Annotated in this window: 54 protein-coding genes (1 of these 54 running past the window's edge); 29 read left to right on the top strand and 25 right to left on the bottom strand. The window is 59.5% G+C overall.

Annotation, left to right across the window (positions count from 1 at the left end; all coding sequences use genetic code 11):
- Window positions 1–30 carry the 3' end of a LysE family translocator gene (locus M5B97_RS26780; RefSeq protein WP_134660652.1) on the top strand. 600 nt of this gene lie to the left of the window's left edge, so only the last 30 of its 630 coding nucleotides appear in the window; the start codon falls outside the window, past its left edge; it ends in the stop codon at window positions 28–30.
- A gap of 9 nt (window positions 31–39) precedes the next feature.
- Here the strand turns inward: M5B97_RS26780 and inhA are convergent, their stop codons facing one another.
- Window positions 40–720: an isonitrile hydratase gene (gene inhA / locus M5B97_RS26775; protein ID WP_123715248.1), complete on the bottom strand. Its 681-nt coding sequence runs from the start codon at window positions 718–720 to the stop codon at window positions 40–42.
- Between the two features lie 91 nt (window positions 721–811).
- Here inhA and M5B97_RS26770 point away from each other — a divergent pair, with 91 nt between their 5' ends.
- Window positions 812–1,780: a GlxA family transcriptional regulator gene (locus M5B97_RS26770; protein ID WP_248733168.1), complete on the top strand. Its 969-nt coding sequence runs from the start codon at window positions 812–814 to the stop codon at window positions 1,778–1,780.
- On the opposite strand, the gene M5B97_RS26765 is transcribed toward M5B97_RS26770, so the two are convergent.
- The 3 genes from M5B97_RS26765 to M5B97_RS26755 all read right to left on the bottom strand — a co-directional run bounded on the left by M5B97_RS26765 (window position 1,750) and on the right by M5B97_RS26755 (window position 5,357).
- Window positions 1,750–2,676, bottom strand: a complete 927-nt coding sequence (locus M5B97_RS26765; RefSeq protein WP_248733167.1) for an alpha/beta hydrolase — start codon at window positions 2,674–2,676, stop codon at window positions 1,750–1,752. The genes M5B97_RS26770 and M5B97_RS26765 overlap by 31 nt on opposite strands.
- Window positions 2,677–2,737: 61 nt before the next feature.
- Complete coding sequence (locus M5B97_RS26760) at window positions 2,738–4,564, bottom strand: glycoside hydrolase family 15 protein (RefSeq protein ID WP_248733166.1); 1,827 nt, start codon at window positions 4,562–4,564, stop codon at window positions 2,738–2,740.
- Window positions 4,557–5,357: a glucose 1-dehydrogenase gene (locus tag M5B97_RS26755; RefSeq protein ID WP_248733165.1), complete on the bottom strand. Its 801-nt coding sequence runs from the start codon at window positions 5,355–5,357 to the stop codon at window positions 4,557–4,559. Before M5B97_RS26755 ends, M5B97_RS26760 begins: the two co-directional genes overlap by 8 nt.
- Window positions 5,358–5,502: 145 nt before the next feature.
- Here M5B97_RS26755 and M5B97_RS26750 point away from each other — a divergent pair, with 145 nt between their 5' ends.
- From M5B97_RS26750 to M5B97_RS26730, 5 genes are all read left to right on the top strand, one after another.
- On the top strand, window positions 5,503–6,003 hold the full coding sequence (locus tag M5B97_RS26750) for a sigma-70 family RNA polymerase sigma factor (protein WP_123715252.1): 501 nt from the start codon (window positions 5,503–5,505) through the stop codon (window positions 6,001–6,003).
- 26 nt (window positions 6,004–6,029) lie between these two features.
- Window positions 6,030–6,980, top strand: coding sequence for a FecR family protein (locus M5B97_RS26745; RefSeq protein WP_248733164.1), 951 nt, complete (start codon window positions 6,030–6,032; stop codon window positions 6,978–6,980).
- 97 nt (window positions 6,981–7,077) lie between these two features.
- Entirely contained in the window at window positions 7,078–9,483 is a 2,406-nt protein-coding gene (locus M5B97_RS26740; protein WP_248733163.1) for a TonB-dependent receptor, read from the top strand.
- Window positions 9,484–10,071: 588 nt separating this feature from the next.
- Entirely contained in the window at window positions 10,072–10,530 is a 459-nt protein-coding gene (locus M5B97_RS26735) for a hypothetical protein (protein ID WP_248733162.1), read from the top strand.
- A gap of 613 nt (window positions 10,531–11,143) precedes the next feature.
- Window positions 11,144–12,040 (top strand): hypothetical protein, encoded by an 897-nt coding sequence (locus M5B97_RS26730; protein ID WP_248733161.1) that lies wholly within the window; start codon window positions 11,144–11,146, stop codon window positions 12,038–12,040.
- 53 nt (window positions 12,041–12,093) lie between these two features.
- Here M5B97_RS26730 and M5B97_RS26725 read toward each other — a convergent pair whose 3' ends face one another.
- The gene (locus tag M5B97_RS26725) at window positions 12,094–13,245 is read right to left on the bottom strand and encodes an MFS transporter (protein WP_248733160.1); all 1,152 of its coding nucleotides are present in this window, start codon (window positions 13,243–13,245) and stop codon (window positions 12,094–12,096) included.
- 351 nt (window positions 13,246–13,596) lie between these two features.
- On the opposite strand from M5B97_RS26725, the gene M5B97_RS26720 reads away from it, so the two are divergent.
- The 5 genes from M5B97_RS26720 (at window position 13,597) to M5B97_RS26700 (ending at window position 20,544) form a co-directional block, all read left to right on the top strand.
- Window positions 13,597–14,583 (top strand): diaminopimelate epimerase, encoded by a 987-nt coding sequence (locus M5B97_RS26720; protein WP_248733159.1) that lies wholly within the window; start codon window positions 13,597–13,599, stop codon window positions 14,581–14,583.
- 307 nt (window positions 14,584–14,890) lie between these two features.
- The gene (tssI, locus tag M5B97_RS26715; RefSeq protein WP_248733158.1) at window positions 14,891–16,777 is read left to right on the top strand and encodes a type VI secretion system tip protein TssI/VgrG; all 1,887 of its coding nucleotides are present in this window, start codon (window positions 14,891–14,893) and stop codon (window positions 16,775–16,777) included.
- Window positions 16,777–17,613: a DUF4123 domain-containing protein gene (locus tag M5B97_RS26710; RefSeq protein ID WP_248733157.1), complete on the top strand. Its 837-nt coding sequence runs from the start codon at window positions 16,777–16,779 to the stop codon at window positions 17,611–17,613. Before tssI ends, M5B97_RS26710 begins: the two co-directional genes overlap by 1 nt.
- Window positions 17,606–18,400: a hypothetical protein gene (locus tag M5B97_RS26705; RefSeq protein ID WP_248733156.1), complete on the top strand. Its 795-nt coding sequence runs from the start codon at window positions 17,606–17,608 to the stop codon at window positions 18,398–18,400. The genes M5B97_RS26710 and M5B97_RS26705 overlap by 8 nt, the downstream gene beginning before the upstream one ends.
- Entirely contained in the window at window positions 18,400–20,544 is a 2,145-nt protein-coding gene (locus tag M5B97_RS26700; RefSeq protein WP_248733155.1) for a lipase family protein, read from the top strand. Before M5B97_RS26705 ends, M5B97_RS26700 begins: the two co-directional genes overlap by 1 nt.
- On the opposite strand, the gene codA is transcribed toward M5B97_RS26700, so the two are convergent.
- The 8 genes from codA to M5B97_RS26660 form a co-directional block, all read right to left on the bottom strand.
- A complete protein-coding gene (codA, locus tag M5B97_RS26695; RefSeq protein ID WP_123715262.1) occupies window positions 20,541–21,788 on the bottom strand; it encodes a cytosine deaminase in 1,248 nt (415 codons plus the stop codon). The two genes, M5B97_RS26700 and codA, sit on opposite strands and share 4 nt — an antisense overlap.
- Window positions 21,789–21,815: 27 nt before the next feature.
- Window positions 21,816–23,033, bottom strand: coding sequence for a PucR family transcriptional regulator (locus tag M5B97_RS26690; protein WP_248733154.1), 1,218 nt, complete (start codon window positions 23,031–23,033; stop codon window positions 21,816–21,818).
- Entirely contained in the window at window positions 23,030–24,298 is a 1,269-nt protein-coding gene (gene codB, locus M5B97_RS26685) for a cytosine permease (protein ID WP_248733153.1), read from the bottom strand. Before codB ends, M5B97_RS26690 begins: the two co-directional genes overlap by 4 nt.
- Window positions 24,299–24,488: 190 nt before the next feature.
- Window positions 24,489–25,112, bottom strand: coding sequence for an NUDIX hydrolase (locus M5B97_RS26680; RefSeq protein ID WP_123715265.1), 624 nt, complete (start codon window positions 25,110–25,112; stop codon window positions 24,489–24,491).
- 289 nt (window positions 25,113–25,401) lie between these two features.
- Window positions 25,402–25,758 carry a 6-carboxytetrahydropterin synthase QueD gene (gene queD / locus M5B97_RS26675; RefSeq protein WP_003190259.1) on the bottom strand — a complete coding sequence of 119 codons (357 nt, stop codon included), beginning with the start codon at window positions 25,756–25,758 and terminating at the stop codon, window positions 25,402–25,404.
- Window positions 25,759–25,821: 63 nt separating this feature from the next.
- On the bottom strand, window positions 25,822–26,001 hold the full coding sequence (locus M5B97_RS26670) for an AlpA family phage regulatory protein (protein ID WP_349292537.1): 180 nt from the start codon (window positions 25,999–26,001) through the stop codon (window positions 25,822–25,824).
- A 106-nt stretch (window positions 26,002–26,107) separates the two neighbouring features.
- Window positions 26,108–26,617, bottom strand: coding sequence for a DUF4142 domain-containing protein (locus tag M5B97_RS26665; protein ID WP_123715266.1), 510 nt, complete (start codon window positions 26,615–26,617; stop codon window positions 26,108–26,110).
- Window positions 26,618–26,829: 212 nt separating this feature from the next.
- The gene (locus tag M5B97_RS26660; protein WP_248733152.1) at window positions 26,830–27,909 is read right to left on the bottom strand and encodes a patatin-like phospholipase family protein; all 1,080 of its coding nucleotides are present in this window, start codon (window positions 27,907–27,909) and stop codon (window positions 26,830–26,832) included.
- A gap of 149 nt (window positions 27,910–28,058) precedes the next feature.
- On the opposite strand from M5B97_RS26660, the gene M5B97_RS26655 reads away from it, so the two are divergent.
- Genes M5B97_RS26655 through M5B97_RS26645 form a run of 3 tightly spaced genes read left to right on the top strand, consistent with a single transcriptional unit; the run spans window position 28,059 to window position 30,366 of the window.
- Window positions 28,059–28,382, top strand: coding sequence for a PepSY domain-containing protein (locus M5B97_RS26655; protein ID WP_123715268.1), 324 nt, complete (start codon window positions 28,059–28,061; stop codon window positions 28,380–28,382).
- Complete coding sequence (locus M5B97_RS26650; RefSeq protein WP_123715269.1) at window positions 28,382–29,050, top strand: response regulator transcription factor; 669 nt, start codon at window positions 28,382–28,384, stop codon at window positions 29,048–29,050. Before M5B97_RS26655 ends, M5B97_RS26650 begins: the two co-directional genes overlap by 1 nt.
- Window positions 29,047–30,366 carry a sensor histidine kinase gene (locus M5B97_RS26645; protein WP_248733151.1) on the top strand — a complete coding sequence of 440 codons (1,320 nt, stop codon included), beginning with the start codon at window positions 29,047–29,049 and terminating at the stop codon, window positions 30,364–30,366. Before M5B97_RS26650 ends, M5B97_RS26645 begins: the two co-directional genes overlap by 4 nt.
- Window positions 30,367–30,390: 24 nt before the next feature.
- Here M5B97_RS26645 and M5B97_RS26640 read toward each other — a convergent pair whose 3' ends face one another.
- Window positions 30,391–32,538, bottom strand: a complete 2,148-nt coding sequence (locus M5B97_RS26640; RefSeq protein WP_248733150.1) for a methyl-accepting chemotaxis protein — start codon at window positions 32,536–32,538, stop codon at window positions 30,391–30,393.
- Between the two features lie 238 nt (window positions 32,539–32,776).
- On the opposite strand from M5B97_RS26640, the gene M5B97_RS26635 reads away from it, so the two are divergent.
- Both M5B97_RS26635 and M5B97_RS26630 read left to right on the top strand, forming a co-directional pair.
- The gene (locus M5B97_RS26635; RefSeq protein ID WP_167659701.1) at window positions 32,777–34,096 is read left to right on the top strand and encodes a Na+/H+ antiporter NhaC family protein; all 1,320 of its coding nucleotides are present in this window, start codon (window positions 32,777–32,779) and stop codon (window positions 34,094–34,096) included.
- A gap of 71 nt (window positions 34,097–34,167) precedes the next feature.
- Window positions 34,168–35,847, top strand: coding sequence for a methyl-accepting chemotaxis protein (locus tag M5B97_RS26630; protein ID WP_248733149.1), 1,680 nt, complete (start codon window positions 34,168–34,170; stop codon window positions 35,845–35,847).
- On the opposite strand, the gene yegQ is transcribed toward M5B97_RS26630, so the two are convergent.
- Window positions 35,844–37,163, bottom strand: a complete 1,320-nt coding sequence (yegQ, locus tag M5B97_RS26625; protein WP_248733148.1) for a tRNA 5-hydroxyuridine modification protein YegQ — start codon at window positions 37,161–37,163, stop codon at window positions 35,844–35,846. The genes M5B97_RS26630 and yegQ overlap by 4 nt on opposite strands.
- Before the next feature lie 171 nt (window positions 37,164–37,334).
- Here yegQ and M5B97_RS26620 point away from each other — a divergent pair, with 171 nt between their 5' ends.
- Together M5B97_RS26620 and M5B97_RS26615 are read left to right on the top strand one after the other, a co-directional pair.
- A complete protein-coding gene (locus M5B97_RS26620) occupies window positions 37,335–37,877 on the top strand; it encodes a thioredoxin family protein (protein WP_349292536.1) in 543 nt (180 codons plus the stop codon).
- An 80-nt stretch (window positions 37,878–37,957) separates the two neighbouring features.
- Window positions 37,958–39,025: an AI-2E family transporter gene (locus M5B97_RS26615; RefSeq protein WP_134660677.1), complete on the top strand. Its 1,068-nt coding sequence runs from the start codon at window positions 37,958–37,960 to the stop codon at window positions 39,023–39,025.
- Between the two features lie 3 nt (window positions 39,026–39,028).
- Here M5B97_RS26615 and M5B97_RS26610 read toward each other — a convergent pair whose 3' ends face one another.
- The 3 genes from M5B97_RS26610 to M5B97_RS26600 form a co-directional block, all read right to left on the bottom strand.
- Window positions 39,029–39,211, bottom strand: a complete 183-nt coding sequence (locus M5B97_RS26610; protein ID WP_248733147.1) for a hypothetical protein — start codon at window positions 39,209–39,211, stop codon at window positions 39,029–39,031.
- A gap of 91 nt (window positions 39,212–39,302) precedes the next feature.
- Window positions 39,303–39,497, bottom strand: a complete 195-nt coding sequence (locus M5B97_RS26605; RefSeq protein ID WP_248733146.1) for a hypothetical protein — start codon at window positions 39,495–39,497, stop codon at window positions 39,303–39,305.
- 231 nt (window positions 39,498–39,728) lie between these two features.
- Window positions 39,729–40,082: a hypothetical protein gene (locus M5B97_RS26600; protein ID WP_060752428.1), complete on the bottom strand. Its 354-nt coding sequence runs from the start codon at window positions 40,080–40,082 to the stop codon at window positions 39,729–39,731.
- A gap of 156 nt (window positions 40,083–40,238) precedes the next feature.
- Here M5B97_RS26600 and M5B97_RS26595 point away from each other — a divergent pair, with 156 nt between their 5' ends.
- Window positions 40,239–41,057: a shikimate 5-dehydrogenase gene (locus M5B97_RS26595; protein WP_123715279.1), complete on the top strand. Its 819-nt coding sequence runs from the start codon at window positions 40,239–40,241 to the stop codon at window positions 41,055–41,057.
- A 114-nt stretch (window positions 41,058–41,171) separates the two neighbouring features.
- Here the strand turns inward: M5B97_RS26595 and M5B97_RS26590 are convergent, their stop codons facing one another.
- Window positions 41,172–41,819: a DUF480 domain-containing protein gene (locus tag M5B97_RS26590; protein ID WP_248733145.1), complete on the bottom strand. Its 648-nt coding sequence runs from the start codon at window positions 41,817–41,819 to the stop codon at window positions 41,172–41,174.
- A gap of 117 nt (window positions 41,820–41,936) precedes the next feature.
- On the opposite strand from M5B97_RS26590, the gene M5B97_RS26585 reads away from it, so the two are divergent.
- Window positions 41,937–42,446: a DUF1993 domain-containing protein gene (locus M5B97_RS26585; protein WP_123715281.1), complete on the top strand. Its 510-nt coding sequence runs from the start codon at window positions 41,937–41,939 to the stop codon at window positions 42,444–42,446.
- Between the two features lie 62 nt (window positions 42,447–42,508).
- On the opposite strand, the gene sstT is transcribed toward M5B97_RS26585, so the two are convergent.
- Window positions 42,509–43,729, bottom strand: coding sequence for a serine/threonine transporter SstT (gene sstT / locus M5B97_RS26580; protein ID WP_248733144.1), 1,221 nt, complete (start codon window positions 43,727–43,729; stop codon window positions 42,509–42,511).
- A gap of 240 nt (window positions 43,730–43,969) precedes the next feature.
- Between sstT and M5B97_RS26575 the strand changes: the two genes are divergently transcribed.
- Window positions 43,970–45,127, top strand: coding sequence for an MFS transporter (locus tag M5B97_RS26575; RefSeq protein ID WP_248733143.1), 1,158 nt, complete (start codon window positions 43,970–43,972; stop codon window positions 45,125–45,127).
- Window positions 45,128–45,131: 4 nt separating this feature from the next.
- On the opposite strand, the gene nhaR is transcribed toward M5B97_RS26575, so the two are convergent.
- A complete protein-coding gene (gene nhaR, locus M5B97_RS26570; RefSeq protein WP_123715284.1) occupies window positions 45,132–46,034 on the bottom strand; it encodes a transcriptional activator NhaR in 903 nt (300 codons plus the stop codon).
- 134 nt (window positions 46,035–46,168) lie between these two features.
- Between nhaR and M5B97_RS26565 the strand changes: the two genes are divergently transcribed.
- The 4 genes from M5B97_RS26565 (at window position 46,169) to mnmH (ending at window position 49,423) form a co-directional block, all read left to right on the top strand.
- Window positions 46,169–46,420, top strand: coding sequence for a hypothetical protein (locus M5B97_RS26565; RefSeq protein WP_248733142.1), 252 nt, complete (start codon window positions 46,169–46,171; stop codon window positions 46,418–46,420).
- A 31-nt stretch (window positions 46,421–46,451) separates the two neighbouring features.
- Complete coding sequence (locus M5B97_RS26560) at window positions 46,452–47,201, top strand: TerC family protein (protein WP_134660681.1); 750 nt, start codon at window positions 46,452–46,454, stop codon at window positions 47,199–47,201.
- Between the two features lie 93 nt (window positions 47,202–47,294).
- On the top strand, window positions 47,295–48,329 hold the full coding sequence (gene selD, locus M5B97_RS26555; protein WP_134660682.1) for a selenide, water dikinase SelD: 1,035 nt from the start codon (window positions 47,295–47,297) through the stop codon (window positions 48,327–48,329).
- The gene (mnmH, locus tag M5B97_RS26550) at window positions 48,329–49,423 is read left to right on the top strand and encodes a tRNA 2-selenouridine(34) synthase MnmH (protein WP_248733141.1); all 1,095 of its coding nucleotides are present in this window, start codon (window positions 48,329–48,331) and stop codon (window positions 49,421–49,423) included. Before selD ends, mnmH begins: the two co-directional genes overlap by 1 nt.
- Window positions 49,424–49,452: 29 nt before the next feature.
- Here mnmH and M5B97_RS26545 read toward each other — a convergent pair whose 3' ends face one another.
- Together M5B97_RS26545 and M5B97_RS26540 are read right to left on the bottom strand one after the other, a co-directional pair.
- A complete protein-coding gene (locus M5B97_RS26545) occupies window positions 49,453–50,508 on the bottom strand; it encodes a permease (RefSeq protein ID WP_248733140.1) in 1,056 nt (351 codons plus the stop codon).
- 44 nt (window positions 50,509–50,552) lie between these two features.
- Window positions 50,553–51,254 (bottom strand): histidine phosphatase family protein, encoded by a 702-nt coding sequence (locus M5B97_RS26540; protein ID WP_134660685.1) that lies wholly within the window; start codon window positions 51,252–51,254, stop codon window positions 50,553–50,555.
- Between the two features lie 166 nt (window positions 51,255–51,420).
- On the opposite strand from M5B97_RS26540, the gene M5B97_RS26535 reads away from it, so the two are divergent.
- The 3 genes from M5B97_RS26535 to hemB all read left to right on the top strand — a co-directional run bounded on the left by M5B97_RS26535 (window position 51,421) and on the right by hemB (window position 54,076).
- Window positions 51,421–52,119 (top strand): glutathione S-transferase N-terminal domain-containing protein, encoded by a 699-nt coding sequence (locus M5B97_RS26535; RefSeq protein WP_248733139.1) that lies wholly within the window; start codon window positions 51,421–51,423, stop codon window positions 52,117–52,119.
- A gap of 18 nt (window positions 52,120–52,137) precedes the next feature.
- Complete coding sequence (locus M5B97_RS26530; protein ID WP_248733138.1) at window positions 52,138–52,980, top strand: PhzF family phenazine biosynthesis protein; 843 nt, start codon at window positions 52,138–52,140, stop codon at window positions 52,978–52,980.
- Window positions 52,981–53,101: 121 nt separating this feature from the next.
- Window positions 53,102–54,076: a porphobilinogen synthase gene (hemB, locus tag M5B97_RS26525; RefSeq protein WP_123715293.1), complete on the top strand. Its 975-nt coding sequence runs from the start codon at window positions 53,102–53,104 to the stop codon at window positions 54,074–54,076.
- Between the two features lie 1,263 nt (window positions 54,077–55,339).
- Here hemB and M5B97_RS26520 read toward each other — a convergent pair.
- Window positions 55,340–55,981: a hypothetical protein gene (locus tag M5B97_RS26520; RefSeq protein ID WP_248733137.1), complete on the bottom strand. Its 642-nt coding sequence runs from the start codon at window positions 55,979–55,981 to the stop codon at window positions 55,340–55,342.
- Between the two features lie 3 nt (window positions 55,982–55,984).
- The coding region (locus M5B97_RS26515) for an RHS repeat-associated core domain-containing protein (protein WP_248733136.1) at window positions 55,985–56,804 on the bottom strand (820 nt) is incomplete at its 5' end.

The raw sequence follows: 56,804 nt of genomic DNA, 5'->3' as shown, positions 1-56,804 counted from the left end.
CGGTTGGCGGTGATGTCACGCCCAGCCTGAGCAGTTGCATCAGCTCAAACGCGCGGCTGCCCGGGCCACAATTTCACCACGCACCCGACGCGACTCCACCGTGCGTTTCTGCGCTTCTTCCAGCACATGCTGGGGCGCGGTGTCGGGGCTGCCGGAGTCGAACGGCGGCGCCGGTGCGTATTCAATCTGCAACTGGACCAACTGTGCGGCGGCTTCGCTGTACAACTCGGCGGCCAGGGTCAGGGCAAAGTCGATCCCGGCAGTGATGCCACCTCCGGTCAGCAAATTGCCGTCACGCACCACACGTGCCTGCACCGGGATTGCGCCGAGCGGCGCGAGTAAATCGTGATAAGCCCAGTGGGTGGTGGCTTTGCGTCCGCGCAGCAGACCCGCCGCGCCGAGCACCAGCGAGCCGGTGCACACCGACGTCACGTAGCGCGCCGTTTGCGCCTGCTCCTTGAGAAAGTCCAGGGTCTGCGGGTCTTCCATCAACGCGCCCACGCCTGCACCGCCGGGCACGCAAATCACATCCAGGCGCGGGCAATCGGCATAGGTCATGGTCGGCGTGAACACCAGGCCGGTGCTGGAAGTGACCGGCGCCAGGTCTTTCCATACCAGGTGCAGCTTCACATCCGGCAGTGAGCCCAGCACGTCATAGGGACCGGTCAGGTCCAGTTGCTGGATGCCGGGGAACAACAGAAAGCCGATCTGCAAAGTCATGGATGAAGCTCCAGAAGAAGGGGTGGACGGCTTCACTCTAGAGGCCTAGGCTCTGGCGTATACGCCATTAAAGCCACAGATCACGCCAATCATGCCTCGAATCATCCACGTGCTCGCTTTCGATAATGCACAAGTGCTCGACGTCACCGGGCCGTTGCAAGTGTTTGCCTCTACCAACGACCTTGCCCGTCAGCGCGGCTTGCCGCTGCCCTACGCGGTGTCGGTGATCGCTGCCCAGGCGGCGCCGGTCAAGACCTCCGCCGGCCTGGCATTGCTGGCCGAACCGCTGCCGCCCGCCGACAGGCCCGGCGACACCTTGGTGATTGCCGGTGGCTGGGGCGTTTATGGTGCTGCTGAAGACCCGGTTCTGGTCGACTGGGTACGCGAAAAAGCCCGGCACACCCGACGCATGGCCTCGGTATGTACCGGCGCCTTTCTGCTGGCCGCCAGCGGCTTGCTCGACGGCTGCCGCGTGGCCACGCATTGGACCCGCTGCGAAGAACTGGCACGCAAGTTTCCTGCGCTGACCGTGGAGGCCAATCCGATTTTCATCCAGCAGGGCTCCGTATGGACCTCCGCCGGTGTGACGGCCGGTATCGACTTGTGCCTGGCCCTGGTGGAGGAAGACCTGGGCCGCGCCGTTGCCCTGGAGGTTGCGCGGCACCTCGTGGTTTTCCTCAAGCGCCCAGGCGGGCAATCGCAGTTCAGCGTGGCGCTGTCGTTGCAAAAGGGCGATAGCCGTTTTGCCGAGTTGCACGCCTGGATCGCAGAAAACCTGAACCTGGACCTCAACCTTTCAACCCTGGCCGCCAAGGCGTGTATGAGCGAACGCAGTTTTGTCCGCCATTACCGCGCTGAAACCGGGCAAACCCCGGCGCGGGCGGTCGAATTGATCCGGGTGGAGGCCGCTCGCCGGCAATTGGCCGACAGTACGACGCCCATCAAACGCATTGCCGTGCAATGCGGGTTCGGCTGTGAAGAAACCCTGCGTCGCAGTTTTCTACGGGCGCTGTCGGTGACGCCGCAGGCTTACCGCGAGCGTTTTTCGCCGGTGTCGTAAGCGAGCAATTCCAGCAAGGCAGCCAGGGTCGCTTGCGGTGCTTCCTGTGGAATATTGTGGCCCACGCCGGGCAAGACTTCACGCCGGTAAAAAGCGCTGAAGTGCTCCACATCGTCATCTTCCACCGGAGCAGGCCCTACACCATCATCGGCACCGCACAGTGAAATACTGGGCACCGAGATCGACGGTTGCAGCGCGAGCGCCTGCTCGATGGATTCCAGCGCCGGGTCACCAGGTGCATACATGAAACGGTGGCGGTAGGAATGAATCACCACCTCGACAAAATCCGGGTTATCAAACGACGGCGCGGTCTTGTCGTAGAGGCTCGGCCCTTGAGTCCACGTCGGCGACCACAGCCGCCACAGCAGTTCGCACAGTGCGTGGCGATTGGCGGTCAAACCGTCCACGCCACGCTGGGTGTGAAAATAGAACTGGTACCACAACCGATGTTCGGTCTGCGGCGCACGCGGTGTGAGCGAACGGGCGATGTTCTGGATGTTGTAACCATCCCCCGTCACCAAACCGCGCACGCGTTCGGGCCACAGCGCCGCGACAATACACGCCGCGCGGCCGCCCCAGTCGTAGCCTGCCAATGTCGCTCGCGGGATAGACAACGCATCCATGAAATCCAGCAGATCCTTGGCCAACGCCGCCTGCTGCCCGGAGCGCATCACCTGATCGTGGATAAACCGCGTCGGACCATAACCACGCAGGTACGGCACCAGCACCCGGTAGCCGCGCTCGGCTAATGGCGGTGCAATTTCATCATAGCCGCGAGGGTCGTAGGGGAAGCCATGCAGCAGGATTACCGGCTCGCCATCTTCGTCGCCGTGGGCTTCATAGGCCACATCGAGCATGGGTGTGCGCACAGAAAGCAGCGGGGCGGTCGTAGTCATAGTGGGCTCCGATGAATGGGCTCTGATGGGGGCCTAGGGCCCTCAGACTCTAGACGAAACGTCAGGGCTGCCAGACGGTTTTCTCTCCGCTGAGCTTACGATCCAAAAACGTCGCCGCACTGATCAGCGCCAAATGGCTCAACGCCTGTGGGGTGTTACCCAAATGCCGGGCCTGGCTGTCAAACTCTTCGGCATACAAACCCAGCGGGTTGGCGTAGCGCAGCAATTGCTCGAACTCCAGATGGGCCTTGTCCACCTGCCCGGCACGGGCCAGGCATTCGACATACCAGAACGAGCACGCGGCAAACGCACCTTCGGTGCCTTGCAGGCCGTCAATCTGGCTGTCGTCGTTACGATAGCGGTACACCATGCCGTCGCGTACCAGGCTTTTCTGGATCGCTTCCAGGGTCGACAACCAGCGCGGGTCGGTGGCGGCAACGAAGCGCACCAAGGGCATCAACAGCATTGAGCCGTCCAGCGCCGTGCTGCCGATGTGCTGCACAAAATGCCCGCGCTCCTCGTTCCAGAAGTTACTCCAGATGTCGGCATAGATCGCCTGGCGGGTCTGGTCCCAGCGGGCGAACGGGGCGGGCAGCGAGCGTTTGGAGGCCAGGCGGATCGCGCGGTCCAAGGCCACCCAGCACATCAGCCGTGAATGCAGAAAGTGATGTTGCTCACCGCGCATTTCCCAGATACCGACGTCCTTCTGATTCCAGATTTCACACACCTGGTCGGCCACTTCCACCGTGTGTTTCCAACCTTCGTGGGAAATGGCCTCACCGTATTTGTTGACCAGGTACACCGCATCCATCAATTCGCCGTAGATATCCAGCTGGATCTGATCGAACGCTTCGTTGCCGACCCGTACCGGCTTGGCGCCGCCATGGCCATCCAGGTGATCCAGCTCGACCTCGGGCAACTCCTGGCGGCCGTCGATGCCATAGAGGATATTGATTTTGGTCGGTTGGCTGCAGCAGTCACTGACCCGGCCCTTGAGCCAGCGCATGTAGGCGTTGGCTTCCTCGACAAAGCCCAGGCGCATGAAGGCGTAGACAGTGAACGAGGCATCCCGGATCCAGGTGTAGCGGTAATCCCAGTTACGTTCGCCGCCCGGTGTTTCCGGCAGGCCAAAGGTGGCGGCGGCAATGATTGCGCCGTGCTTGCGTGAGGTCAGAAGCTTCAACGCCAAGGCCGAGCGGTTGACCATTTCGCGCCAGCGCCCCCGGTAATTGGACTGGGCAATCCAGCCGCGCCAGAACTTCAAGGTGCGCTCCAGGTACAGGTCGGTACAGGCATTGGTGACGCGCGGATCGTCTGCAGCGCCCAGTACGAATTCGGCGCCTTGTTCCTGGTTCAGGGTAAACCGGGCGACCGCCGAATGGTCATCGAGTGTCAACGGATGGCTGCCGACCAGACGCAGGCCAGGCTGGCCGTCGGCGGCAAACAGCACGCTGCCATCGTCGGCGCTGGCGTGTGTTGGCGTCCTGGCATAGTCATGGCGCACGGCGCAGCGCAGGTGGATCGTGGCCTTGCCGCTGACCACTCGCACTCGGCGAATCAGCAGCGGCAAGTCGTCGACGTCTTCACTGACGGCCAGCATATCGGTGATCTCCACCACGGCTTCGTCGCTGAGCCAGCGGGTCTGCAATACGTTGGTATCGGGCAGGTAGATTTGTTCGCGGCGGGCGTCGGGCAAGTCCGGGGTGAGCTGAAAAGCACCCGCCTCGGGCGTACCCAGCAGCGAGCAAAAGATCGACGGGCTGTCGAACTCCGGCCAGCAGAAAAAATCGATGCTGCCCTTGTCGTTGACCAGTGCGGCGCTGCGCATATCGCCAATGATGCCGTGGGCGTCGATGGCACTTTGAGGTTCGTTCTTGAAATCAACCATTGCCGCGAAACTCCGGATAAAGGCTCATGCCGCCATCAATGAACAGGGTGCTGCCGACCACATAGTCCGAAGCATCACTGGCCAGCCAGACCACCGCGTTGGCCACGTCCTCCACGTCGCCGACCCTCCCGTAGGGAATCAGCTTGAGCAGTTCTTTCTCAGCCGCGCCTTCGGTGGCCGCACGATTGATCGCCGTACGAATCGCTCCCGGTGCAATGCCGTTGATGCGGATGCGTTGCTCACTGACTTCCTGGGCGAGGGTGCGCATCAGCATCTCCACGCCGCCCTTGGACGCCGCGTAATTCACGTGGCCGGCCCAGGGGATCACCTGATGCACCGAACTCATGTGGATGATTTTGCCGGCGGCTCGCGAAACGCCGTCGCGCACGCCCTGTTGATTGAAAATACGCACGGCCGCACGGGCACACAGGAACTGGCCGGTGAGGTTGACGCCGATCACGGTATTCCAGTCCTCGAGGGTCATGTCCACCAGGTTGGCGTCTTTTTGCAGGCCGGAGTTAGCGACAAGGATGTCGAGGTGGCCGAAGGCGTCGAGCGTTTGGGCGAACAGGCGTTCGACATCGGCCTCTTTGGATACGTCGCCGCCGATAGCAATCGCTCGGCCGCCGTCGGCGTTGATCTGCGCCGCCAACGCTTCAGCGGGCGCGGCCTGGGAGTTGTAATTGAGCACTACGGCCGCACCGGCTTCGGCCAGGGCTTTGGCCGCACCGGCACCGATCCCGGAGCTGGCGCCGGTGACCAGGGCCACCTGTTGCTGCAAGGAAATCTGCATTGCCCACCCACCGTTCTAAGAGAGTCCTTTCTGAGGACAGGGGCTGCGGCCTACAAGTTCAGCTTTAACCTGAACGATGGCAGGCAATTGCCCTGCTTAATAGGAAGCATTATTATTCACGCCCCGCCTTCCCAGTGCTCACGCGATGATTCCCCAGCCGCCCCGCAGAACAGGCTTTTTCGAGCACTACGAAGAGTTGATCGGCACCTGGACACGTCGCCTGAGAAATCGTCAGCAGGCCGAAGACCTGGCTCACGACACCTTTGTTCGGGTGCTTGAGTCGAGTTCCACAGAGGTTGAGCAGCCGCGTGCCTATCTGCATCAAACGGCGCGCAACATCGCAGTGGACGCCTATCGCCGCGAGGACCGTCGCGAGGCTTTGGCTCTGGATGCCGTTGATCAGCGCTCGTCCCACAATGGAGACCCGGAGCATTACGTGCACGCGATCCAGTTGGCGGACTCCGTCGAGCGGGCCTTGGCCGAGTTGCCGCTCAACTGCCGCAGGATTTTCATCTGGCAGAAAATCGAGGGCCTGACTCAGCAGGAAATCGCGGACCGCCTGGGGTTGTCTAAAAACATGGTGGAAAAGTATATGATCCGCACCCTGCGGCATCTGCGTGACCGCCTGGATGCGATGGCCCCATGACCCGTTTTGAAACAGGATCTTCCACGATGGATAGCCGTGCTCGCGACGAAGCCGCGCAATGGTTCGTACGCCTGCAAGACGCCGAGCTGAGCGACGAAGAGCGCCAATGTTTCGATGCGTGGCGTGCGCAGCGGCCCGAGCACCAATACGAATTCGATGTGCTGCAAGGGGTGTGGAACGCTACGGACTTGTTGCCCAAGGCGCGCTTGCAGGCGCTATGCGAGACCCCGGTGAAGCGGCCCAAGCATCGCGCCGTCTTGCGTTACGCGGCGGCCGCGAGTGTGGTGGCGGTCGCCTTGGGATTGGGCCTGTTCAGCGGACTTGATCATCCAAAGCCTTACAGCGCCGAGTTCAGCACACACGTGGGCGAGCACCGGCAGGTGGCCTTGCCCGACGGTTCAATGATGGACCTGAACAGCCGCAGCGTGGTTGCGGTGCATTATGAAAAAGGCCGGCGCGCTGTGGAACTCAAGCAGGGCGAAGCGATGTTCAGCGTTGAACATGACACCAGCCGCCCGTTTGTGGTGGCGGCCGGGGCAGGGCAGGTGAGCGTCACCGGCACACGTTTCGATGTACGCCGTGATGACGACCAGACCCGCGTCGTAGTCGAGGCCGGTACGGTCAAGGTACAAGGGCGCGCTTCGGATCAGATCGTGACGCTGACGGCGGGCCGCGGCACCCATGTCGATGCCTTGGGGCAAGTCTCCACTGCCTATGCGGTGAACCCCGATGAACTGACGGCCTGGCGCAGTGGGAAGCTGGTGTTCAACAACGCCCCACTGAGTGATGTAGCGCGGGAGGTATCGCGTTACCGCGAGCGGCCCTTGCGGGTTGGCACAGCAGCAGTTGGCAACCTGCGCTTGAGCAGCGTGTTCAAATCCAGCGACACCGACGCCCTGCTCAAAGCCCTGCCGCATATCTTGCCGGTGGCGGTGCGCGTTCTGCCGGATGGTAGTCAGGAAATTATTTCGCGCTGACATTCAGGTTTTTTTCGAGTTCTTCGTCTTCTTCTGCAACTGCAACTGGTTTGCATTAACGGATGCGCACTCTTGCGATCACAGGACTAGGTTCGACGTGAAAAAACTTGCCGTGAACAAAAATAAAATTTCCTGCTGGGCACCTCTCGCCTTGGCGCTTGCGGTCAGCGCCGCGCTGCCTGCAGCCTACGCCGCCGACGGTATCCACATCCGCGCCCAGCCTCTGGGCGCGGCGCTGAGCCAATTGGGCCGGCAGACTTCCCTGCAAGTGTTCTTCAGCCCCGACATGGTCGCGGGTAAACAAGCACCTGCCATTGACGGCAACCTTTCGCCGGAACAAGCCCTGCGCCAATTGCTGCAGGGCAGCGGCCTGGATTACCAGATCGACGCCGGTTCCGTGACCTTGCACCCAGTGAGCAGCGGCACCGGTGAAGCCGGTTCCCCGGTTGAACTGGGTGTTACCGATATCAAGGTAGTCGGCGACTGGCTGGGTGATGCCAATGCTGAAGTGGTGCAGAACCACCCGGGCGCACGCACGGTCGTGCGTCGCGAAGCCATGGTGGAGCAGGGCGCCATGAACGTTGGTGACGTGCTGCGTCGCATCCCTGGCGTACAGGTGCAGGAAGCCAATGGTACCGGCGGCAGTGATATTTCCCTCAACGTTGGTGTGCGCGGTCTGACTTCGCGCCTGTCGCCACGCTCCACCGTACTGATCGACGGCGTTCCGGCAGCGTTTGCCCCATACGGGCAGCCGCAGTTATCGATGGCGCCGATTTCCTCGGGCAACCTAGACAGCATCGACGTTGTGCGCGGCGCCGGCTCCGTGCGGTATGGGCCGCAAAACGTTGGCGGCGTGATCAACTTCGTAACCCGCGCCATTCCCGAGAAGTTCTCCGGTGACGTCGGTACCACCCTGGAAACCTCGGCCCATGGCGGCTGGAAACACATCGAAAATGCTTTCGTCGGCGGCACGGCAGACAACGGCATCGGCGCGGCATTGCTGTACTCAGGCGTCAAGGGCGACGGCTATCGCAACAGTAATAACTCCAACGATATCGATGATGTGATCTTCAAGACCCACTGGGCGCCGACCGATCAAGACGACTTCTCGCTGAGTTTCCATTACTACGACGCCAGCGCCGATATGCCCGGTGGCTTGACCCAGAAGCAGTTCGATGCCAACCCGTATCAATCGGTACGTGACTGGGACAATTTCAGCGGGCGGCGCAAGGATGTGTCCTTCAAATACATCCGTCAGATCGACGACCGTACCCAGGCGGAAGTGTTGACCTACTACTCGGACAGTTTCCGTGGCAGCAACATCGCCAACCGCGACCTGAAGACCCTCGGCTCCTATCCGCGTACCTACTACACCTTCGGCATCGAACCACGGGTGTCCCATGTCTTCGACGTAGGCCCGAGCACCCAGGAAGTCAGCCTGGGTTACCGTTACCTCAAGGAAGGCATGCACGAGCAGGCGACCAGTCTCAACCTGGTCAACAATGTGCCGACGCCAGGCGGCCAAAGTGACGGACATGTCTATCAGGACCGCACCGGCGGCACCGAGGCCAATGCGTTTTATATCGATAACAAAATCGATATCGGCAAGTGGACCATCACCCCGGGCATTCGCTTCGAAGACATCCGCACCGAATGGCACGACCGCCCGGTTGTCGCCCTTAACGGCAAGCGTACCGAGGAAAAACGCCGCGAGATCCACAACAACGAGCCGTTGCCGGCCCTGAGCGTGATGTACCACGTCTCCGATGCCTGGAAACTGTTCGCCAACTACGAAACCTCATTCGGCAGCCTGCAGTACTTTCAACTGGGCCAGGGGGGGACCGGCAACCAGACCGCCAACGGCCTGAACCCGGAAAAAGCCAAGACCTACGAGGTCGGCACGCGCTACAACGACAGCGTGTGGGGTGGCGAAGTGACGCTGTTCTACATCGACTTTTCGGATGAGTTGCAATACGTCAGCAACGACGTGGGCTGGACCAACCTCGGCGCCACCAAGCACACCGGTATCGAGGCGTCGGCCCACTACGACCTGTCCAACCTGGATGCGCGCCTGGACGGCCTGACCGCCAACGCCGGCTTCACTTTCACCAAGGCTACCTCCGAAGGTGACGTGCCCTTCAAAGGCCGTGATCTGCCGCTGTACTCCCGTGAAGTGGCAACCCTGGGCCTGCGTTACGACATCAACCACTGGACTCACAACCTGGATATCTACGCCCAGTCCGGCCAACGCGCACCCGGTACTGGCACCACATACATCACCCAGGGCACAGCCGATGGCCAGTACGGTGATATCCCGGGTTATGTCTCGGTCAACGTGCGCAGCGGGTATGACTTCGGTGAGCAATTGTCCAACCTGAAGTTGGGTGTCGGCGTGAAAAACATCTTCGACCAGCAACACTACACGCGCTCCAGCGACAATAATGCCGGGTTGTACCTGGGCGAGCCTCGTACCTTCTTCGTGCAGGCCAGCGTCGGGTTCTAGACCTGAATTGAGCGAAAAATCGCCGCCTCCCCTGCACAGGGGCGGCGGCGATTTTCGTTGTGCGCCTTTTCTACCGAGAGGTTCTTCCTACCGCCGAGTGGAATTCTTCAACGCGGTGAGGAACCGATATCCGCACTGCTGCCACACAAGATGGCCTGCTTGCGATTGACGATTGCGGTGAGGCAAGACGCTCAATACACAGCACTGGAGAACCTTATGTCGATCCCCGCATTCAATCAGACAGTCGTTCGCTCACCCGGGCAGGTTGACCACGAACGTGCCGGCCCCGGCACCCAGCGACCCGGCACGTCATCCAGTCCCCGACACCCGGAGGGCATGAACTACGCGCCAATGGGGGGGCATTGCGGGCCTGTATTTGATCCACCTGCGCAAAAACCTTTCCCGGGCCATTGTCATTCTTCACGCCCACCTCAGCGCCCGCTGCCTGTGGGCGCACGACCGAACCCAGGCCCTGTGCCGCGTCCCAATCCGGCTCAGCCCTCGGCCCTGGCCCAACAACTGCTGGATAATTACCACGCGTTCAAGATGCCGCCTTTGCAGCGCGTAACGGCCGACGGTGTGCGCGCAATGGCCAATCAAGCGTTGACCGGTGATTCGGTCAAAGACGCGAATATTCGCCTGGCGCGAGACTTGCTGCAGCATCCTGGCCTGTTGGCGGCCCTCGATCGAAATGGCAAGACCGGCATCGAGGACGGTCATTTAACCAAAGCCGACATCAAGAGCTTTATCCGCTCCGACAATCCCCTGAAGCTTCACAGCGATAAGCAACTTGCCCAGGAGCTGCTCGATCAATTCGGTAAGTTGGCGACCGGCTATTTTCCCCGTTCGATCAAGCTCGGCAAGCTGGACCAGTTGGCGATGCAACAGCCGACGGGCAATGCTTCCCAGGACGCACTCATCCATTTGGCAAAAGAACTCATGGCGCGTCCGGAACTCAAGGCGGCGATGGATAGCCTTTTCCAGTCGAAGCGTGATGACATGATCTCCCGTCGCGAGTTGCAAACGTTGCTGAAGGTGCTGGGCTAGATCTGTGCGGAACGCATCGTTCAAATACGCAGAAATCTTTCACTAGGATCACCATGCAGAGGACATCCACCGGTGGTTGGTTACCCGTGGATGTCCTCATCTATTGAGTCAGGCCGTGGCACATGAACTCGACATCACTTGAACCTCGCCATTCGCGTTACAGCGCTTCGACACTGCCGGCAACAGCCGATGAGGCCGCCGCTCAACAGAGCGTGAAAGCACGGGCTCTCAATCTCAATTCCTCGCCCAAGAACAGCTTCAAAGCGCCTACCGCCGAGGACTTCGACAGAGGCGCCCGAGCGTCTGGGGATGAGCCGGCGCCCCGTTCTGCACCGTCAGCCTTCGCAACGCTCTGGAGCAAATTGTTCTGCCGGGAGCGCTAGCTGTTTTCGATGTGAAGACGCCCTCGGGGGCCGACACGCGGACGGATTGAGTGGTTACAAATGCTCAAGTTTTACTGGGGATATTCCGGGCCATGAGCGGTTGTTTTGCGGAACCATTATTTTCGCGTAACCACACAAACCATGCGTATGCAGCGCCGGCGCTCAAGGTGTTTGAGGCGGTCGGGCAATCGGGCTCAGGTTACGGAATCTAAATAAGGTGGGTATGAAGCATGACTGACGGGATCAATAATCCAGGCCGCAGGCTGCCTTTTGCATGGGGCGCGCCTACGACGGGCGTGGATGCCCAGTCGCTCGGAACATCTTCTGCGCCAGGCCTGTCTTCCAATCATTTTTTCAGAAACACCAGGGGCGGTGCGGGTCCGCATGGTGACGGCCAAAATACCTTCGGGCGAATGACCACTGCCGTAAACCCCTATGTCAACTCGGCCGATCATCTGTTGGCAACTGCCCTGAAAAACGAATTTTCCATGTTGGGCGCGTTCAAGAAGGATGGAAAACTGACCCAGCGTTCATTGCAGCAGATCGCCAGCGAAGAACCGAACCAGAGCGATATAGCCGAACGCACGATCCTGTTGGCCCGAGAGATACTCAACCGTCCCAGACTGAATGAGGCGATCATCGCCAATGGTGGTTTTATCACCCTCGACAGCCTTTCCAGGGCTGCTGATTCAATGGTCGGCAATACCCACCCGAACACGCAGAGCGTGGATCCCTATCATTCGAAAACCGACGCAGAGGTGGTCAAGGCATTCAGGGGAATGTTCGACGAGCTACGCGATACATCGGAAGACTACAGTTTCTTTTTTGAAAAACACCGATATGTGAAGACCGACAAGCTGCTCGAGATGAGCAAGGACCCTGACGAAACCGACAAAACAGGTGAGGTTGTACGGGACGCGGCCACTGGATTCCCCAGGAAAAAATACAGCGAACAGCAGGTGTATCTGGCCAGGAATCTGGTTGAGCGGCCTGGCTTGCTGGCGTCACTGGAGAGTAGCAAAGCCAATGGAACCAGCCTTTTTGGCAGCCACAACAGTGAGGGATGGCTGAAGAACTACAGCATTGATCGATGGCTGGAAAATGACCGGAAGGAAAAGGGCAACTGAAGGGCGTGCATGAGCGCATTCAACGGCCCAAGCCGCCCCCGCCTGCTGTCGCGTTAAACCCGCAGTATCTTGCCGCTGGCCGCCACTGCTGCCAGCAACCCGCCGATCAACAGAAAGGCAGTCGCCAGGCTGCTGCCGTGGGCGATGAACCCGATCACGGCAGGCCCCGCCAATATACCCGCGTATCCCAGCGTGGTAATTGCAGGCACGGCAATGTGCTCCGGCATGACGTTTTGCTTGCCGACGGCGGTATACAGCACCGGAACGATATTCGAGCAGCCGGCGCCAACGAGCGCATAACCCAACAGGGCCATTTCCCATGCCGGAGACAGCGTCGCGAGGAACACGCCGGCGGCCGCCAGCGAGCCGCCGATCACGATCACCCGGGTAGCTCCCAGGCGACGCACGATCGCGTCACCGGTCAAGCGTCCGGCAGTCATCGTCAGGGCAAATGCCGCATAGCCAAGACCCGCGTAGGCTTCGTCCAGGCCGCGCTCCGCACTGAGAAACACTGCGCTCCAGTCGAGCACGGCGCCTTCGGCGAGAAAAACGACAAAACACAAACAGCCGATAAACAGCACCACCCCGTGGGGAACGGCAAACGCCGGCCCGGAGCTTTCACTGCCATAGGGCAACAAATGCGGTCCGGCCTTGAGCAAGGCCAGTACCATGATGACGATCACTACCAGGGTTGCCTGCAGCGGCGAAAAACCCAGCCCCAGCAGCCCGGAGACACCGGCGGCACCGACAATACCGCCCAGGCTGAACAAACCATGGAAGCCCGACATCATGGTTTTACCGCTGGCGCGTTCAACGATGACCGCTTGAAGGTTGACGGTTGAGTCCACTGTGCCCAAGCCTGCGCCAAACAGGAACAGCCCGGCCATCAGCAACGGAATCGAACTGACGGTGGCCAGCATCGGCAAGGCCAGGCAGATCATGAGCGTGCCAGTGCCGAGTACGCGACGACAGCCAAAGCGTGACGCCAGTACGCCCGCCACCGGCATGGCGAGAATCGAGCCTACCCCCAGGCACAACAGCAACAGGCCAAGCGTACCTTCATTGAGTTGCGCACGCTCCTTGGCGTACGGCACCAGTGGCGCCCAGGCGGCGATGCCGAAGCCGGCAATGAAAAAAGCGATACGGGTCGACATTTGCTCCAGCCGCCCGGGAACCACGGGCGCAGGGGTGGGGATGGCAGTCATGAAAAATCCTTGGTTTTGCGTTCAACGAACGATGTCCGGCGTGACATCCTTGCACATCAGGCCCTGTCGAGCGAGCCGGGTTCCCTCAGGATTACCTACGGGGGGCGAATTCTATTTTTACAAACATGGAACGCCCAAGGCGACGACGACCACACAAGGACTATCCCGGGCGTAGGAGGTGGCCTGGAAGGTGCGTAATCCCTGTGAGGACTGATGAACCCCAGGCTTCTTGCAGCGGGTTACCACCTTCCAGACCACTTTCCACACCCGGAGTATTCTGTAATACGCTGCTGCCCAATCAGTAGGTAATCGTATGGACGAACCGATGAAAATTTCCAGGCAGCTCGCCTCATGACCCAGTTCTACGACGCGCGCGGCAATATCTATGGGGTGGTCCGCCCGGCTGAGTTGCGCAGCCATGGTATCGACCTGCCACTCAGCGCCGATCAGGCGGTGAGCACGCGGCTGGCCTGGACCGCGTTGGCCATTGCATCTGAATGTGGCTGGGGGACGATGCCGCGCCCGGCGGCTGCCAAAGCGCACCGCTGCGATGGTTTGCTGGTCGGACCGTTTCAAGCGGCTCCACCGTTTGATCTGCTGATCGTCAACACTGATGGCACACTGGCCGAACGCAGTGGCAACGGGTTGACCATCTTTGCCCAGGCGCTGACCGATCAGGGCCTGATGGCCCAGGCGTGTGATCTGCGGGTGCATCACGATAAGTCGGATGCAGCCTCCCCGGTGGTCACTCATGTCGAACCGGCGATCTACGAACGGGGCGAGGGCTTCTGGCTGGCCTTGGGGCAGCCGGCGTTCGGGCCTTCAGCAGTCGGCGCCAAAGAGGTTGAAGCCGTCTCGGTGGGGCATCGTGAGTTCAGCCACGTAGCCGCCCTGGCCACCATCGACCCGCAATGGGCCTGCAGCCAGTTCGTGCGAGTGGGCAACCCCCATTGCGTGACGTTGGTGGAGCAGGTCTCGGCCTTGCCGGAAAACCCGGCGATGGGCGCCCCCGTATTATTTGAACGCCTGCGGGCAATTGCCTTCGCGCCTCCTGGGGGCAGCGGCCAACCCTGCGCGGCCGGTGTCAACTTGCAATGGGCTGCGCGAGCCCCAGGCAATCGGGTGATCGCGCGGGTGTTCGAGCGGGGCGAGGGGCCGACGGCGTCTTCGGGCACCAGCGCCGGTGCCGTGGCTTGTGCGGCGTGGCGCGCGGGCTGGATTGATGCCGGCGAGGTGGCCGTGGTGATGCCGGGCGGCACGGTGCCTGTCCGTTTGCACGCAGAGGCGGAAACACTGTTGAGCGTCAGTCTGTTCGGGGCTGCCCACCGGCAGCCGTAAGCAGAGAACCCTAGCTGGTAACTTGGGAAGTTGTCAGCTGTTTCCTAAGCGTTTAGTTGCATTGGAAAGTTCAGGTGTAAGAGTTTTCTGTTTTTGGATAATGTGCTGAACGGCTATATAAATTATTTTGTAAAAGTTATTTCCATTACTCTCGTACGAAACTTCTTTTTTATTTCTGAAGGGCCGAATTTCCCCTGAAATCGCTAAGCTTCAAGGCGTTCAGGCGCTTTTTCTCGGCTGGCAATCAGTGTTCACGGGGGAGAGCTTTTAATCAGCGAATGGGTTTATTAACGGCGGGTAACAACGGATGGTTGGCGCGTTTGTTTCGTCACGTTTCAAATTGATTATTCCAGAAGTAACTTCCGACTTTCAGGTGCTTGCTTTCAAGGGCCGCGAATTTATTGACCAGCCATATTTCATTCATATGCAGTTGGTCAACGAAAACCCCTGCCTGGATCTGGAAGCATTGCTGCATCAACCGGCGTACCTGCATATAGGTGAGGTGGATCAAGGCTTCCACGGTCAAGTCTATGCGATCGGGCGTGGCGACACCGGCGTCCGGCTCACCCATTATCACCTGACGCTGGCCCCCCGCCTGGCGAGCCTCGCTCACCGTCGCGACCAGCGGGTTTTCCAGCAGTGCAGCGTGCCGCAGATCATCGCCGCCGTGCTTGAGCAGCACGGCATCCTGGCCGATGCGTATGTATTCGAACTGGGGCCTGTGGTGTATCCGCCTCGCGTTTTTTGCGTGCAATACGCGGAGACTGACCTGCACTTTATTCAGCGGTTGTGCGAAGAGGAGGGGATCCACTATCACTTCCGTCACAGCGCGAACAATCATCTGCTGGTGTTTGGTGACGACCAGACCGTGTTCCGACGCTTGGCCGTGCAGCGATATCACTCGGCCAACGATCCGCTGGCTGAAGTGCCAGGCATCCAGCGTTTCGATGTGCGCCTGGACACCCGCAGTCGAAGAACGGTGCGCCGTGATCACGACTTCGAGCATCCGTCCCTGCAGTTGCAAGGGGAAGCGGGCTCTGCAACAGCGTCTTCTCTTGAGGACTATCACTACCCCGCGGGGTTTTCCGGCCATGGACGCGGCAGGCAACTGGCTACTCGGGGCCTTGAGCGCCACCTGGCGGATCGCTGTCGGGTCTCGGGCCGCAGCGACCAACCTCTGCTGTGCAGCGGCCACTTTCTTGAACTGCAAGAGCATCCCGATCCGGTGTGCAACGACTTGTGGTTGATCACCTCGGTGCGCCACGAAGGTTATCAACCGCAGGTGCTGGAGGAGGCGACGAGTGAAGCGGATACCTTTCAGGGCTATCGCAACCGTTTCACCGCGACACCCTGGCGTGCAGTGCACAGGCCGCCGCTGAAACACCCCAAACCCACTATCAACGGCAGTCAGACCGCCACTGTCACGGGGCCTGCCGGCGAGGATGTGCATTGCGATGCCTATGGTCGGGTGAAGGTGCGTTTCCATTGGGACCGTCGTGACCCGACGGATGACAACAGCAGTTGTTGGGTGCGTGTGGCGTCCGGTTGGGCCGGTGACGGGTTTGGCGCAATGATGATTCCGCGAGTCGGCATGGAGGTGTTGGTGAGCTTCCTGGAGGGCGACCCGGACCAGCCATTGATCAATGGTTGCCTGCCCAATGCGTCGCACTTGCCGGCCTACCCCTTGCCGCAGCACAAGACGCGCAGCGTGTTACGCAGCCGCAGCACCCCGGGGAGCACAGGCAGCAACGAATTGCACCTCGAAGACCGCCAGGGGGGAGAACTTATCTATCTGCGCGCCCAGCGTGACCTGGAGCAACAGGTAGGGCATGACAGCCGCCTGGAGGTACAAGGCGACAGTCACATTCAGGTTGGCCAAACCCTGGTGATCGGGGCCGGACAACAGGTTCACCTGACAGCGGGTGCCAGCCTGGTGATCGACGGGGGCACACAGTTGAGTTTCAAGGCTGGGGGTGAACACCTGGTCATTCAAGCGGGCGGTATTTTCAGCAGCCGTCCCATCACTGTCGCAGGGGCGTCGGTAACGAGCGCTTTACCTTCCGGTGATCGCCCCGAGGTTTCCGCCGTTCAAGGCAGCGTTATGGACTTGGCCCGGCAACTGGATGCGGACTACTGCCCCGTATGCGAACGCTGTCGTGAAGGCCAATGCGATCTCACCGGGAGGGCTGCGTGATGCAAGGCATGCCTTATCCATGGATGGTCCAACAGCAACAGGCGGGACGCCAGCTGTGCTTGATTCTCGAAGGGGGCGGCGAAGAGTGCCAGGCGCTTTCAGCGGTTCGCGACCTCTCGCGCTACTGCTCCCTCTACAGTCAAACGGCGGTAGCGGAACTGGCGAAGACAGGTCCGGTGATCCTGCTGCTGGAGGACTTAGCAGAGCCGGGCTTGACCCAATTGCTGCAAAAGCCCGAAACGAACTGGGGATGGCTGGGCAGTTTGCTCAATGACGATCTGACCGACGTGACCCGGCATTGGCGCGAGCGAATGCTGGTCGGCGAACCAGGCCGCCAGGCCCTTTACCGTTTTCAAGACAACCGTACCTTGGCTCGCGTCTTGACGTACCTGCCTGCCGAACAATGGCCAGTGTTCTTGGGGCCGCTGGCCAGTGTGTGCTATTGGCACGACGACGGGTGGTGCTGCCGCGACAACCCGGCACCGGGAGACTATCCGGTGCCTGATCCCGCACCCTGGTCGCAGGTCCCCAACCCCCAGGCTGCGGCCATCCTGCATGCCAACATCTTGCGCTACCTGCTGGCAGAGCACAGTGAGGACCTGGCGGCGCTGGTGGAGTTTCAAGACCCGAGGATCTGGCTGACCCAGGTACTGGAGCAGGCGCACGCCTGGCAATGGTGTGGACCGCAACAGCTCGAATTTCTGGTGGTGCGCCGGTTGGAGGAGGCCACGCGAAGCAGTGTGATTCAGTGGCAGCCGATGAAAGGCGAGACCCCGGTGGAACATTACGAACGGGTGGTGGAGCAGTGGCGCAGGGAAGGGGCGGAACATGTCTAGCTGGATGAACCATGTGGTGATTGTGCTGGGGATGCTGGCGTTATCGGGGTGCGCGGGGAAGAGCACAGACAGCTTTACGCTGGAGCTGGACCTGCCGGCGGATTTTGAACTGAAGACGGCTGCAAATTATCGTCCCGCCACGGGCGCAGCCTGCTCCCTGCCGATCCGTCGAGGCAAAAGGCCAGAGCGAAAGGTCTTTTTTACCAAGTTCAAGCCCGTGGCCAGTCGGGTGAGCTATGAATTGCCACTCAGCGAAACCATTGAGGGGTGTCCTTCGGTATTAAGGAGTGTGCAATTTGATGTTTATGCGAAATGGGGAAAGCAGGATTGGGATGTGGGTGGGGATTTTGCGGGAGTTGGTATCCGAGACCGTTTGGGCGGTGATCTACCTGGGATGCCTGAGGAAGGTGTTCAGGAGTTGAGAGGGCAATGCCGGTGGTATTTCCGCACGATAGGACCTATGCACGCGATCATCAAGATTCTGCAATGCAATTCGTTGGACGCTGCCGGTCAGCCGCAAAAGATGAAGGCCGGCGGCGTTGCCCAACGAGATCAGTTGCGGGGGAAAACGTTAAGAATGGTATTGACGGTTCTTGATGAAGAGTTACCTGCTTTTGACCACAGATGGATAGCTGTACCGGGAGGGTGGAAGCGCTGCCGAGGTAAAAGTTTTGAGGATATCGCAGCGTATTGCACCGGCAACGACTCGGAGTTCAAGCCTGTAAAAATGCCGGATGGACGTACCTGTGATGTCTACCCGACATGCAATCAACAAGGAGCGAATTGATGAAACAAGATGCATGGAAGCATGCTTTTTTCAGCGACAAGATGCCTGCTTGTGCAATGAAAGGGCACCGAGTGAGCTTTTGCCTGGTGGATGAAACGGGGAGTGGGAAAGCGTACGGCGGGCTTGCCTATACGGTTCACGACAGTATGGGATGTGAGTACAACGGTAAATTAGATGGAGAGGGGTTCGCTGATATACAGGGGGTTCACCGCGGTCCTGTGGTTCTCAGGTTCGATGACCTGTATGGCGGGGCACAAGAGCCCTATTACCGATTGAGCGCGCGCCTGACGTACAAGCTGCCGATTACCGAGATTCAAGTCCGCGCCGAACAAACACGGTTTTCTGATGCCAAGGGGCAGCGTATTCAGGGAAATCCCGCCATGCAGCAGGCGGATCGGTTTTATCACGTTGAGGTAAGCGATTTGGTTAATCATGTCGCGCACTTGCCGTCGATCGCTCCTGCGATCTTCAGCCCTCACCGTCATGCATTGAAAATGGTGAACGACCTTGGATTCGGCCCGCCTCTGTCCTCGGGAGTTGTCTTGTTTCCCAATCAGTTCAGCGTGTTGGAAGTACGGCCCTTACGTGCGCTACGGCCAATGCTTTCCACTGCGGATCAGTTCTGTGCCTTGAACTTATACCAATTGGCGCTGATGTCCGCCTTGAGCTACTGCGATTTTGGCCAGCAACCCTCCGAGAAACCTATTGATAAAGTGACGTTCCCGTTCAACCCTACCGTTGGCAATCTGTTTGCCGAAACGTTATCGGGGTATCACGAAGCCTGGCGAGTTGATCTCGAGCAAACGCAACGCTTTTTTCCCGTATATGAAGATGTTCCTTACTCCCGGCGTTTCGAGATCCTGCCCTTCGATCCCGAGCTGTATCCGCAAAACGATCCAGCTCGCGAGGAGGACCAGGAGCATCCCTCGATCCTGCACTTTTTCGACGACGAAGAATTTGGCACTGACACTCAGGCTTTTATCTGCCACCACGATGAAATCGTTCTGATCTCTGTGCGGGGTACTGTCAGCGCCGCCGATGCTCTGCGCGACGCGAATGCCCATCAGGTGGCCTTTGCCGAAGGTGTCGGTAAGGTGCATCTGGGGTTTTATCAGGCTTACCGGGCTATGCGAAACTTCGTGCTGCGCTACCTCAGCCAGTTTTATGAAGACCAGCGAATAGTCATTTGCGGACACAGCCTGGGCGGCGCCATTGCCCTGTTGTTGGCAGAAGGACTGCGTCGTGTATCTGATCCTAGCTACGACATCCTCCTCTACACCTACGGCGCCCCTCGAGCGGCCGACAGCGAGTTCGTCGAAGGCGCTTCTGCTCTGGTCCACCACCGTATCGTCAACCACAACGACCCCGTGCCGAGTGTCCCGGCTACGTGGATGAATACCACCGCCAAACTCTGGATTCCAGGTGCCATAACGTTGTTCAGCGCGCCTGCACACGGCGGCTTGCTCTTCGCCGCCGGGCTTGTACGCGTCGCAGGCAACCCTTACCGGCATCACGGCGAACAGCAGCACTTCATGCCGATCAAGCTTGCGGACGGCACGCATTCTTCGGTGTTATGGAGACCAAGCTGTGCGTCCATTCAGGAGGCGGGCTGTAATCGCGCATTGCAACTGCAGGGCGATATGCCCAATCGCGACAACCTGCTCAAGCAGCTGTTCCAGGCTCATCAGCACTTCATGACTGCCAGCTACATCCCGGCGGCATGGGCCACCTTACGGCGCTGGCAGCAAACACTGGATAACCAGGGGCCCCTGGTCACGCCGAGGGAGTTCGAACTGCTGGATCGGGCCTTCGAAGATATGCGCGAGCAGTTGCGGGCCAAGCGGCGAGACCTTGCCCGACGGCGCCCGGCCAATGATCGCGACTATGAACATAACGATGCCTTGAATGCCGAGATTGACCGATTGCACACCAGCCGCGAGCGCTTGGCAACCCTGCGTTGGCGCCGCCTTGAGGCCCGTGACGTCTACGGCAAACAAGCTTGCAACGCCAACCTGCAATCCAGCCTCAAGCGCTGGTTCACCCATCGGGAAAATCAGGACTTGCCTCAAGTCGCCAGTATCCCGCCACCGATCCTCAATGAGCAGGGGAGAGCTCACACACTGGACATCGACTCAATCGTCTAGTTTGCCGCGTGCATAAACTCCACCTGCGCCGGTTGTCGTTTCATCAGCACTTTACCGTGGCGGATCGAGTACAACGGCAGGCCCTGGCTGCGGATCACCTCATAGTCACTGTCTGCCGAGAGGATCAGCAGGTTGGCCGGTCGACCAGGCTCCAGTCCGTAGCGATCGCCGAGGGCCATGGCCTTGGCGCTGTTGTCGGTGACCAGGTCGAGAGCGGATTGCAGGTTGCGGTAACCGAGCATGTGGCAAATGTGCAAACCCGCTTCGAGTACACGCAGGATGTTGCCGTTACCCAAGGGGTACCAGGGATCGACGATGGAATCCTGGCCAAAACAGACGTTCATACCGGCTTCGAGCAGTTCGTTGACGCGAGTGACGCCGCGCCGTTTCGGGAAGCTGTCGAAGCGGCCCTGCAGGTGGATGCTTTCGGTCGGGCAGGACACAAAGCTGATACCGGAGTGTCCCAGCAGGCGAAACAGTTTGGCGCAGTAAGCGTTGTCGTAGGAGCCCATGGCCGTGGTGTGGCTGGCGGTGACGCGAGCGCCCATGTCACGGCTGCGGGCTTCTTCGGCGAGGACTTCGAGGAACCGCGAGTGCGGGTCGTCGGTTTCATCGCAATGCACATCCACCAGGCAGCCGGTGCGTTCGGCCAGGTCCATGAGGAACTTCACCGAGCTTACGCCTTGGTCGCGAGTGTATTCAAAGTGCGGGATGCCACCGATGACGTCGGCGCCCAGGCGAATGGCTTCTTCCATCAAGGCACGGCCATTGCGGAATGATTCGATGCCTTCTTGGGGAAAGGCAACGATCTGCAGATCGATCAGGTGGGAGGTTTCCTCACGCACCTCCAGCATGGCTTTCAAGGCAGTGAGGTCGGGGTCGGTGACGTCGACGTGGGTACGCACATGCTGAATGCCATGGGCCGCGAGGGTCTGAATGGTTTTTTTGGCGCGGGTCCTGGTGTCTTCCTGAGTGATGGTGGCCTTGCGTTCTCCCCAGCACTCGATGCCTTCAAACAGGGTGCCGCTCATGTTCCAGCGCGGTTCACCCGCGGTTAGGGTTGCGTCCAGATGTATGTGCGGTTCGACGAAGGGCGGTGTCACAAGGTTACCGGCGGCATCCAGGTCGCCAGGCGATAAAATCGGCGCCGCCGCTTGTGGGGTGATGCTGGCGATCCGGCCGTGTTCCAGGTGCAGATCGTGCAGGCCTTCACGGTTGCGCAGGCGGGCATTGATGATATGCATGGGCAAGTTCCTCTTGGCTAAAAACAATCAGGCAGACAGTCGCCAGATCATCAGTGCAATACCGATGTTCAGGCGATCATAAGCGTTATCCAGCGTCAGCCCGGACAGGGCTTCGATACGCTGAACACGATGCGTCAGGGTATTGCGGTGCACGGCCAGGCGTTGGGCGGCGGCTACAAGGTTACCATTCTCGTGAAACCAGGCCTCCAGGGTCGGCATCAGGTTTGGACCATGGTGCAGGTCGTGACGCAGCAGAGGGCCGAGGCGCTCATTGAGGAATTGGTCGAGCAGGGCACGGTCTCGTACGCCGCTGAGCAGCTTGAGCACGCCAAGCTCGTCGTACACGCAGAGGCCGGCGCGTTCGCTGAACCGCCGCGCAGCGGCCAATGCCTGGCGTGCTTCATCTTGTGCCTGGGCCAGGCGTGTCAGCGGGTGTGGCGCCGCACTCAGGCCGATAAACAGCTTCAAGGGTGCCAGCCTCACGTTCAGTGAGTTCAGCCACATGACCAACTGCTGACGATTGGCCATTGCCGTGACGGCGTCGATTGCTGGTAGCAGCAGCGTCCATTGCCCGGCCCGGCCCAATGCTGGCGGCGAGGTCGGGTAATGCAGCAAAAACTGTCGCAACTGCCGGTCGATATGTTCGTGTTGCCGCGCCAATTGCGTCTCTACCTGCGCTGCCTCCCCTTGGGCAAACAGCAACTCACTGCCTTCCAGTTGCAGTTGGACAACCTGCCACTGCCCCGCCAGGGGCATGCCCAACTGCCCGGCCCGATGCAGCAATAAATCCAGGGACTGGTAGTCACCGGCCAGCAGTCGCTCCAACACGTCATGCTGCGAGCGCCCCAACTGCTCGGACTGTATCAGTGCCGAGCCGATCGCCTGGGTCACCAGCACCATTTTCAATGAGTAGGGCTGCTCGATCAGCGGCATACCGGCAGCTTCAGCGGCCTCCAGCACACGTTGGGGGATCGCCTGGATGTACGCCGGCCCGGTCAGAATCACCACGCCCGCCACCTGGCGCTGGCAGGCCTCCTCGAGCAATTGCAGCAGGTTGGCGTCATCCCGTGGGTGATTGATGCCGGTGACGAACACCAATTCGCCGCCCAGCACCCACTCGGCAATTCCGCTGTTCTCCGCGACATACGGCCAGCGCACGCGGTTGTCGCGGCCGGCCTCCCCGGCGCGCAGGCGCATGGATTCCAGGCCAGGCAGGACCAGCACATCGGCGATGGTCAGGCTCATGCCGGGGCATCGGCCAACGGGGCGCGCGCGCGTAGTAGGGCCGTGAGCGCGATGTAGGTCAGCGAGGCCGCGACAATGCCCACCAGTGGTGCGACCCAGGGTGAGTTGAATGCCAGCACGGTACCGAGCGCATAGGCCATCAAGCCTGGCCAGTTGAAAGCAGGCAGGCGCACCTCGGCCAGACGCGGGTATTGCCCGCGATAACGGTAAAAGAAGTCGGCCATGATCACCCCGCCAATCGGAGGTATCGCCGTGCCCAGCAGAATCAGATAGGGCACCAACATGTCGTACATGCCAAGCAACGCCAGCAGGGTGCCGATCACCGCGCCCGCGAGGGTGACCGTCTTGCGACGCCGGGTGCGCAGCAAGTTGCAACCGGCTACGGCAAAGTTGTAGATGGTGTTGTCCTGGGTGCTCCAGATATTGAGCAGCAACATCGCCATCGCGGCCGTGGCGAAACCTTGCAGCAGCAACACTTCCACCACGTCGGGCTGTTGGTACACGATGGCGCCGTACGCGCCGATCAATACCATCAAGCCATTACCGACAAAAAACCCGATCAGGCTGGCCAGCACCGCAACCTTGGCCGAACGCGAGAACCGGGTCCAGTTGGTGGCCTGGGTTGCGCCGCTGACAAAGGTGCCAAACACCAGGGTGATGGCCGTGGACAGGTCCAGCTCTGCACTCGGTACCACCGCCAGCAGGCCATTCAAACCACCCACTTTCACGGTGGCGACCCACATTGATAGAAACAGGAGAATGCCCATGGCCGGCACCGCGATGTAGGACAGAATCTCCAACCCGCGATAGCCCACGTACGCGGTGGCGCAAAATACCAAGCCGAATAGCGCCATCAATGCCAACACGCTGCCTTGGCTCAATTCGAAATATTTGCCCAGCACCACGGCGGCGGTTGCCGTACCCCAGGCGTACCAGCCGATCTGGGTAAAACCGAGAATCAGGTCGCTGAGTTTGCTCCCCACTTCGCCGAAGCAGAAGCGCCCCATCAGCACCGAATTCAGGCCGCTCTTGAAGGCGATATAGCCCAGCCCCGCGGCGTAAATGCCCAATAACAGGTTACCCAATGCCACGACGCCGAGCATGTCGGTAAAACTGAACGCCACGCCCAGCTTGCCGCCGGCGAACATGGTCGCGGTAAAAAAGGTAAAGCCTAGCAGCACCATGGCGGTGGACGACAGGCCCTTGCGCGCATGCAAGGGGACTTCACTGAGAGGATAATCGTTGCCCGGTTCCTGCTGCGTCATGTGCCTTGCTCCCTGATGAGTGACGCAGGCCTGTTGCACCGGGCGTGCCAAATCAGCAGCAGTGACGGGCGCACGGTTGGCGTTGTGCACCGTGCACATTATTTGTCGCCAAACAGCCGTAAAAAGCCGTGGGGAATGTTCTCGGTGCCCACTCGGGCACGAAAGCAGTGCGGCGGTGATACAAATTGGATCAGTCGAACAGCGTCAGCGTGGTCTCGCCACGGTGAAACGCAAAAGCCGCCTCAAGGTCACTTTCAATAGTGCGCCCACGAGACAGGGGCGGCAGGTCATCCAGGCTGAAAAAGCCCACATCCGTAGTTTCGAACCCCGCCGCGGGCGCGAGTTGATCCACCCGTTCGCAAAGGAAATACAGCTTGTAGAAGTCCCGCACGTCCGGTCGATACAGACCCTTGGCCTTGTGGGTGACGCTGTACAGTGCCCGTGCCGTAACGGTCAGGCCGGCCTCTTCGCGAATTTCCTTGATGATGTTCTCTGCCGCAGACAAGCCGATATCGGCATATCCACCGGGCAATGCCCAGCAGCCATCGGTCAGCTCTTTCACCAATAGAATCCGCTCGCCCTCGATCACCGCACCCCGCACATCGATCATTGGCGTGGAATAACGTTTTGCAAAGTCCGGCACCAGACCCGTGATGCGTTCCAGCGGCACATTGCCCAATTGCGCGAGCATGCTGTGGGCAATCTCGGCGATCTCTTCCAGACGCTCGCGTTCGAAGTCGTCGGTACAAAAATGCAGCCCGGTGGACGCCAACGCCTGCAAGCGTTTGGCTTGGGCCAGCCAGGTGTTCTCCATGGGTGTCTCCTCCGTTCTGCACAGGGTTTTGCCGGTTGAGGGGTGCTACGCGGGGCGTAAAAAAACCACCGCAGGGGTTAATGCCAGTCAGTTAAGAAGGAGAAGGGCTAAAAAGTAACCTGTGGCGAGGGAGCTTGCTCCCGTTGGGCCGCGAAGCGGCCCCGCTCTTTGTTTACAAAGCATGGGACTGCTGCGCAGTCCAGCGGGAGCAAGCTCCCTCGCCACAAATATAGCGTTCACCTTTAACTGACTGGCATTAACCGCAAGGGTGGTTCTTTATATCGCTGGCCTATTCGCCGCGATAGATGCAGCCGCTGGTGCATGTCTCGTGGATGCGGATCGCACTGAGTTCCGGCAACAGGGGTTTCAACTCGTTCCAGATCCACTTGGCCAGCACTTCACTGGTAGGGTTTTCCAGGCCAGGGATGTCATTGAGGTAGTTGTGGTCGAGACGTTCGTAGAGCGGCTTGAAAATCGCCTTGATCTCCGAAAAGTCGCGAATCCAGCCGGTATGCGGGTCCAGGTCGCCGCTCAGATGGATTGCCACCTTGAACGAGTGCCCGTGCAGGCGCCCGCATTTATGGCCTTCCGGCACGTGCGGCAGGCGGTGGGCGGATTCGAAAGTAAACTCTTTGAAGATTTCCACGGTGTGACCTGTAGGGCTTGTGTTGCGTGGGTTTGAGAGGATCGTCAGTTTCTGTAGAACTGATCAATGTACCGATTGGTCGTTGCTGGAGGTGTTTGAGCTCATCCATTCAGCAATTGCCGACTGACGCCAGGCGACCGAATTGGGGGGCATTCTAACCTGTTTTGGCGATGTGCCCTCGCTGATCCGACGATAAAGGGTATTTCGGCCCAAGCCGGTGGTGTGAAGCCCTCGTCGAGGCACAGGAGCGAGTTGATATTTCTCGCGCGGCCTCTTCCCTATAGGTGATTGCTTTGAGTCTTCATATCAAAGCAGGGGAGAGGAGCCTCCCTGGGAGGCTCCGATGATTTTACTTGGCATCACCGTCGTGAGCCTTGGACAACGTCTTGGCATGCTCCAAATGGGACTTCAGCTTAGGCAGCGTTTCGGTGGCGAACGCCTTGATTTCAGCATCTTTGCCCTCGGAAATTTCCTTCTCGAAAATTTCAATCGTGGCTTCATGCGCCTTGACCTGATTGTTGGCATAAGCTTGATCGAAGGATTTGGCACTGCGCAATTCCAGGATCATTGCCTTGGCCTTATCCATAAGCTCTGCACTGTCCGAAACTTTCAGATTCTTGGCATCTGCGATGGATTTGAGCTTGGCGTTCGCTGCCGTGTGATCCTTGACCATCATGTCTGCAAAACTTTTGACATCGGCGGCACTGCCTTTTTCCAGGGCGAGCTTGCCTGCCTCGACTTCAGCGACCCCCTTGGCGGAGGCGTCTTCTACAAAATCGTCATCCTGTGCTGCGAATGCACCTTGGGACGCCAAGCCGACAAGCAGGGTAAGCGCGCAAGTTTTCAGTACGTTTGCCATGATTCAGTTCCCTCTTCATATCTGCTGGGCAATAGCGCCCATAAACGTGTGAGCACGTGGTCGCGGAATACGTTCAAGTTTCTTTACCGCGACAGCCTTGCACATAGCGTCGTCTCCGCTTGTCGGAGCCTATGAATAGTGAGGGGCAGCTTGTTTCTGGTAGATCAACGGCGTGGGTGGCAACGGCGCCGCATGCTCGCGGCGAGCCTTCATCAAAGCGCCTGCAAACGGTCGCCCAGCCCACCCTTATCGGCCAGTTCCAGGAACTCATCGCCCAATCGCCGGCTTTCGCTCATTGCCGTTTGCCAGTATCTGTTGCGGCTCGGGTCGTCGCCCATGAAGCGCTTGAAGTCGCTGCGGTCCGGCAGCTTGCCGTGGGGCAGGCGGGCCAGGTAGTCCCTGGATGGCGCCAGCAGCAACACATCCTGCAAACCCTGCTGGTTGCTGCGCCGCCACGGCAGGCCCTTATCAAACCAGCCAGGGATGACCCGGTCGGTAAAGTGCGGGTACAGCACGATGTCGTCGCCGTGGTAGGGCAGGTCGAGGTGGTAGTCCAGCAGGCCGCCGTCGCGATAGGTCCCCTGGCCTGCGCCGGGCAGGTCGCGCACGCCTTGCATCACCATGGGGATGGAGCCTGAGGCCAGCAATGCCTGGCGCAGGTTGCCCAGCTCCAGTTCCAGGAAACGCGACGGGAAATCCGTCAGCGGATGCACCGGCGGCGCCTGGCGCGGGTCGTGGATGATCAGTCGCTCAAAATGCCGTGACAACCGCGCGCGACCGCGCAAGTTATCCGCAATCACCGATGTCAACCCCAGGCCCAGACGCCCGCGATGGTCATCGGCGAGCAGGCCGTGGCTTTTGACCACCATGATGTTCAGGCGATAGTGGGGGTTAGCCAGCACCTGCGCATCGCGGCCTGCCAGCAGGTCATCGAGCATGCGCTGGCAGCTTTGCGTGACTTCAGCCATGGTCACGCCTTTGGCGAAGCTCTGTTCGTTGTACAGGCGGCCGAGGTCGAGCAAGCCTTGTACCGGGTCGGGCAGGCAGGCGCTGGCAAATCGCCAGGAGCCGATGGAGGCGCCGATCAGCGCGCGCTCACGGGGCGCGCGCGCCAGCCAGTCGCCGAACAGCGCCAGGTCCAGTCCCTGAATCCCCAAGGCCTTGGGGCCACCGGCCGCACCGGGTAGGATGCCGACATCGGCAGGCTTGAGGCCCTGTTCGCGAATGCGTGCCAGGGCACGCCGGCCGGCCTTGAGGGTCAAGGCGGGAAACTTGATGTGGATGGCTGTCATACCGGTCTCTTTTGAAGCAAGCGGGGCAGTATAGGAAATCTCGCCTGGCGATGGGGGCGTCGATCGATGAAAATTGCCATGGTGGCAATTCAGTTTCAGTTAAGTTGCGACGGTTAACGTGGTGACCTCAAGGAACAGCAGGATACGCAATGAAGGTAAATCTACGTGTGGGCAGTCCAATGGCGTTGGTATTGCTATTGGCCAGCTCCCACTTGACGGCCCATGACCTCGGCCCGGACGAAGCCTTGCGTCTGCGCCAGAAGGGCATCATCGCCCCCCTGGAGCACTTGCTGGGCCCGGCGTTCGAACGCTACCCCGGTGCCAAGTTGCTCGATGCCGAGCTTGAAGAGCACAAGGACCGCGCGGTGCCCTATATCTACGAAATCGAGTTGCTGACGGTGGAAGGAGTCGTGCGCGAAATCGAACTCGACGCGAGCACTGGAGCGCTGCTCAAAGATAAGGAAGACGACTGATGCGCCTGCTTTTGGTAGAAGACAACGTTCCTCTGGCCGATGAGTTACTGGCCGGCCTGCAACGCCAGGGTTATGCCGTCGACTGGCTGGCCGATGGCCGTGATGCTGCCTATCAGGGCAGCAGCGAGCCCTATGACCTGATCATTCTTGACCTTGGCTTGCCCGGCCTGCCCGGGCTTGACGTATTGGCGCAATGGCGTGCGGCGTCCTTGGTGACGCCGGTGCTGATTCTGACCGCCCGCGATTCCTGGGCCGAGCGCATCGAAGGGCTCAAGGCCGGCGCGGATGATTACCTCGCCAAACCCTTCCATCCTGAAGAGCTATTCCTGCGCATCCAGTCGCTGTTGCGCCGCTCCCACGGCCAGGCCAACCAGCCCACCTTGCAAGCCGCCGGCCTGCATCTGGATGAAGGTCGCCAGTGCGTGCTGCGAGACGGCGACGAAATCCAGCTGACCGCCGCCGAGTTTCGCCTGCTGCGTTACTTCATGCTGCACCCTCAACAGATCCTGTCGAAAAGCCACTTGGCTGAGCATTTATATGACGGCGAGAACGAGCGCGATTCCAATGTGCTGGAAGTCCACGTCAACCATCTGCGCCGCAAGTTGGGGCGCAGTGTGATCGAAACCCGGCGTGGCCAGGGTTACCGGTTTGGCGCCAGCCCTGCATGAAGTCCATTCAGCGGCGCCTGAGCCTTGGCCTGATCAGTGTGATGGTGGTCGTTGGCGTGGTGCTGGCGCAGACCAGCCTGTGGTTATTCGAAGCCGGGTTGCAGCGCTACCTGGAGGCGGGGCTGCGCAACGACAGCGAGAACCTGCTGGTCGCCCTGGTGCGTGGGCCCAATGGAATGCAACTTGATGAGCAGCGTTTGTCACCCGCTTATCAACGGCCGTTTTCCGGTCATTACTTTCGTATTGATTTTGCCGATATTCACTGGCGCTCCCGTTCGCTTTGGGATCAGGAGCTGCCGCGTCTCCCGCAGATCGGCCTCAAAGGCAATCTGCAATTGGGGCCGGAGGGCCAACAACTGCTGGTATTGCGTTCGGACTACAAACGCTTCGGCCAGACGATTTCCATCAGCGTGGCCCAGGACTACACGCCTGTGCGGGAAAGCTTTCGCCTGATGCGTCAGATCGGCCTGGTGCTGGGGCTGGCGGCGTTATTACTGGTGTTGGTCCTGCAACGAGTGACCGTGCGTCGCGCCTTGCGCCCGTTGGAAACTGCGCGCGAACAGATCGCCCAACTGCAACAAGGCCAGCGCTCCCAACTCGATACCCAAGTGCCGCTGGAACTGGAGCCGTTGGTCTCGCAGATCAACCATCTGCTGGCCCACACTGAAGACAGCCTCAAGCGTTCACGCAATGCCTTGGGCAACCTCGGGCATGCCTTGAAAACCCCACTGGCCGTGTTGTTGAGCGCAGCGTCCAGCGAGCCGCTCAAGGACCATCCGCAACTGAGCAAGTTGTTGCGCGAGCAGCTTGAGCAAGTGCAGCAACGCCTCAATCGTGAACTCAACCGTGCGCGCCTGGCCGGTGAAACCTTGCCCGGCGCATTATTCGACTGTGAAAAAGAACTGCCCAGCCTGTTGGCCACGCTCAACATGATCCACGGTGAACACCTGGACTTGAGCTACCAGGTGTCGCCCGGCCTGCAACTGCCCTGGGACCGCGAAGACCTGCTGGAACTGCTCGGCAACCTGCTGGACAACGCCTGTAAATGGGCGGACGCCGAAGTCCGCCTGATCATCAGCGAAACGGCGCAGGCCTATCTGTTGGCAGTGGAAGACGACGGCCCCGGTATACCCGAGACCGATCGCGACAAGGTGCTTAGCCGAGGTATGCGCCTGGATGAGCAGATCGACGGCCATGGCCTGGGGTTGGGGATCGTGCGGGATATCGTTGAGGTGTGGGGCGGGGTGTTGCAGTTGCAGGAGAGTGAACTGGGCGGGTTGAAGGTGTTGATTGAGTTGCCCAGGCGCCAGGCTTGAGCCCGGCGCCTCGACAGCGCGGCATTACACTTTGAATTGGTCCATCAACCCCTGCTGTTGATTCGCCAGGCGGTTCAGCGCCTGGCTGACCCGCGCCGACTCATTGGCCTGCTCCGACAACGATTCGGTCACATCCCGGATCGTCGCCACATTGCTGTTGATCTCTTCAGCCACTGCGCTTTGTTCCTCGGCCGCGCTGGCGATCTGCAGGTTCATGTCGCTGATCACGGTGACAGCGTCGCCAATCTGGCGCAAGGCACTCACGGCCTGGCCTACCTGTTCGACACTGCCCTGGGCCTGGCGGTGGCTGTTGCCCATGGCGCCGACCACCTCGGTGGTGCCGCTTTGCAATTGCTCGATCACCAGGCGGGTCTCTTCCACCGATTCCTGGGTACGTTGCGCCAGGTTACGTACCTCGTCGGCAACCACGGCAAACCCACGGCCAGCTTCACCGGCCCGGGCCGCTTCGATGGCGGCGTTGAGCGCCAGCAGGTTGGTCTGCTCGGCGATGCCGCGAATCACTTCCAGCACCGAACCGATTTGCGCGCTGTTGGCTGCCAAGCCTTCGACCTGGGCCATGGCGGTACTCATGTCGGCGGCGAGTGCGCCGATGTTGCTGGTGGTGCGGTCGATCACGGTCAGGCCTTCGCGGGTGGCCTGGTCGGCATCGCGTGCAGCCTGGGCGGCTTGGGCCGCGCTGCGGGCGACATCCTGCGCGGTGGCGCTCATTTCATGGGAGGCGGTGGCGACCTGATCCACCTGGCGGTATTGCTGTTCCATACCGGCGCTGGTTTCGGTGGCAATCGCGGCGGATTGGTCGGCGGTACCACGGGCGTCCTGCACTGACCGTTTGACCTCGGCAATGATCGGCTGCAGCTTGTCGAGGAAGCGGTTGAACCAGCCGGCCAGTTGGCCCAGTTCGTCTTTTTTGTCATAGGCCAGGCGGCGGGTCAGGTCGCCTTCGCCACTGGCGATGTCTTCGAGCATGCGTGCCACGCCGAGAATCGGACGGGTCACGCCGCGCGCCATCAGCCATACCAGGGCCAGGCCGGCCACCGCAGCCAACAGCCCCAGGCTCAGTTCCAGCAGGGTGCCCTTGGCATTGTCGGCGTCCAGTTGTGCTTTCAGGGCTTCGGCAGGGGCGACCAGGACTTTTTCCGGTACGTCCAGCAACACACCCCAGGGCTTGCCACCCGGGATCGGTATAAATGGCGCCAATACCTTGAGCTGGTGGTCGGTACGCAGGCTGCGGGTTTGCGTGCTGCTGGCCAGCGCGCTGATCAACTGCGCGCCGCTGACGGTATCGACCTGGTCCAGGCGTTGGCTGAGTTTGCCGGCGTCCGGGCTGTAGCCGGCAAGCAAGCCGGTCGGGCTGAGGATGCTGACCTGAGTCTGGCCGTCATACAGTTTTTGGCTCGCCTGTTGGCTCACGGCCTGCAAGCTGTTGAGGTTGATGTCCACCGACAGCGAGGCGATGACTTTGCCGTTGGCCATCAGCGGGAACACGATGCTGGTCATCAGCACGTTCTGCCCGTCGATCACATAAAAATACGGTTCGATCACACAGGGTTTAAGGGTCGCGCGCGGGCAGGTGAACCAGGCATTGGCTTTCTCGCCGCTGGGGCCGACGCTGGTGTCGGCCATATCACTTTCGGGCAGTGGCATCGAGGTCAGTTTGCCCGGGGTGGGCTGCGACCAATACAGGGCAAAGCGGCCTTTTTCGTTGCTGCCCAATTCTTTCTGATTGGCGAACAACTCGTCCTTGCCATCCAGCGCATTCGCTTCAAACACCAGGGACAAACCAAGCAGGTCCGGGTTGGCTTGCAGCGCGGCCTTGACCTGGCGAGTCAGGTCTTCACGGGTGTCGAAGGCATCGAGGAAGCGCTTTTCAGCCTGTTCGCGCAGGAACAGCACTTGGCGGGAAAAGCCATGGCCGTACTGGTAGGCATCCATGAACTGCTGGCGAATGCCCAGTGACTGCACTTCACCCTGCGCCTCGATGCGCGCCTGGGCCGAGGCATCAAGCATCTGCATGCTGGATGCCTTGACCTGCTCGGAGCTCTGCCCCATGCGATACAGCGACAGCCCCACCAGCAGGGTTACGATCCCCAGCAGGCAGAGACCGGCGAGCAGGGTGATTTTCCATTGAATGGAGAGCTGCCTAAGCGACATCGGGACATCCTTACCTGAAAACACGTAGAGATCCGTTATCGGCTGTGCGGTTTATTTCTTTATTCAAACGTTCAATAGAAAGCTCAAAGCGGCGTCGTTTTTTGACATGGCCGCCCGCCTGCTGCAAAGTGCGCGCCCTCTAATAAGACCTCCTCAGCCTGCACGTCGGCCACCCTGTTTGATGGCCGCCTGGGCGCCGCACGCCTGTTCTTCTGTTTTTTGTCTTGAGGTAACCATGATTAACGCAGTAATCGCCGCGGTCGGCACCATGCTGGTGCTCAGCCTGTCCCGCGTGCATGTGGTCATCGCCATTATTGTCGGTGCCCTGGTGGGTGGCCTGACCGGTGGCCTGGGTATCGACGCCACGCTCAAAGCGTTCAACGGTGGCTTGGGCGGCGGCGCCACCGTGGCTTTGTCTTACGCTTTACTCGGTGCTTTCGCCGTGGCGATTGCCAAATCCGGCCTGGCCCATGCCCTGGCGGACAAAGCGCTGCTGATGGTGGACCGACAGGAAGCGACCGGTGGCAGTCACGTCAAATGGTTGTTGATCGGCCTGCTGTGGGTCGTAGCGATCGCCTCGCAGAACATCCTGCCCATTCATATTGCCTTTATCCCGTTGTTGGTTCCGCCGCTGTTGTACGTGCTGACCAAGCTGCAACTGGACCGCCGCCTGATCGCCTGCGTGATGACCTTCGGCTTGATCACGCCCTACATGTTCCTGCCGGTAGGTTTCGGCAACATCTTCCTCAACCAGATCCTGCTGGCCAACGTCGCCAAGAGCGGCGTAGACATCAGTCAGGTCAATGTCACCCACGCCATGGGCTTGCCGGCGCTGGGCATGGTGGTCGGCCTGTTGATGGCAGTGTTTGTCAGCTACCGCAAAAAGCGTGTGTATGACTTGGAGAAAATCGAACGGGTCGAGCAAGTGGCGGTGCAGTACAACCCGTTGACCCTGTTGGTGGCCGGGCTGGCGATTGCCGCGGCATTCATCATTCAATTGTGGCTGGACTCGATGATCATCGGCGCCCTGGCCGGGTTCCTGATCTTCTCGGTGTCGGGCATCGTGCGCTGGCGCGAGACGGACGACCTGTTCACCGAAGGCATGAAGATGATGGCGATGATTGGCTTCATCATGATCGCCTCGTCGGGTTTTGCCGAAGTGCTCAAGGCTACCGGTGACGTGCGTTCGCTGGTTGAAACCTCGGCGGCATTCATCGGCCATAGCCGCGGTGTGGGTGCATTGCTGATGTTGCTGGTGGGGCTGCTGGTGACGATGGGTATCGGTTCGTCGTTCTCCACGGTGCCGATCCTCGCCGCGATTTTCGTACCGCTGTGCGTGCAACTGGGCTTCAGCCCGTTGGCCATCGTGTGCATCGTCGGTACGGCGGGGGCCTTGGGCGATGCCGGGTCGCCGGCGTCGGACTCCACCCTCGGCCCGACCTCCGGGCTGAACATCGACGGCCAGCATCACCATATCTGGGACACCGTGGTGCCGACGTTCTTGCACTACAATATCCCATTGCTTGCGTTTGGCTGGATTGCCGCGATGACCCTCTGACAGGATCGTCCTACAGAAATCGGGTAATAGGCCGTTAACCTCTCAAGTCGCCACGAATAAGAGAGAAAGCCATGCGTCTGAGTTTAAAGGCCAAAGTCCTGTCCCTGGCCGTCGTGCCGGTGTTGCTGTTTGCCGTGGTCATCAGCCTGACCACCGTGTGGATCCTGAAGGGCCAGGCGCGCAACGAGGTGGACGAAACCCGCCAGCGCCTGCTCAACGACGCCAAGGCAACTCTGCAGAGTTACGTGGAAGTGGCCATGACCACCATCAAGCCGCTTTACGACGCGGCGGCCCCCGGCGATACGGCGGCGCGGGCCGAGGTGGTCAAGCTGCTGTCCAGCACCAGCTACGGCAAGGATGGCTACTTCTTCGGCTACGACTCCGAGACCATCCGCCTGTTCAAGGGCAACAGCCCCGACGGCGTAGGCAAAAGCTTCAAGGACAACCGCGATCCCAACGGTGTCTACGTCAATCGCGACCTGGTCAAGGTCGGCAAGGACGGCACCCACTACCTCCAATACAGCTCCACCCAGCCCGGCCAGACCGAGTTGGTGCCCAAGCTCGGCTACACCGAGTACTTGCCGAAATGGGACATGGTGATTGGTACGTCGGTCAACCTGGATGGCATCGAGGCCCAGGTGGCGGTGGTCGAGGCCAAGGTCGAGAAACGCATGGAAGGTGTAGTGCTGAGTATCCTCGGCGTCGCCGTCGTGGTGCTGCTGGTGATTGCCGTCGTGGGCATGATGGTAGCCAATACCATCCTGCGTCCGCTGAGCCTGATGAAAGCCAACCTTGACGACATCGCCGCCGGTGAAGGCGATTTGACTCGGCGCCTGGCCATTACCAGCCAGGACGAGCTGGGCGATCTTGCCGGTGCGTTCAATCGTTTTGTCGACAAGATCCACGGCCTGGTGCGCCAGATCACCGAGATGACCACCCAGCTGACCGGCCTGGTCAGCCAGGTTTCCGATCAGGCCCAGCGTTCCGAGCAGGCCATGGAGCGCCAGCGCCACGAAACCGACCAAGTCGCCACGGCGATTAACCAGATGTCTTCCGCCGCCCAGGAAGTGGCGCGAAGTGCCCAGGGCGCCTCAGTGGCTGCCCAGCAGACCGACGCCGAAGGCCAGGCGGCCAAGCGTGTGGTGGACGGCAGCATCGCGCAGATTCATGCGCTGGTGAACGATATCCGCAGCAGCGGCGTGTCCCTCGACAGCTTGCAGCAGGATGTGTCGTCGATTGTCAGTGTGCTGGGTGTGATCCGCTCGATTGCCGAACAGACCAACCTGCTGGCCCTCAACGCCGCGATCGAAGCCGCGCGGGCAGGGGAGGCCGGGCGAGGTTTTGCGGTGGTGGCCGACGAAGTGCGTGCCCTGGCCAGCCGTACCCAAACCAGCACCCAGGAAATCCAAAGCATGATCGACCGCCTGCAAAAAGGCACGGTCGCCGCCGTGGACGCCATGCGCCGCTCCAGCGACGCGGGCGATGGCACCTCGGCCCAGGCCAATGAAGCCGGGGCCTCACTGGACACCATGGCGCAACTGATCGGCACGATCAATTCGATGAACGCCCAGATCGCCAGCGCTGCCGAGGAGCAGACCGCCGTGGCCGAAGAGATCAACCGCAGCGTGCATCAGATCGCCGCGGCGGTGGACAGTGTGGCCGATGAAACTCAGTTGGGCGCCCAGACCTCGCGCAGTCTGGCGGATCTGGGGCAGCGTCTGGGGCAGTTGGTGGGGCAGTTCAGGATCTAGAGATCGCGCATCAATAAGCCAAAGCGCACGTCCATGTCGGCTGGCAGTGGCACGTACACGGTGTGTCCATCCCCTGGCGCCACGTCGATGGTTTCGCCTTTGGCATTGTGCAGAGAGGCCAGGTCAAAGTGAAAGTTGCCGGCGGGGGTCATCAACTCCAGGTGATCGCCCACGGCGAAGCGATTTTTCACCTTGACTTCGGCCCGGTCGCCACGGCGCTCGCCGGTGAGCTCCCCGACAAACTGCTGACGCTCCGACACTGAACTGCCGTTCTGGTAGTTCTGGTATTCGTCATGCACATGACGGCGTAGAAAGCCTTCGGTGTAACCGCGCTGGGCCAGGGATTCGAGGTTGGTCATCAGGTTGCGGTCGAAGGCGCGCCCGGCCACCGCATCATCAATGGCCTGGCGGTACACCTGGGTGGTGCGCGCGCAGTAGAAGTGGGACTTCGTGCGGCCTTCGATCTTCAGCGAATGCACGCCCATGTGTGTCAGGCGCTCCACATGCTGCACGGCGCGCAGGTCCTTGGCGTTCATGATGTAGGTGCCGTGTTCGTCTTCGAAGGCGGGCATCTGCTCATCGGGGCGGTTGGCCTCCTGCAGCAGAAAGACCTGGTCGGTCGGCGCGCCGATCCCCAGGGTGGGTTCCGGATGGTAGTGCCGGACGATATCGCCCGTGGCGTTTTCCACCGCCGGCGTGGCCTGGTATTTCCACCGGCATGCGTTGGTACAGGTGCCCTGGTTGGCATCGCGCTTGTTCATATAGCCCGAGAGCAGGCAGCGCCCGGAGTAGGCCATGCACAAGGCGCCGTGCACGAACACTTCCAGCTCCATGGCTGGTACCTGCTGGCGGATCTCGCCGATCTCTTCCAGGGACAACTCCCGCGACAGAATCACCCGGCAGATGCCTTGCTGTTGCCAGAACTCGACACTGGCCCAGTTCACCGTATTGGCCTGCACCGACAGATGAATCGGCATCTCGGGAAAGTGGCGGCGCACCAGCATGATCAAGCCCGGGTCGGACATGATCAGCGCATCCGGGCCCATGGCAATCACCGGCGCCAGGTCTTTGAGGAAGGTTTTCAGCTTGGCGTTGTGCGGCGCGATGTTGACCACCACGTAGAAGCGTTTGCCCAGTATGTGGGCTTCCTGAATACCCAGGGCCAGGTTGGCGTGGTCGAACTCGTTGTTGCGCACCCGCAGGCTGTAGCGCGGCTGGCCGGCGTAGACCGCATCGGCGCCGTAGGCGAAGGCATAGCGCATGTTTTTCAGGGTGCCGGCGGGGGCGAGCAGTTCGGGGGCGGTCACGGAGGGCATGAGCTCAAGTCGCAAAAGGTCGCGAGGGTAAAGGAGCCGGGGGCCGGGTTTATTGATCCAGGTCGCCCTTTGCTGATTTGTATCGCTGTGTATCGGCAGCGGGCGTTCGACACAGGTGGGATACCTCAGGGGGGTCCAATGGGCACTCTGAGAACCGAAAAGGTAATGATCATGCGGTCTATCACATTGCTGTTCGCCGGCCTGTTGCTGACTGTTGCGCTGTTCTTCAGCGTGGTGGCCAGCCGTGAAACCCAGGCTGGCAACATGGGCGCCATGCCATCACTGGCGGGTGCGACCGAATGGCTCAACGCCCCACCACTGAATGCGCAGACGCTCAAAGGCAAAGTGGTGCTGGTGGATTTCTGGACCTACGACTGCATCAACTGCCGGCGCGCGCTGCCGTACGTAAAAGAGTGGGCGAAACGCTACGAAAAGGATGGCCTGGTGGTCGTTGGCGTGCACACTCCGGAATACGCCTACGAACATGTCAGCGGTAACGTCAGGGAGCAGGTGCGCCAGTTGGGCATCACCTACCCGGTAGCTCTTGATAACAACTACGCAATCTGGCGCAGTTTCGATAACCAGTTCTGGCCGGCCCATTACCTGATCGATGCCAAGGGCCAGGTGCGTTACAGCCACTTTGGCGAGGGTGATTATGAAGCCCAGGAGCAAGTGATCCAGGCGCTGTTGAAAGAGGCGAAGGCTATTGATTAAAGGGATGGCACTCCCGGGTTCGCCCGCGGACTAAGCAGAAGGGCCGATGAAGGCCCACTGTTTTCTGACACGGACCGGACATGAACCAAACCAACCTGCAATTCAAAACCCTATTGTTGTTGCTGGCCCTGGTGACCATTGCCTTTATCTGGATATTGCTGCCGTTCTACGGCGCGGTGTTCTGGGCGGTGATCCTCGGCGTCATCTTTGCACCCATGCAACGCCGGCTGCAGCGACGCTTTGGCTGGAACCGCAACCTGACCTCTTTGGGCACGTTGACGGTGTGCCTGGTGATCGCGATTCTGCCGGTCATCATCACCAGCGTATTGCTGGTGCAGGAAGGGGCGACGCTGTACAAAAACGTCGAAAGCGGCAAGCTGGACGTCGCCGGGTATATCGAACAGTTCAAGAACGTGTTGCCGCCGTATTTCCAGCACCTGCTGGATCGGTTCGGCATGGGTAACCTGGAAGGCTTGCGCGAAAAGATCGTCAAGAGCGCGATGCAGGGCAGCCAGTTCTTTGCGACCCAGGCGTTCAGCTTCGGCCAGGGTACGTTTGATTTCCTGGTGAGCTTTTTCATCATGCTGTATCTGCTGTTTTTCCTGCTGCGCGACGGTCCGGAACTGGTGCGTAAGGTACGCACGGCGGTGCCGCTGGCCGAGCCTCAGAAACGTCGCCTGCAACTCAAGTTCAATCGGGTGGTGCGCGCTACTGTCAAGGGCAACGTGCTGGTGGCCGTGACTCAGGGCGCACTGGGCGGTTTGATCTTCTGGTTTCTGGACATTCCCAGCGCGTTGCTCTGGGCGGTGTTGATGGCGTTTCTATCCCTGCTGCCGGCGGTGGGCGCGGGGATTGTGTGGGGGCCAGTGGCCGCTTACTTCCTGTTGAGCGGTTCGGTCTGGCAGGGCGTGGTGCTGGCGTCGTTTGGCGTTTTGGTGATCGGCATGGTGGACAACGTGCTGCGCCCGATTTTGGTGGGCAAGGACACGAAAATGCCTGACTACCTGATCCTGATCTCGACCCTGGGCGGCCTGTCGGTATTCGGCCTCAACGGGTTCGTGATCGGCCCATTGGTGGCGGCGTTGTTCATGTCCTGTTGGGCGCTGTTTGTGGAAACCAAGCCACGGGTCAAGCTGCCTTTGCCGTAGTTTTCAGGCGTTGAGGCTGAAATTGGCTGCGCATAGCAGTTGTTTTTCAGCATCGGATAACGACGTCAGCGGGCCGCTGATAGGCTCGCCATCGCGTACTACGTACCAACAGGCGAGCAGGCCCAGCTCCCGAAGTGAGGTGGGGACGGCGCTACCGATGACGGACATGATTTGAACAGTGGGCATAAGGACCTCCAATCGCTATTGAGGTCACCTTACGGGGCTCTGCGGTGCAGGAAAAATCACCTGGCTTGATAGTCGACATCGACGCGAGGCGTCAGTCCACGACCTGATCGAGCATGTTCATCACTTCTTGCTCATTGAGCAAACCCTTGCGCACCAGGTTTTCCGCAAGCAGCGCGAGGAATTTGGCGCTGCGGTGGCCTTCCAGGTGCTTGAGCTCCGTGAGGGCGCTGTAGACCCTGCTGGAGGTGCAGAGGCCGGCGGTACGGTGCGGGTTTTGCGTGGGCATGGTCAGTCGTCCTTAATTGTTATTGGCTGGACAGGTCGATAGTGAGTCCGTTTCGTGACGTAAACATGACAGGGCGGGCCTCGATCGAGCAAGAAGACATTCAACCCTCATGATGTGGGATTACCGCCCAAGCATTGTCCTCACTGCGACCTTGGCAAGATAAATCCAGACTTTAAAGGCAAAAAAAGGCCCCGCGTGTGGGCGAGGCCTGTTCAGTCAATCTGTTCGAGGTTACCAGCCTCGGCCGTAATAGCCGTGAGGAGGGCCGTAGTAGCCGCGCGGAGGGCCGTAATAGACCGGCGCCGGGCGGTAGTAAACCCGTTCTTGCACATACACCGGCGGCGGCGGTGCATAGTAGACCGGCGGCGGAGCGGCATAGACCGGTTGCGGCTGGACATAGACCGGCTGCTGCACGTAGACCGGCTGGGATTGGCTGGCCACCACCGAGCCCACTACAGCGGCGCCGACTAAAGCACCCAGAACGGCCGGGCCACCCCAACCACCACCGTGGGCGGAGGCTTGGCCTGCCATAGCGAGTGCGCCGACAAGCAAGGCGATTTTGGGGATTTTACGAATCATGGTCATTCCTCGGTTAGCCCCTGCGCTTGTGGTCTGCAATCAATAGACTCAAGGATTGTCGCGGGGATACTTTTAAGACAACGTATTTCTGAAAAACAGCACGGCCGATAGGTAAATGTTGTGTAAGGTCTGTACCGATTTGCTTACTCAAAGGAGTTATCCATGCAGATGCACCCCAACAAAGACACCAAACTGTGTATGTCATTGTCGGCGCGTCCCGGGAATTTCGGTTTGCGGTTCCACAACCACCTTTACGAACAGTTGGGGTTGAACTTCTACTATAAAGCGTTCAGCAGCCAGGATTTACCCGGGGCGATAGGTGGCATCCGAGCGCTGGGCATTCGTGGGTGCGGTGTGTCCATGCCGTTCAAGGAGGCTGCGATCGCCCTGGTCGACGAGCTGGACGATTCGGTCCGGGCCATTGATTCCCTGAACACCATCGTCAACACCGACGGCCGCCTCAAAGCCTACAACACTGACTATATCGCCATCGAGCAACTGCTGAAAAAGCACGCGGTGCCCAAGGACTCGACCTTCGCCTTGCGTGGCAGCGGCGGCATGGCCAAGGCCGTGGCCAGCGCCTTGCGTGACGGTGGTTATGCCAATGGTGTGATTGTGGCGCGCAACGCAGTGGCTGGGCGCGCGCTGGCGCAAAACCTGGGGTATGAGTGGCAGGCCGACCTGGGTGACTTGCGCCCGCAGATGCTGGTCAACGTGACGCCGATCGGCATGAGCGGTGGTGCCGAGGCCGATCAATTGGCCTTCGAGGCTGACGCTGTGGATGCTGCGGACACGGTGTTTGATGTGGTGGCGATCCCCGCCGAAACGCCGCTGATCGTGCGTGGCCGTGCCAAAGGCAAGCGGGTGATTACCGGCCTGGAAGTGATCGCAATCCAGGCGCTGGAGCAGTTTGTGTTGTATACCGGCGTGCGGCCGACGCAGCAGCAGTTTGAGGCGGCCGTAGCTTTTGCCCGAGGCTGAAGCCTGCTTGAGAACCAATGTTGGAACGGGCTTGCATCGCCAATGCGGTAGATCAGTTGAGGGTCAATTGACACCGCGTTGGCGAGCAAGCCCGCTGCCACATGTTTAATCCAATTACGCCTGTTCCAACTGTGTCAGTCGTTCTTCCAGTGCTGCAATCCGCGCTTCCAGCTCTTCAATACGGTCCACAGACACCCCGGCTCCACGCTCGGCCGGATTCCCTCGCGCCGCGATAATCGCCTCGATATCCGCCGGATCGCCCAGCGCGTGGGTGTACCGATCTTCCCGCTGGCCCGCCTGGCGCGGCACCAGTACCGCCAGCCCGCGCGCAATCAGACGCTCAAGCTGGTGCACCACCTGCTCGGCATCTTCGAAGTCATGCATGCGCCCGCTGCGGGTCAGCAGTTCATTGACCGTCTGTGGCCCGCGCAGAAACAGCAGCCCGATCAGGATCACCTGGGCCGGCACCAGTTCCAGCGCCTTGTCTACACGGTGTTCCCAGCGATCGGCACGGCTGCCCATTACCAGCCGGGCGAAACCTTGGCCTTCCAGTGCACGCAGGCTCTGGCCGACCTGGCCCTGGGAAAGGTTGGTCACAGGTTCGCGGCTGGTCTTCTGGTTGCAGGCCAGTACCAGGGCATTGAGGGTCAGGGGGTAGGTTTCCGGGTTGGTCGCCTGTTTTTCGATCAGGCAGCCCAGGATGCGGATTTCCGTGCTGGTGAGGCGCGGCTCAGGGGTTTCGGTGTCATGCTCAGCGGTCATCGCGCTTTTCCCTATGCAGTGAGCCCACTAGCCTATGCCGGAAAAAATAAAAGACAAGCGGCGGGCAGGTCTATAATCGCTGCTGGCTTCAAACCCTGCCATAACCGTGAGACTGTCATGACTATTTCTCTGTACGCCGCGTCTGTCCCTGTCTTCAAGCAAATGCTCACCGCGCTGAGCGATGTGCTGAACAAAGCCGAAGCCCACGCCACCGCCCGGAACATCGAGCCCAACGCCTTGCTGCAAGCGCGCCTGTTCCCTGACATGTTCCAGCTGGTACGCCAGGTCCAGATCGCTGTCGACTTCGCCAAAGGCGTCAGCGCCCGCCTGGCCGAGATCGAAGTGCCCAAATATGAAGATAAGGAAGTCACCTTCGCCGACCTGCAAGCGCTGATCGCCAAGGTGCTGGCCTTCATCGACACCCTCAAGCCCGAGCAGATCGACGGCAAGGAAGGCATCGAGATCATCACCCGTCCAGGCACGCCGAAAGAGAAGCGCTTCAGCGGCCAGTCCTACCTGTTGACCTACGGCCTGCCGCAGTTCTTCTTCCACGTCACTACCGCTTACGCCTTGCTGCGCCACAACGGTGTGGAAATCGGCAAGCGCGACTACATGGGCGCTTTCTAAGCGCAAAAAAAGCCCGGGTTGGTTCGTGCTCGAACCGCCCCGGGCTTTTTCTTGCCTGACCGTTAAGCTGGCTGCTCGTCCTGGCCCAGGCACGCCGCAGCGGTAAACAGCACGTCGGTGGACGAGTTCAGCGCGGTTTCCGCCGAATCCTGGAGTACGCCGATAATGAACCCGACCGCAACCACCTGCATGGCGATCTCACTGGGAATACCGAACAGGCTGCATGCCAGGGGAATCAGCAGCAGCGAACCACCGGCCACACCCGAGGCTCCGCAGGCGCACACCGCCGCCACTACGCTGAGCAGCACCGCGGTAGGCAGGTCGACCGCAATCCCAAGGGTGTGTACGGCTGCCAGGGTCAACACGGTGATGGTGATCGCGGCACCGGCCATGTTGATGGTGGCACCCAGCGGAATCGACACCGAGTAGGTGTCTTCATGCAGGCCCAGGCGCTTGCTCAACGCGAGGTTCACCGGGATATTCGCCGCCGAACTGCGGGTGAAGAAAGCCGTGATGCCACTTTCACGCAGGCACATCAGCACCAGTGGGTAAGGGTTGCGGCGCAGTTTCCAGTACACGATGGCCGGGTTCATCACCAACGCCACAAACAGCATGCAGCCGATCAGCACGGCCAGCAGGTGAGCGTAGCCGAGCAGGGCGCCGAAGCCGGAGGTGGCCAGCGTCGACGCCACGAGACCAAAGATGCCCAGAGGCGCGAAGCGAATCACAACGCGCACCATCAATGTCACGCCATTGGACAGGTCGTCGAGCACCGTGCGGGTCGTCTCACCGGCATGGCGAATGGCGACACCCAGGCCGATAGCCCAGGCCAGGATGCCGATAAAGTTGGCGTTCACCAGGGCATTGATCGGGTTGTCCACCACGCTCAGTAGCAGGCTTTGCAGCACTTCGCCGATGCCGCCCGGGGCGCTGACTGTGGCGTCATGGGTGGCTAGCACGAGCGTCGAGGGGAACAGCGTGCTGCCGATCACCGCTACCACGGCGGCGGCAAAGGTGCCGAGCAGGTATAGGAACAGTATCGGCTTGATATGGGTTTGCTGGCCATGTCTATGGTTGGCAATCGACGCCATCACCAACACAAACACCAGGATCGGCGCCACGCCCTTGAGTGCGGCGACAAATACCTTGCCGATAAAACCGGTGGCCCTGGCGGCCTCAGGTGCAAGGAGGGCCAGGAGGATGCCGGCTGTCAGGCCGAGGACGATTTGCGTGACCAGGCTGACACGGGCCAGTCGTTGTAAAAGGGAAGGGGCAGCAGTCATAAACACTTGTCTCTAATTTTTTGAAGGTACAGCGGCGCACGCAGAAAAGGCTGTAGGACGCGAGGGCGCGAAGTCTAGCATGCCGTCATCCGTGCCCCAGGCGCTGCGACATCGCGTCACCCACGTCCCAGGGCCTTCGCCAAACCTGGACACACTCTGTTAAGATTCTTGCCTCTCATCTTTCCTCTCTGTCAGCGAGCCCTTCGGGCTGTCGTTGATGTCGTTGTTTCTGGAGTTTTCATGCTGTTTCCCATCCTGCTGCTGTCGGCCGCCGGCTTTACCGTGCTGACCACAGAATTCGTCATCGTCGGTTTATTGCCATCCATCGCCCGCGACCTGCACGTCAGCGTGTCCCAGGCGGGGCTGCTGGTGACTTTGTTCGCCTTTACCGTGGCGGCGTTTGGCCCGTTTCTGACGGCGTACTTCGCCCGTTTCCCACGCAAGCGCCTGTTTATCACCATCCTGATTATGTTCGGCGTGGCCAATACCGTGGCGGCCCTTGCGCCGAATATCTGGATGATGGCGCTGGCGCGCTTGATTCCAGCCCTGGGGCTGCCGGTGTTCTGGGCCTTGGCCAGTGAGACGGCGGTGGATATCGTCGGCCCGGAGTACGCCGGGCGTGCGATCGAGAAAATCGGCTTCGGCATCGTCTGCGCCACAGTGTTTGGTATTCCCGTGGGTACGCTGATTTCCGACATGTTCGGCTGGCGCACTGCGTTTGCCATCCTTGCAGTGGTGGCTCTGGCCAAGGCGCTGCTGCTGTTTCTGTATTTGCCGGCGACCGAACCGAAGCGCGATCAAGTGACGTTGCGTTCGCAGTTCAAGATCCTGCGCAACCCGCTGATGCAGGGCCATATCCTGTTATCGATCCTGGTGTTCAGCGGCATGTTCACGGCCTACACCTACCTGGCGGATATCCTCGAGCGCCTGGCCGGGTTCGACGGTACGCTGGTGGGCTGGTGCCTGATGGGCTTTGGTGCGGTCGGCTTGATCGGCAATTCCCTTGGCGGGCGTGCGGTGGACCGGCACCCCTTGATCGCGTCCATGGTGTTCTGCGGCTTCATGATCGCGGGCATGGTGGCGCTGGTGCCGGCGATTCACTCTACGGTCGGCCTGGCTGCGGCGATGGCGGTGTGGGGCGTGACCCAGGCGGCGATGTTCCTGGTCAGCCATGTGCGCTTGATGAAGGCCGCGCCCCATGCACCCGCGTTTGCCGCGTCGTTGAATATCGCCGGGGCCAATCTTGGGATCGGCCTGGGAGCGATGGTCGGGGGGCATGTGATCGACACCCTGGGCCTGGGCAGCCTGGGCTTCGCGGCCTCCGGGTTTATTCTGGTGTCGATCCTGCTGGCGCTGTGGCTGATGAGCGCCCGACCAACCCACGCGACCAACGCCTGAAGCCTCAGGGCAGGGTGGTAAACAGTTCCCGTCGAGCACCCTCGGTAATGGCCACGATGCCAGGGTGCTTGACCTTGCGCTCTACCGAGATCGCGTAAAACGACTCGGTCACCGCATCGGTCTGGCCGATCAGCGCCACACCGTATTGGCGCACCACCTCGTCGGCGATCACGCTTGGCGCGATGAAAATCCCGCTGCCGGATTGGCCAAACGCCTGCATCAAGGCGCTGTCGTCAAACTCACCAATGATCTTCGGTTGAATCTGCTGCTCGGCAAACCAGCGCTGCAAACGGCTGCGCACGACGGTTTCTGCCCCTGGAATCAACAGCGGCGCGCCCTGCAAGCACTGTGGGAAGTCGCCACTGTATTCGTCAGCCAATGCCTGGGTGGCGAAAAAACTGATGCCGCACTCGCCCAGCTTCTGACTGTAGCCCTTGATATCCAGGTGCGTAGGCATCGGACTGTCGGAAATCACCAGGTCCAGGCGTTGGATCGCCAGGTCGGCCAACAGGCGTTCGAGTTTGTCCTCGCGACAGGTGATACGAATAGGCTCGCTTAGCTCCATGGTCGGCGCGATCAGCCGATAGACGATGGACTTGGGCACCACGTCCGCCACGCCGACCCGAAACAGGATCTGCTGCTCATTGGGCTGGGCGCGCAACATCGCCTCCAGTTCATTGCCGGTCTGGAACATCTGCTCGGCATAGGGCAGCGCCCTGCGCCCGGCTTCGGTCAGTTCCAACTGGCGCCCTACACGCTGAAACAGCGCTATACCGAAGGCTTGCTCCAGCAGGCTGATTTGCCCGCTGATGGTCTGGGGCGTGAGGTTCAACTGCTCGCAGGCGCGCACGATGCTGCCGGTCTTGGCCACCACCCAGAAGTAATGCAACTGTCTGTAATTGAGCATGTGGGTCTACAGTTCGTTAAAACCGAAGTATATGTCATAAAAATACGAATTTTCCTGAACTGTTTGCCTCCCTAGAATGCGTCGCTATCGCGGGGCCACTACTGGGGCCCTCTGGTTCTAAGGAGAAATACATTATGAAACTCAATTCCCTGGGCGCGGCATCGTTGCTTGCGCTTTCATTGGTAATGGTTGGCGGCTGTGATCAAGTTGAAAAAAGTGCGCAGCAGGTGATGGGCAAGGCTACCGAGTCGGCCAAGCAAGTTATCGATGAAACCCATAAGGCTGCCGAGCAGGCCCTGAGCGAAGCGACCCAGGGCTTGATCAGCCCTGAGAAGAAAGACCAGGACGCCGAAAAGACGTCTGAATCCGATACCAAAGAAACCTAATTCCCCAGCCTTACCACCTCAGGACTGACCTATGGATTATCTTTTACAGCTGGCTGCAAGCCCCACTGCCTGGGTAGCGTTGGCCACCTTGATCGTGATGGAAATCGTGCTGGGCATCGATAACCTGATCTTTATCTCGATTCTCACCAACAAGTTGCCGGAGAAACACCGGGCGAAAGCGCGACGTATCGGCATCAGCATGGCATTGGTCCTGCGCCTGGGCCTTTTGAGCACCATCGCGTTCATCGTGCAGTTGACGACGCCGGTGATCGAAGTCTTCGGCCAGGCATTTTCGTGGAAGGACATGATCCTGATCGCCGGTGGCTTGTTCCTGGTATGGAAGGCGACCACCGAAATCCATCACAGCATGGACCCGGAGCCGGAAGAGAAGGTCAGCGCCGGTAATGGCGTGTCCATCGGTTTTGCGGCTGCGATTGGCCAGATCCTGATGCTCGACCTGGTGTTTTCCATCGACAGCATCATCACCGCCGTGGGCATGACCGAGCACCTGCCGATCATGATCATTGCCGTGGTGGTCTCGGTGATCGTGATGCTGGTGGCGGCGGAACCGTTGGCCAAGTTCATCAACGACAACCCGACGGTGGTGATGCTGGCCCTGGGCTTCCTGATCATGATCGGCATGACCTTGATCGCCGAAGGCTTCGGCGCCCATGTGCCAAAAGGTTATGTATACGCGGCCATGGCGTTCTCGGCGGCGATCGAACTGCTGAACATGGCGCGACGTAATCGCCACAAACGCCTGCTCGCTGCCAGACAGTAAGAGGTGATAGGCAAAGGCCAACTGTGCTCCACGAGCCCAGTTGGCCTTTTGCTGTCTGGTAGACTCCACTCACTTGTCAGCTTGAGGACCACCATGAACGAGCCTATTCGCCTCACCCAATACAGCCACGGCGCGGGTTGCGGCTGCAAGATTTCGCCCCAGGTATTGGAAGTGATCCTTGCCGGCAGTGGTGCGCAGAACCTCGACCCCAACCTGTGGGTGGGTAATGCCTCGCGCGATGATGCGGCGGTGTACGCCATCGACGACGAGCGTGGTGTGGTCTCCACCACTGATTTCTTCATGCCGATTGTCGATGACCCCTTCGACTTCGGCCGCATTGCCGCGACCAATGCCATCAGCGATATCTACGCCATGGGCGGCGACCCACTGATGGCCATTGCCATTCTCGGCTGGCCGGTGAATGTGCTGGCGCCGGAGATTGCCCGGGAGGTCATTCGTGGTGGCCGTTCAGTGTGTGACGCGGCGGGCATCCCTCTGGCCGGTGGCCACTCCATTGATGCGCCGGAGCCGATCTTCGGTCTGGCCGTGACCGGTATCGTGCAAAAGCGCCATATGAAACGCAACGACACCGCCACTGCCGGCTGCAAGTTGTATCTGACCAAACCACTGGGCATCGGCGTTCTGACTACCGCTGAAAAGAAGGGCAAGTTACGCGAGGCCGATGTGGGTCTGGCCCGCGACTGGATGTGCACCCTCAACAAGCCGGGCAGCCGTTTCGGCAAGCTGCCCGGCGTGACGGCCATGACTGATGTGACCGGTTTCGGCTTGCTGGGGCACTTGGTGGAAATGGCCGATGGCAGTGGCCTGACGGCGCGCATCGAATACGCCAAAGTACCGTTGCTGCCGGGCGTAGAGTATTACCTGGACCAAGGCTGCATGCCCGGGGGTACGTTGCGTAACTTCGACAGCTACGCGAGCAAACTCGGGCGCCTTCAGGAATTGCACAAGCGCGTTCTGTGCGATCCGCAGACCAGTGGTGGCTTGTTGATTGCCGTGACGCCCGAGGGCGACGCCGAATTCCATACAGTCGCCGCCGAACTGGGCTTGAGCCTCGAATCGATCGGCGAGTTGGGTGAGCGACAGACCCATGCGGTAGAGGTGTTTTGATGGCTGCTGACATCACCGATTACCGCGATATTTTCCTCAATGATCGGCCGATGATGGATACCCGTGCGCCGATCGAGTTCACCAAGGGCGCGTTCCCCGGGGTGACCAACTTGCCGCTGATGACCGATGACGAGCGGCAACGGGTCGGCACCTGCTACAAGCAGCAAGGCCAGCAGGCAGCCATTGTGTTGGGGCATGAACTGGTGTCCGGGGCGATCAAGGCGCAGCGCATCGAACAATGGGCGCAGTTCGCCAAGGCCAATCCCGACGGGTACCTGTACTGTTTTCGGGGTGGGTTGCGCTCACAGATCGTGCAGCAGTGGCTGAAGACCGAAGCTGGCATTGAGTATCCACGTGTCGGCGGTGGCTACAAGGCCATGCGCACCTTTCTGTTGGAGACCTTGGAGCAGGCGACGCACGCGTGCGATTTCGTGTTGCTGGGCGGCATGACGGGCACCGGCAAAACCGAAGTGCTCAGCCAGCTGCGCAATGCGCTGGATCTGGAGGGGCATGCCAATCACCGCGGCTCCAGCTTCGGCAAGCGTGCTACGGCGCAGCCGTCCAACATCGATTTCGAAAACCGCCTGGCGGTGGACCTGCTGAAAAAACGCGCCGGGGGTATCGAACAGTTTGTGGTCGAGGACGAGAGCCGCATGATCGGCAGTTGTGCGCTGCCGCTGCCGTTGCACAAAGGCATGCAGACGTTTCCGATGGTCTGGCTCGAAGACAGCCTGGAGGGCCGTGTCGAGCGAATCCTGCGTGATTACGTGGTCGAACTCTGTGCCGAATTCATCAAGGTCTATGGCGAAACCGGTCAGGTACGGTTTGCCGAGCGCCTGACCCAGAGCCTGGCCAATATTCACAAGCGCCTGGGCGGCGAACGCTTCCAGCGGCTACAGGCAATCTTGCAGGACGCCTTGGCGGAACAGGCCCGCACGGGTGCAGTGGACCTGCACCGAGACTGGATCGAAGGGTTGCTGCGCGAGTATTACGACCCGATGTACGCCTTTCAAAAGGAAAGCAAAGGCGCTCGGATCGAGTTTTCGGGAGAGCAGGGGGCCGTGGTGGAGTATCTGCGTGAAAGGATGGGGTGACCTTTCTGGCCCCCCATGCCTGAGAGTAACTAGAGGATGACCGCTCCGATCAACCCACACACCACACCCACCAACATGGTCAACCCGGCCACCGTCACCAGCACCCGCGCATCGAAATCCTTGCGCAGCATCAGCAGTGAAGGCAGGCTCACGCTCGGCAAGGTCATCAGCAAGGCCACGGCCGGGCCGGTGCCCATGCCCAAGGTCATCATGGTTTGTACGATAGGGATTTCGGCGGCGGTCGGAATCACGAACAAGGTGCCGACAATCGCTAATGGCACCAGCCAGAGCAGGCTGTTGGCCATGGCCCCATCCACATGGGGAAACAACCAGACCCGCGCTGCGCCCAGGAGCAGCACGGCCAGGATATAGACCGGGATGGTGCTCCAGAACAATTGCCACAGGGTGCGCAGCCAGCGGCTCAGGAACGGCTGCGATTCCACCAGGCTGACCTCTGCCACCGCCTCCAGTGCGGCATCCGGCACCTGCTCCGGACGCGCAATACGTTGGGCCACCAGGGACACGCCCACTACCAGCACAATCCCCGCCACCAGGCGCAGCGCCGTAAACCCCCAGCCCAGAACAAAGCCCATGAATACCAACGTGGCCGGGTTCAGCACCGGATTGGCAATCCAGAACGCCAACGCCGCCCCCACTGAAACCTGCTGACGACGCAGGCCCGCCGCCACCGGCGCCGCGCAGCAACTGCACATCATCCCGGGCAGGGCGAACAGCCCACCGCGCACGGTCGACCCCAACCCGGCCTTGCCAAACAGACGTAGCAGCCAGTCGCGCGGGATCAACACTTGCAGCAGCGAGCCGAGAATCACCGCCAGCACCGCGGCTCTCCAGATCGCCAGGAAATACACCTGGGCATACGCCAGCGCCGCCGTCAGAGGCGCCGTTTGTTGATCGTTGAGGATTGACGCGCCGATGCTGTGGTTATCCGCCGCCACGAATGCCTTGAAGTAATAGGGCGACCACTTCACGTAGTAAAGGCCGACGCAGGCAACCAGGAGGAACAGGGCGGGCTTCCACCAGAAAGACCAGCCCCGGGCGGGCTGGGTGGAGGTGAGGTTGGGCATGCTGATGATCCGAAGGTGAGTCAATATCGGTGCATCATACGCCCTCAGATGTCAGCGCTCACCTGGGTTGCTTCCGGGCAGGTCTGTTGGCCGTTGTTCAAACCCTGTTGGTAGTTGCGGCTCAGCAATGATGCTTTGCCGTTGTGCCAGGTCAGTGTCAGCACGTACAACGTATCGTAGTCATTGCCGGACCAATCGTGGGCGATGGTGTACTTCGAGCCCACCGCTTCGCTGGCCACTTTGTTGATCAGCTCCGGCAGGTAGCCGTGGGACCAGGCGGTGTAGATGATCGCGTTGTGGTACTTGTCCTCCACCAATTCGTCGGCGAGGGCGCTGGTGTCGTTGGCGGAGTACTTGATATTCACCGGCAGGCCGAGCTTGATGGCGCTGGGCCCGATGGTCATCAATGGACGAATGTAGCTGTAGGAATTGTCATGCTCACCTTCCTCGACATTGCGCGTCGGGTTGGAGGCAAACACATAGTTGGCCTTGCCGAATTTTTCCGGCAACACGGTGGCCAGGTTCATCGCGCGGTTGAGGCCCTGGCAGTTGAGCTGGCCCAGGCCGCCGGCAGGTTTTTCACCATGGCGCAGGAACACCAGGGTTTGCACGCCATCCACCGGCCCGGCATTGATGAGCGGGGATTCAAGGGTCAAGCCGATTGCACCGCCGAGTAATAACAATGATGGCAGCACGTAGGTGTAGCGTTTGAGTCGTTTTACAAGGCACAAAGGTGAGATTGTCATTGTCTGTTCGAGTCTGCATTTCAACGTTTTGGCGCACGTAAGAGTGCACTTTGGCGCTTTGGTTCGCCTGTGCGGCAGCCTAGCGTGGCTATGTTGCGTAATGATGACCCATGCAGGGCGAGGCCCAGATGACTATGATGAGGGCTTTCAGCCTGGGGATTTTCCGATGAATGCACTCGCCGCTTTCCCGATCAACAGCAAATGGCCTGCCCAGCACCCGGAGCGCTTGCAGCTGTATTCGTTGCCGACGCCCAACGGCGTCAAAGTGTCGATCATGCTTGAAGAGTTGGGGTTGCCGTATGAGGCGCACAAGGTCAGCTTCGAGACGCAGGACCAGCTATCCCCCGAGTTCATGTCCCTGAACCCCAACAACAAGATCCCCGCGATCATCGACCCGAATGGCCCCAGCGGCCAGCCGCTGGCGCTGTTCGAGTCCGGTGCGATCCTGATCTACCTTGCGGAAAAGACCAGCCAGCTGCTGTCCGAAGACCCTGCTACCCGCTATGAAACGATCCAGTGGCTGATGTTCCAGATGGCCGGTATCGGCCCGATGTTCGGCCAGGTGGGATTCTTCAACAAGTTTGCCGGCAAGGCTTATGAAGACAAACGCCCGCGTGACCGCTACATCACGGAATCCCGACGTTTGCTGGCGGTACTGGAAAAACGCCTGCTGGGCCGCACCTGGATCATGGGTGATGACTACAGCATTGCCGACATCGCGACATTCCCATGGATCCGCAACCTGATCGGCTTCTATGAAGCCGGCGACCTGGTGGGTATTGCCGATTTCCCTAACGTGCTGCGTGCACTGGACGGATTTGTGGCACGTCCGGCGGTGATCCGTGGCCTGAGTATTCCTGGCTGAACCGCAAAGAGTTGAAGTATGCCGACTTTCGATTTCAAGCAATTGGATGTGTTCAGCGCCGTGCCGCTCAAAGGCAATCCACTGGCCGTGGTGCTGGGCGCCGACAGCCTCACCGACCGGCAGATGGCTGACTTTGCCAACTGGACCAACCTCAGCGAAACCACCTTTCTGCTGGCGCCGCGTGATGCGCGGGCCGATTACCGGGTAAGGATCTTCACCACCCTCACGGAGTTGCCGTTTGCCGGGCACCCCACGCTGGGCAGCTGCTATGCGTGGCTGCAGGCAGGGGGCATTCCGAAAGGCGAAGAGATTATCCAGGAGTGCGAAATCGGCCTGGTGCGTATCCGTCGTCAAGGCGAGGCGTTGGCGTTTATTGCCCCGCCTTTGTTGCGTTCCGGTCCGGTCGAAGGCGCTTTGTTGGAGCGTGTCCGCCTGGGTTTGGGTTTGCCTGCGCAGGCGATTGTGCGCAGTCAATGGGTCGACAATGGGGCGGGATGGATGGCCGTGATGCTGGCTGACCGCGACCAGCTGTTGGCCTTGCAACCGGACTACACGCAACTGCAGGGTTTGGTCGTGGGCGTGATCGCACCCTGTGACCCTGAGCGTGATGAGGTCGACACGCAATTTGAAGTACGCGCTTTCATTGCCGGCGACGGTGCCCCGGAAGATCCGGCTACCGGCAGCTTGAACGCCGGCGTGGCTCAATGGCTGCTGGCTGAAGGGCTGGCGCCCGAGCGCTATAAGGTCAGTCAAGGCACGGCCATCGGGCGAGCGGGGCGCATTCATGTTGAACGCCACGGCGATGAAGTCTGGATTGGCGGTGCGGTGGCGGCATGCATCGAAGGGCGGGTACAGCTCTAGATCAATGAATTGTTACGAGCCGCGCAATACACTGTTGGCCCCTTGGCGTTTGTGCTGCCGGGGCCTGGGGGCATAAGCTTTCGCCCCAACTATTTTTGCCTCTACTGTTTTCAGGAAAACCATGACCAGCCAGTTCCCTCAAGCCCGTCCACGCCGTCTGCGCCGCTCCCCGGAACTGCGCGGCTTGTTCCAGGAAACCGAATTCACCCTCAACGACCTGGTGCTGCCGATTTTCGTCGAAGAAGAAATCGACGACTTCGTACCGATCACCAGCATGCCGGGTGTCGTGCGTATTCCCGAGAAGAAGCTGGCCAGTGAAATCGAGCGCTTTGCCCGCGCCGGGATCAAGTCGGTGATGACCTTCGGCGTGTCCCATCACCTGGACGCGAACGGCAGCGACACGTGGAAGGAACGCGGCCTGGTTTCGCGCATGTCGTCGACCATCAAGGATGCCGTGCCGGAAATGATCGTGATGTCCGACACCTGCTTCTGTGAATACACCGACCACGGCCACTGCGGCGTGATGCACGGTGCCCATGTGGACAACGACGCCACCCTGGTCAACCTCGGCAAGCAAGCCGTGGCCGCCGCCCGTGCCGGTGCCGACGTAATCGCACCGTCGGCGGCAATGGACGGCCAGGTCCAGGCCATCCGCCGCGCCCTGGACGATGCCGGCTTCACCCATATCCCGATCATGGCCTACTCCACCAAATTCGCTTCGGCCCTCTACGGCCCATTCCGCGAAGCCGGCGGCAGCGCGCTCAAGGGCGACCGCAAGAGCTACCAGATGAACCCGATGAACCGCCGCGAAGCCGTACGCGAATCCCTGCTGGACGAACAGGAAGGCGCGGACGCCTTGATGGTCAAGCCAGCCGGCGCCTACCTCGACATCATCCGCGACATCCGCGAAGCCTCACGCCTGCCGGTGGCGGCGTACCAAGTGAGTGGCGAGTACGCGATGATCAAATTCGGCGCGCAAGCCGGGGCGATCGATGAAGCACGTGTAGTACGAGAGACGCTGGGGTCGATCAAGCGTGCGGGAGCGGATTTGATTTTTACGTATTTTGCGATGGACCTGGCGTTGGCGGGGATCTAAGGGGACTGGGCAAGCCTGTGGCGGGGGAGGTTGCTCCGCACAGGTTTGGTTTGCTTAACTTCGAACCTAGGTAGGTTCATTTTGGTGAGCCTAAATAAATTTGCTAATTTCTAGCTTAGTGTCGAGGAAGTAATTAGATGCTTGTTGGTTATAAGTGAGTTTTGGTCGCTTTTAGCTCAACAAACCCGGACTTCTGAGTGGGTGCCTTATCAAGCTCAATAAGGACTATTGAGTCTCCGAGCTTTAGTGCTGTCCATTCGCCATCTTGGTTTTGGATGATTTGAGCCGTTATTTGGGTAAGGCTGTTTATAATATTGATTTGTGGGGTCTTACGTAAGGAAGGGGTGATGTTTTTCCCCAAGTAAAGACTTTATCAAAATCGAGTTCGACATCCTGCTCCTCGCCGATAGCTGGTGAGATACCCATCCAGAGAGCGGTGCCACTTCCAGCAGGCGAGTGGAAGTACACACGTACAGTGTCCGCATCAGAAACTACTTCGCTAACTTGTATCTTCATTGAACTTTTTCGATAGTGTGCAAAGGGGGCGGGTTTGTTTAATTGTTGAATTCAGAAGTGCTAGCTATGAATGTATTCGTACACGTCGCTTTGACAAATTTCCCTGAGTCTCAAGGTTTTGATTGCATGCTCTAATTTTTTTAAGTGTTTAGAGTGGCATATGAGCTGAGCAACACCGTGCGTTTCAGCGTCGTAAAACCTGAATGCCAGAATTTCGTTGTCGTTTAGTATTAACTTGAAGTCGTCAGGTGTGGATATGTGGTTTAAATGACTTAGAAGTCGCCATAGTTGATCTGGCTGACTCTTGTTTTTCATCATTAAAGTCACTGATCTACGGTATGTCTTGAGTCTGTCTGGCTCTATATGATATGGGTTGTGGTTTAAGTGTTCTATGCCTGAATAAACTAATGTTGTTTCATTTTTTTTGAATATGTCTCTAGGTCCCAAATTTTTCGTGAAGCGTTTTAATGTAAGGTACTCTTGGGTCTTATTGTATTGGGGGTAGCTCGTGGAGTACCACATTGCTATGGTTGGCCAATTATTTATTAACAGAGATGCGAGTGCGCACCAAGTTTTCCAAACGCTTTCAAAGTCTTGGTTTAGCAGCGAGAAGGTGGCATATTCTTTTTCGTCTGCTGAATGTGGTTGCTCCCAAGGGCGTATGCCGGAGTGATGTATGAATACTGTGTCCATTAGTTGTCTATTAAATGGTTATGAAGAGCTGTTGTTGATAGTCAGCGGAGCTTTCTATATGGGTTTTCTATGGATATAAGTGTAAACATCTTTTTGCTGGATTTCTTCTAAATGAAGTTTGCTGATGAATTTGGTTATGGCGGGTAGATGTGTTGAATGGCAAATGAGTTGGGCGACGCCATGTGTTTCAAAATCATAAAATCTAAAGGAGATAGAGTCGTCGTTAGAAAGTATTGTTTTGAAATCGTCAATTTTTGAAATGTCTTTCAGTTTGCTTAACTTGTGCCAGAGATGTTCGAGGTTGCTGTTGTTTTTTTGCATGAGTGTTACGGTTGTGTAATAAGATGTCATGCAATTGGGGTCTATCTGGAACGGCTTGCAGTCTAAGTTTGTTATCTGGGAATAGATATTGGTTGATTGGTTTTTTCTTAAAATGTCTTCTGGTTTTGAATTTTTATGGAAGTTTTTTTGAAAAATGTATTCTTGGCTCTTGCTGCAGTGTGGTAGTAAATTTGTGTGCCATTTTACAATTTTTGGCCATTTGGATGTGAGTAACGAGCTGAGCTCGCACCATGTTTCCCAAACGCTCGCATAATCTTGGTTGAGCAGTGTTATCGTTATATAGTTTTTGTCGTGGCTAGGATGCAGTTGGTCCCAAGGGTGAATGCCTATTTCTCTGATGAAAACCGATTTCATTTTTTATCTCTTGAAGTATGAGTGGTTATCTGTATAGTTTTTTAATGGTGCTGTTTTCCCATTTATTCTTACCTCTGTATTGAAGTGTGGACCAAGATTGCCTTTTTTATGGCCGAGCGAGTGTTCCCGTATTTCTATTTGGCGTTCCTGTAGCTCAAATATATACACTCTGCCCTCCGTGTGTTGGTCTTGATCTGTAATCTTAACTCTACGTATTAATGTTGGGTGTTGGGTTTGCGGGACTCCTGCTATTGCTTTTGCTCTTTTAAATGCACCATTTCTAGAGAGATTGCTATTAGCCCCCTTGGGTGGAGCCACATCTCCTTCGTTTACCTTGGCTTGTTTCCAGGGTTCATCAGCGTTGTATGTCGGCTTACATCCATCCCCACCAGGGCATGTGCTCAATCCCAGCGGATCCACCCACCCCGTAGGGTTAGGCACGTACTGGTACGCGTTGACCCCGCCGGCCAGCCTCACCGGATCCGGTGTCAGGTACCGACCAATATCCGGATTGTAGTAGCGATGACGGTTGTAGTGCAGCCCGCTCTCCGCATCGTAGTACTGGCCTTGAAAACGCAACGGATTGTCGATTTTGCCGACATCAAGACGTGCGACTTCTCCGTAGGCGCGGTAGTGCGCGGACCAGACGATTTCGCCGTCAGGTGTCGTGAGTTCCTGCGGCGTGCCGAGGTGGTCGAGTTGGTAGTGGTAGGGCTTCGTTTCCTTCGGGCCAAAACCTTCCAGTAACGCCAGAGGCCGGAAGCTGTCCGGTTCATAGAGATAACTGCGATGGTGCTCCGCGTGGTGCTCGGCAATCAGCTTG

This window comes from Pseudomonas sp. MWU13-2517 (assembly GCF_023242545.1).
In the GTDB taxonomy this organism is placed as follows: Bacteria; Pseudomonadota; Gammaproteobacteria; order Pseudomonadales; family Pseudomonadaceae; genus Aquipseudomonas.
Note: the sequence above shows the minus strand (reverse complement) of the source record. Positions and strands in the feature narration are given on the sequence as shown.

Coding starts and splice junctions, on each gene's coding strand:
- inhA (WP_123715248.1), bottom strand. CDS start 720: ATGACTTTGCAGATCGGCTTTCTGTTGTTCCCCGGCATCCAGCAACTG.
- M5B97_RS26770 (WP_248733168.1), top strand. CDS start 812: ATGCCTCGAATCATCCACGTGCTCGCTTTCGATAATGCACAAGTGCTC.
- M5B97_RS26765 (WP_248733167.1), bottom strand. CDS start 2,676: ATGACTACGACCGCCCCGCTGCTTTCTGTGCGCACACCCATGCTCGAT.
- M5B97_RS26760 (WP_248733166.1), bottom strand. CDS start 4,564: ATGGTTGATTTCAAGAACGAACCTCAAAGTGCCATCGACGCCCACGGC.
- M5B97_RS26755 (WP_248733165.1), bottom strand. CDS start 5,357: ATGCAGATTTCCTTGCAGCAACAGGTGGCCCTGGTCACCGGCGCCAGC.
- M5B97_RS26750 (WP_123715252.1), top strand. CDS start 5,503: ATGATTCCCCAGCCGCCCCGCAGAACAGGCTTTTTCGAGCACTACGAA.
- M5B97_RS26745 (WP_248733164.1), top strand. CDS start 6,030: ATGGATAGCCGTGCTCGCGACGAAGCCGCGCAATGGTTCGTACGCCTG.
- M5B97_RS26735 (WP_248733162.1), top strand. CDS start 10,072: ATGGCCAATCAAGCGTTGACCGGTGATTCGGTCAAAGACGCGAATATT.
- M5B97_RS26730 (WP_248733161.1), top strand. CDS start 11,144: ATGACTGACGGGATCAATAATCCAGGCCGCAGGCTGCCTTTTGCATGG.
- M5B97_RS26725 (WP_248733160.1), bottom strand. CDS start 13,245: ATGACTGCCATCCCCACCCCTGCGCCCGTGGTTCCCGGGCGGCTGGAG.
- M5B97_RS26720 (WP_248733159.1), top strand. CDS start 13,597: ATGACCCAGTTCTACGACGCGCGCGGCAATATCTATGGGGTGGTCCGC.
- tssI (WP_248733158.1), top strand. CDS start 14,891: ATGGTTGGCGCGTTTGTTTCGTCACGTTTCAAATTGATTATTCCAGAA.
- M5B97_RS26710 (WP_248733157.1), top strand. CDS start 16,777: ATGCAAGGCATGCCTTATCCATGGATGGTCCAACAGCAACAGGCGGGA.
- M5B97_RS26705 (WP_248733156.1), top strand. CDS start 17,606: ATGTCTAGCTGGATGAACCATGTGGTGATTGTGCTGGGGATGCTGGCG.
- M5B97_RS26700 (WP_248733155.1), top strand. CDS start 18,400: ATGAAACAAGATGCATGGAAGCATGCTTTTTTCAGCGACAAGATGCCT.
- codA (WP_123715262.1), bottom strand. CDS start 21,788: ATGCATATCATCAATGCCCGCCTGCGCAACCGTGAAGGCCTGCACGAT.
- M5B97_RS26690 (WP_248733154.1), bottom strand. CDS start 23,033: ATGAGCCTGACCATCGCCGATGTGCTGGTCCTGCCTGGCCTGGAATCC.
- codB (WP_248733153.1), bottom strand. CDS start 24,298: ATGACGCAGCAGGAACCGGGCAACGATTATCCTCTCAGTGAAGTCCCC.
- M5B97_RS26680 (WP_123715265.1), bottom strand. CDS start 25,112: ATGGAGAACACCTGGCTGGCCCAAGCCAAACGCTTGCAGGCGTTGGCG.
- M5B97_RS26665 (WP_123715266.1), bottom strand. CDS start 26,617: ATGGCAAACGTACTGAAAACTTGCGCGCTTACCCTGCTTGTCGGCTTG.
- M5B97_RS26660 (WP_248733152.1), bottom strand. CDS start 27,909: ATGACAGCCATCCACATCAAGTTTCCCGCCTTGACCCTCAAGGCCGGC.
- M5B97_RS26655 (WP_123715268.1), top strand. CDS start 28,059: ATGAAGGTAAATCTACGTGTGGGCAGTCCAATGGCGTTGGTATTGCTA.
- M5B97_RS26650 (WP_123715269.1), top strand. CDS start 28,382: ATGCGCCTGCTTTTGGTAGAAGACAACGTTCCTCTGGCCGATGAGTTA.
- M5B97_RS26645 (WP_248733151.1), top strand. CDS start 29,047: ATGAAGTCCATTCAGCGGCGCCTGAGCCTTGGCCTGATCAGTGTGATG.
- M5B97_RS26640 (WP_248733150.1), bottom strand. CDS start 32,538: ATGTCGCTTAGGCAGCTCTCCATTCAATGGAAAATCACCCTGCTCGCC.
- M5B97_RS26630 (WP_248733149.1), top strand. CDS start 34,168: ATGCGTCTGAGTTTAAAGGCCAAAGTCCTGTCCCTGGCCGTCGTGCCG.
- yegQ (WP_248733148.1), bottom strand. CDS start 37,163: ATGCCCTCCGTGACCGCCCCCGAACTGCTCGCCCCCGCCGGCACCCTG.
- M5B97_RS26620 (WP_349292536.1), top strand. CDS start 37,335: ATGCGGTCTATCACATTGCTGTTCGCCGGCCTGTTGCTGACTGTTGCG.
- M5B97_RS26615 (WP_134660677.1), top strand. CDS start 37,958: ATGAACCAAACCAACCTGCAATTCAAAACCCTATTGTTGTTGCTGGCC.
- M5B97_RS26610 (WP_248733147.1), bottom strand. CDS start 39,211: ATGCCCACTGTTCAAATCATGTCCGTCATCGGTAGCGCCGTCCCCACC.
- M5B97_RS26605 (WP_248733146.1), bottom strand. CDS start 39,497: ATGCCCACGCAAAACCCGCACCGTACCGCCGGCCTCTGCACCTCCAGC.
- M5B97_RS26600 (WP_060752428.1), bottom strand. CDS start 40,082: ATGACCATGATTCGTAAAATCCCCAAAATCGCCTTGCTTGTCGGCGCA.
- M5B97_RS26595 (WP_123715279.1), top strand. CDS start 40,239: ATGCAGATGCACCCCAACAAAGACACCAAACTGTGTATGTCATTGTCG.
- M5B97_RS26590 (WP_248733145.1), bottom strand. CDS start 41,819: ATGACCGCTGAGCATGACACCGAAACCCCTGAGCCGCGCCTCACCAGC.
- M5B97_RS26585 (WP_123715281.1), top strand. CDS start 41,937: ATGACTATTTCTCTGTACGCCGCGTCTGTCCCTGTCTTCAAGCAAATG.
- sstT (WP_248733144.1), bottom strand. CDS start 43,729: ATGACTGCTGCCCCTTCCCTTTTACAACGACTGGCCCGTGTCAGCCTG.
- M5B97_RS26575 (WP_248733143.1), top strand. CDS start 43,970: ATGCTGTTTCCCATCCTGCTGCTGTCGGCCGCCGGCTTTACCGTGCTG.
- nhaR (WP_123715284.1), bottom strand. CDS start 46,034: ATGCTCAATTACAGACAGTTGCATTACTTCTGGGTGGTGGCCAAGACC.
- M5B97_RS26565 (WP_248733142.1), top strand. CDS start 46,169: ATGAAACTCAATTCCCTGGGCGCGGCATCGTTGCTTGCGCTTTCATTG.
- M5B97_RS26560 (WP_134660681.1), top strand. CDS start 46,452: ATGGATTATCTTTTACAGCTGGCTGCAAGCCCCACTGCCTGGGTAGCG.
- selD (WP_134660682.1), top strand. CDS start 47,295: ATGAACGAGCCTATTCGCCTCACCCAATACAGCCACGGCGCGGGTTGC.
- mnmH (WP_248733141.1), top strand. CDS start 48,329: ATGGCTGCTGACATCACCGATTACCGCGATATTTTCCTCAATGATCGG.
- M5B97_RS26545 (WP_248733140.1), bottom strand. CDS start 50,508: ATGCCCAACCTCACCTCCACCCAGCCCGCCCGGGGCTGGTCTTTCTGG.
- M5B97_RS26540 (WP_134660685.1), bottom strand. CDS start 51,254: ATGACAATCTCACCTTTGTGCCTTGTAAAACGACTCAAACGCTACACC.
- M5B97_RS26535 (WP_248733139.1), top strand. CDS start 51,421: ATGAATGCACTCGCCGCTTTCCCGATCAACAGCAAATGGCCTGCCCAG.
- M5B97_RS26530 (WP_248733138.1), top strand. CDS start 52,138: ATGCCGACTTTCGATTTCAAGCAATTGGATGTGTTCAGCGCCGTGCCG.
- hemB (WP_123715293.1), top strand. CDS start 53,102: ATGACCAGCCAGTTCCCTCAAGCCCGTCCACGCCGTCTGCGCCGCTCC.
- M5B97_RS26520 (WP_248733137.1), bottom strand. CDS start 55,981: ATGAAATCGGTTTTCATCAGAGAAATAGGCATTCACCCTTGGGACCAA.